Consider the following 54,645-nt stretch of genomic DNA (forward strand, 5'->3'; position numbering starts at 1 on the left):
CATCGAAGTACCGCATATGCGAAGAGCAATGGACGCCCGCACACTGGATGCAGGCGACTGTTGGCGAGCTTGGTGAACTGGCAAACCTGCTCAAGAAGGTTGATCGCGGTGATTTCCCCTTCGAGCAAGTTAAAGCCGAGGTCGCCAAAGAGCTGGCCGATGTTCAAACCTACCTGGACATTCTGGCGCTGAAGCTGGGCGTTGACCTTGGGCAGGCCACTATCGACAAGTTCAACGAGGTGTCAGCGCGCATTGGCTCCCACGTCCGCCTTGGCACGCAGCCGGAGTCGATGGCTGAACAGGCAAGTCATTCCGTTTTCAAGAAAGGCGACATTGTGCGCTACTCGGGCGGCTGCACAGCTCTGGCCCGGCTGGACTCGCCCCATGCTGGCGGCTGGCATGCAGATCATTGCCTGGGCGGCCAGATATTCGTGAGCACCTCGCATCCAAACCCCATGCGCCGGGCTAGCCCAGAAGACTGCCAAGCCTTTCAGCTGCATCGCGCCAAGACCCTGCAGCAGCAGGGCCGAACCGAGCAACCCTAACCCTTTCCCACCCTCCCCGGCATAGGGGTAGAGAGGTATCACAGTGATCAAAGTGGACGTGACAAAGCTCGAAGGGCCTGCGCTGGACTGGGCTATGGGCAAGGCGGAAGGCATCACATGCGTGATGATGAGCCCGCGAAAGGACGAACCGAAGAAACCATTCGCACTATTCGGCTCACTTGCCCTGGTCATTGGCGGCGAAGAGCAGGCGGGATACACGCCATCTGCGTGCTGGCACTGCCTCGGGCCGCTGATCGAGAAATATCACATACAGCTCAGCTACAACGGCAACGGTTTCTCGAAGAGCCCAACCGGAAAGTATTGGTGCGCCTATGTGTGCAAGCCATCCGGGCAAGAGGAACGCCCCAGCGGCGGCGGCCCAACTCCCCTGATCGCTGCTTGCCGAGCGATTGTTGCTCGCAAGTTTGGCGACTACGTCGATATCCCCAACGAATTACATGCCCCATATGTCGGCTAGAGAGGCAGCCATGAAGAAAGAACTCATCAAGATCAGCGAGTTCCGCCGCCGGCGCTGGGGCGAGAACGGCACGCCGATGTGCTCCCAGGCCATCCGCAACCAGATCCGCAACGGCGATCTACCCGGCGAGCAAATCGGCAAGCTGTGGTATATCGACTGGACCGCATTCAACAAATCGAACGGCAACGACCTGGTTGCCATGGTGCTGAAAGGAGCTGCGTGATGGTTCCAAGGCCGCGCAACAAGGCGAACAAGGGTTTGCCGCCAAACCTATACCACGATGCCAGGCGCGGCACTTACCGTTACCGCCGGCCTACAGATGGCAAGTGGTTCCAGTTCGGGACTGATCGCATCAAGGCCATCGACGCCGCCAAGCAGCTGAACATTGAGTTTCTGCAGGGCGGCGACCTGGTGGGCGCTGTCATGGGCAAGCAGTCCGACCTGTTCAGCGCATTCATCGATCACTACCAAAGCAACATCCTGCCGCCGCGTGAATTGGCAAAGGGGACGCTCGACCTTTATGCGGTGCACCTTCGCCGATTCCGCACAGCATTCGAAGGCAAAGGCGTTGACCAGATCAGCATCCGAATGGTTGCCGAACTGCTCGACAGCCTTACCGCCCGCGCCGCCAACCAGGCCAGATCCTACCTGATCGACATCTTCAACCACGCCGCAGCCAAAGGCCTGTGCGCCGACAACCCGGCAGCATGCACGATCGCGCGCATCGAGAAGAAGCAACGCAAGCGTCACACCGTGGCTGGCATCCGGGCAATCCGCGAGAAGTCGCCGGCCTGGCTGCAGAACGCCATCGACCTGGCGCTGATCACCGCTCAGCGCCGAACCGATATCTTGTCGATGAAATTCGAAGACGTTCGCGATGGCCACCTGTACGTGATCCAGCAGAAGACTGCCAAGGCCACGGACGCGGCATGGATACGCTTCAAGGTAACGCCGGAGCTGCAGGCGGTCATTGATCGGTGCCGCGACAATATCCTGTCGCCCTATCTAATCCACCGCCGGCCGGAACGCAAACGGCAAAAACAGGCGGAGCAGAAAGAGCACTGGACGAAGATCGAGGAAAGGTTTTTGACCAGAGCATTCAAGGACGCGAGGGACGCAGCCGAGTGCTATGCCAGCTGGAGGGATGAAGAACAGCCGGGCTTTCACGAAGTGCGCGCGTTATCGCTGCACCTGTACAAGAAAGCCGGAAAGGATGGGCAGAAGATCGCCGGGCACGCCAGCGAGGGGATGACGAAGAACTATCAGCGCGACCACGCAGAAATCATCTGGGCGGAAGCGGTACCCGACTTGGATATCAGCGAAATCGCCGGGTAGTTTTGCGCGCATTTTGCGCAAGTTTTGCGCAAGGCCCACAAAAGAAAACGGCCCAAGCACGTAAGTGCTTGAGCCGCTTAGGAATTATTGGTCGGGACGGAGTGATTCGAACACTCGACCCCTAGCACCCCATGCTAGTGCGCTACCGGACTGCGCTACGCCCCGACTAGGCGTGAATCCGTTTTCAGATAACCGAAAACGTCGCGAACTATACATTAAGCTTCTGAAATGTGGAAACTTTTTTGAATAATGCGACTATTTCCTAAGCACCAACAACACGTCTTCAAGCTCGGTAATCATTTGCTTGATCAGCTGCTTGTATTGAGTGCTGTCATCTTTGGCTTCATCGCCTGAAAGACGCTGACGCGCCCCACCGATGGTGAAACCTTGATCGTATAAGAGCGCACGAATCTGCCGAATCATCAGCACATCCTGACGCTGATAATAGCGGCGATTACCGCGCCGCTTAACCGGGTTGAGCTGTGGAAACTCCTGTTCCCAATAACGCAACACATGCGGTTTAACGGCACAGAGCTCACTAACCTCACCAATAGTGAAGTAGCGCTTGCCGGGTATGACGGGTAGTTCGTCGTTATGACTTGGTTCCAGCATACGCCTCGACCCTGGCTTTAAGTTTCTGGCCTGGACGGAAAGTCACGACACGGCGAGCCGTGATCGGAATTTCCTCTCCTGTTTTTGGATTGCGACCGGGGCGCTGACGCTTATCGCGCAGATCAAAGTTACCGAACCCCGAGAGCTTGACCTGTTCGTTGAGCTCCAGCGCTTGGCGGATCTCCTCAAAGAACAGCTCCACCAACTCCTTGGCTTCCCGTTTATTCAGGCCCAGCTCTTCATACAGACGTTCCGCCATCTCAGCTTTCGTCAGAGCCCCCATACGCTACTTCCTTAACGTGGCGTTGAACCTTTGTTCCAGGGAGGTGAGAATATTTTGCGTTGTGGTACTCACCTCATCGTCATTAAGAGTGCGCGATGGATGCTGCCAGGTCAAGCCAACGGCAAGGCTTTTTCTATGAGGATCAATACCTTTACCGTGATACACGTCAAATAGCTTGAGGTCGGTCAGCCACTCGCCTGCTGCTTCACGAATCGCGCCGAGCAAATCCTGCGCTGGCACGTCACGATCGACCAGCACCGCCAGGTCACGCCGCACTTCAGGGAACTTAGACAGCTCCTGGAACTTAGGCATAACGCCCTGAGTGATTTCACCCAGCACCAGCTCAAACATAAAGACAGCCTGATCCAGACCCAGCACCTTCGACAGCTCGGGATGAATGGCGCCGAGGAAACCGACTAAACGCCCCTCACGTTCAATGCGCGCTGTTTGCCCTGGATGCAACGCAGCGTGCTCGCCTGGCACAAATGCAAAACTATCGCCCGCACCGGCACTGGCCAGCAACGCTTCGACATCAGCCTTCACATCATAGAAATCGACATCATCGCGGCCGTGCGCCCAACCTTCAGGCAAGCGACCACCACAAATCACGCCCGCCAGCATCGGCTCTTGTTTCAAGCCTTCGAGCTGACCAACAAAGCGCAAGCCGCTTTCGAACAGACGCACACGCGACTGCTGGCGATTCAAATTGTGCTCAAGCGCTTTAATCAGACCTGGCCACAAGGAGGAGCGCATCGCCGCCATATCTGCGGAGATCGGGTTTGCCAGCATCAGCGGCTCAACGCCTGGATTGAACAACTCGAACAACTTGGGATCGATAAAACTGTAGGTAATCGCTTCCTGATAGCCACGGGCAACCAGCAAACGGCGCAGCGCAGGCAGTTCGACAGCCGCTTCAGCCTTGGCCTGCGGGGCCAAACGCGCTTGCGGGTAACGCACAGGCAAGCGGTTGTAACCATACAAGCGGGCAAGCTCTTCGATCAGATCGACTTCCAGGCTGATATCGAAGCGATGACTTGGCACACCAACCTGCCACTGCCCTTCGCCATCGGCACGAATGTCCAAGCCCAAAGCCGCCAGCAAACGGACAATTTCGGCATCATCCATCTTCATGCCGAGCATCTGCTCGATACGCTCAACGCGCAGCGTGACCGGCGCAACGCTCGGCAAATGCTCCTGATTGACGACTTCGATAATCGGCCCGGCTTCGCCACCAACGATTTCCAGCAAAAGCGCAGTCGCACGCTCCATCGCCTCGCGGGCCAGCTGCCAGTCCACGCCACGCTCGAAGCGGTGCGACGCATCCGTGTGCAAACCGTAAGAGCGCGCCTTGCCAGCGATGGCGATGGTGTCGAAGAACGCACTCTCAAGGAACAGATCTCGGGTCTTTTCGTTGACGCCGCTGTGCTCGCCGCCCATCACGCCGGCAATGGCCAAGGCACGGCTGTGATCGGCGATCACCAACGTATCGCTACGCAGGCTGATTTCCTGACCATCAAGCAGGACAAGCTTCTCACCCTCCTCCGCCATACGAACACGGATGCCGCCATTGATCTCAGCAAGATCAAACGCATGCAGTGGCTGACCCAGTTCAAGCATCACGTAGTTGGTGATGTCGACAGCTGCATCGATACTGCGCACATCAGCGCGACGCAGACGCTCAACCATCCACAACGGTGTCGGCTTGGACAAATCGACATTGCGCACAACCCGACCGAGGTAACGCGGGCAGGCTTGCGCAGCCAGAATTTCAACTAGGCGCACTTCATCATGGCTCGGCGCAACTGCCGCAACTACCGGGCGAGTGACAGGCGCGGCGTACAAAGCACCGACTTCACGCGCCAGACCAGCCAACGACAGGCAATCGCCGCGATTCGGGGTCAGATCGACTTCGATGCTGGCGTCATCCAGATCCAGATAGACACGAATGTCCTGCCCCACCGGCGCATCTGCCGGCAGCTCCATCAGACCGTCATTTTCTTCGCTGATCTGCAGCTCAGAGGCCGAGCAAAGCATGCCGTTGGACTCAACGCCGCGCAGCTTGGCTTTCTTGATTTTGAAGTCGCCGGGCAGTTCGGCACCGATCATGGCGAACGGAATCTTCAGGCCGGGGCGCACATTGGGCGCGCCGCACACCACCTGAAAGGTTTCCGCACCATTGCTGACCTGGCACACGCGCAGCTTGTCGGCATCGGGGTGCTGCTCGGTGCTCAGCACCTCACCCACCACTACGCCACTGAATACGCCGGCGGCCAACGATACGCTGTCAACTTCAAGGCCGGCCATGGACAGGCGGGCAACCAGATCGTCGCGGGAAACCTGCGGGTTTACCCAGCTACGCAGCCATTGTTCACTGAATTTCATACTGTCTGTTCTCCTGAACCAATTCGATTACGGAATGCGAGGGCGCTAGCGAAATTGCGCCAAGAACCGCAGGTCGTTATCGAAGAACAGCCGTAAATCGTTGACGCCGTAACGCAGCATGGCCAGACGCTCAACACCCATACCGAAAGCGAAACCAGAGTATTTTTCCGGATCAATGCCAGACATGCGCAACACATTCGGGTGCACCATGCCGCAGCCCATGACTTCCAGCCAGCCGGTCTGCTTGCACACGCGGCAGCCTTTGCCGCTGCACATCACGCACTGCATATCGACTTCGGCCGATGGCTCGGTGAAAGGGAAAAACGAAGGACGGAAACGTACGCCCAGAGGCTTTTCGAAGAACACCCGGAGAAACTCCTCGATGGTGCCCTTAAGGTCAGCAAAACTCACACCCTCATCGACCAGCAGGCCTTCTACCTGATGGAACATCGGCGAGTGAGTGATATCGGAGTCGCAGCGATAAACGCGGCCGGGGCAAACAATACGGATCGGCGGCTGCTGCGATTCCATGGTGCGCACCTGAACCGGAGAGGTGTGGGTGCGCAGCAACATGTTCGCGTTGAAGTAAAAGGTGTCATGCATAGCCCGGGCCGGGTGATGACCTGGGATATTGAGTGCTTCAAAGTTGTGATAGTCGTTTTCCACTTCTGGGCCTTCGGCAATGCCGTAGCCAATACGGGTGAAAAACTGCTCGACGCGCTCCAATGTCCGAGTGACAGGGTGCAGACCACCAGAAGTCTGACCGCGGCCTGGCAGGGTCACGTCGATTTTTTCGGCGGCGAGCTTGGCGCTCAGCGCGGCCTGTTCCAGAGTTGCCTTACGGCTGTTCAGGGCATCCTGAACTTGATCCTTGGCGGCATTGATCAACGCACCGGCTTGCGGACGTTCTTCTGCCGACAGATTGCCCAGGGTCTTCATCACCTGAGTCAATTCGCCTTTCTTGCCCAGATAGTGAACCCGCAGTTGCTCCAGGGCATTCACATCGTCGGTGTGGCTAACGGCCTCAAGCGCTTGCGAGACCAGCACATCCAGATTTTCCATTTACAGACTCCAGATACGAAATAGGGGAAGAGCTTGAAGGCTCTTCCCCTATTGGTGACGTTTAGCACCGGGCGAGCCCGGTGATTGTCGGGGACTTAAGCCAGTACGGCTTTCGCTTTCTCGACAATCGCAGCAAACGCCGCTTTTTCGTTCACTGCCAGATCAGCCAGTACCTTACGGTCGATCTCAATGGACGCTTTTTTCAGGCCGGCAATGAAACGGCTGTAAGACAGACCGTTAACACGTGCACCAGCATTGATACGAGCGATCCACAGAGCGCGGAACTGACGTTTTTTCTGACGACGGTCGCGGTAGGCGTACTGGCCTGCCTTGATGACCGCTTGCTTGGCAACGCGGAATACGCGTGAACGCGCACCGTAGTAGCCTTTAGCGAGTTTCAGAATTTTTTTGTGACGCTTGCGAGCGATAACGCCGCGCTTAACACGAGCCATGAGTAATTTCCTCTATCTTGACCGATTAACGAACGCGCAGCATGCGCGCCACTTTTGCTACGTCAGACGGATGCACCATGGTGCTACCGCGCAGTTGACGCTTACGCTTAGTGGACATCTTGGTCAGGATGTGGCTCTTGAAAGCGTGCTTGTGCTTGAAGCCGTTAGCGGTTTTGAGAAAACGCTTGGCTGCACCACTCTTAGTTTTCATCTTTGGCATGTTCGGATACTCCGCATTCAGTTGATAAACATAACCGCAAGGCCTGCCGTGCCCTGGTGGTTACTTCTTCTTTTTGGGGGCGATGACCATGATCAGCTGGCGTCCTTCCATCTTTGGATGCTGTTCAACGGTGCCGTATTCAAGCAAGTCACCTTCAACTCGCTTCAACAACTCCATGCCCAGCTCCTGATGCGCCATCTCACGGCCGCGGAATCGAAGCGATACCTTGGCCCTGTCCCCATCACTAAGGAAACGTACCAGGTTGCGTAGTTTTACCTGGTAATCCCCTTCCTCCGTCCCTGGACGAAACTTGATTTCTTTAACCTGAATCTGCTTCTGGTTTTTCTTTGCAGCAGCAATCTGCTTCTTCTTTTCGAAGATCGATTTGCCGTAGTCCATCAGCTTGCAAACAGGGGGCACTGCATCGGCAGAAATCTCTACCAGATCCAGCTTGGCCTCTTCGGCCTTAAGAAGCGCGTCTTCAATTGACACAATCCCAAGCTGCTCACCCTCAGCGCCAATTAACCGAACCTCGCGTGCCGAGATATTCTCGTTGATCGGGGCCTTCGGTGCAGCTCGTTTATCTTGTCTCATTTCACGCTTAATAATGATTACTCCAAATCTTGGCGACCACGCCGGGAAACCGCCTGCGCAAGAAATTCAGCGAATTGAGTGACGGGCATTGAGCCCAGATCAGCACCTTCACGGGTACGCACGGCGACAGTTTTCGTCTCAACCTCCCGATCTCCAATAACCAAGAGATAGGGAACCTTGAGCAAAGTATGCTCGCGGATTTTAAAGCCTATCTTCTCGTTCCTCAAGTCAGACTTGGCACGAAAACCGCTTTGATTGAGCGTTTTTTCCACTTCGAGAGCAAAATCAGCCTGTTTATCAGTGATATTCATCACCACGGCCTGAGTCGGAGCCAGCCAAGCTGGGAACGCACCTTCATAGTGCTCGATCAAAATACCGATGAAACGCTCGAACGAACCGAGAATCGCCCGGTGCAACATGACCGGTACTTTGCGGCTATTGTCTTCAGAAACGTAACTCGCTTCCAGACGCTGCGGCATATTCGGATCGTACTGCAGAGTACCGCACTGCCAAGCGCGACCAAGGCAGTCGAGCAACGTGAACTCGATCTTCGGACCGTAGAACGCGCCCTCCCCCGGCAGATACTCCCAAGGCAGACCCGCTTCATTCAGCGCATTGGCCAGCGCCTCTTCGGCACGATCCCAGAACGCATCATCCCCCACACGCTTGGCTGGGCGTGTGGAGAGCTTCATCTTGACGTCGCTAAAACCGAAGTCTGCGTAAACCTGCAAGGTCAGCTTGATGAAATCCGCAGCCTCTTTCTTGACCTGCTCTTCTGTGCAGAAGATATGCGCGTCATCCTGAGTGAAGCCACGCACACGCATAATGCCGTGCAGAGCGCCTGACGCCTCATTACGGTGGCAGGAGCCAAACTCAGCCAGACGCAGCGGCAGCTCACGGTAGCTCTTGAGCCCCTGATTGAATATCTGCACATGGCACGGGCAGTTCATCGGCTTGATCGCGTAATCGCGACTCTCCGACTGAGTGGTAAACATGTTATCGGCGTAATTACCCCAGTGCCCGGATTTCTCCCACAACACCCGGTCAACCACCTGCGGCGTGCGCACTTCCTGGTAACCGTTGTCGCGCTGCACACCACGCATGTACTGCTCAAGCACCTGATAGATGGTCCAGCCATTCGGGTGCCAGAACACCATACCCGGCGCTTCCTCCTGGGTATGGAACAAGTCGAGGCGCTTGCCGATCTTGCGATGATCGCGCTTCTCTGCCTCTTCGATACGCTGGATATAAGCCGCTAGCTGCTTCTTGTCAGCCCAAGCCGTGCCATACACGCGCTGTAACTGCTCGTTCTTAGCATCTCCGCGCCAGTAGGCACCGGACAATTTGGTCAGCTTGAACGCCTTTAGGAAACGCGTATTCGGCACGTGCGGACCGCGGCACATGTCGACGTATTCTTCGTGGTAGTACAGACCCATGGCCTGCTCATCCGGCATATCTTCAACCAGACGCAGCTTGTATTCCTCGCCACGCGCGGCAAACACATCAATAACCTCGGCGCGCGGGGTTACTTTCTTGATGACGTCGTAGTCCTTCTCGATCAGCTGCTGCATGCGCTGCTCGATCGCCGCCACATCATCTAGAGTAAACGGACGCTCAGAGGCGATGTCGTAGTAGAAACCTTCTTCAATGACCGGACCGATCACCATCTTGGCAGCGGGAAACAGCTGCTTGACCGCATGACCAATCAAATGCGCACAGGAATGGCGAATGATTTCGAGCCCTTCCTGATCTTTTGGCGTAATGATTTGCAGGGTTGCGTCGCTTTCAATCAGGTCACAGGCGTCAACCAGCTTGCCATTGACCTTGCCTGCTACCGTGGCCTTGGCCAGACCAGCACCAATAGATTGCGCCACCTCGAGTACGGATACCGGGTGATCGAACGAACGCTGACTGCCGTCGGGAAGAGTAATGATGGGCATGGCGCCTCCTCTCCTAGTGGTGACCTCTACCAAAGGCCACATGGGTTGGGATGAGCCAGTAAGCGATTCGGCGGTATACCCGCCATACAGTGGCAGGAGCTTTTCAGCCAACCAAAACAGAACCGGGGTCACTGGAGGTTTTTAACAGCGATTAACCGCACGGATGCTTGCAGAAAGCCGGGCCTGCTGGCAAGAACCCAATAAAAAAGGGCCGCCTAAGCGACCCTTTTCCTACCAAATCTGGTAGGCACGATTGGACTCGAACCAACGACCCCCACCATGTCAAGGTGGTGCTCTAACCAACTGAGCTACGTGCCTACGATGGGTGCGCATTCTACGGCGGCGCAAAAAACTGTCAACAGGTTTTTTCGCTAACTGCCTGAATAATTGAATTTTTTACTGTTCTACAGCGCGTTTAATATTTCGCACAGGCCACTAGCCGAGCTTTTTTAACTCAGGTAGCATCCGCCTATTCGTAAAAAATAAAGAACAGAGGTTGCAAAATGGCGCACACAGCTTATCCACAATCCTACTACGCGGCCTCCGCCAATCCTGTACCGGCGCGCCCGGAATTGAATGGTGAAGTCGAGACCGACGTGTGCATCGTCGGCGCGGGCTACACCGGCCTGTCCACGGCCATCGCCCTGCTCGAAAACGGCTTTAAAGTCAGCATTGTCGAAGCGGCCAAAGTCGGTTTCGGCGCATCGGGCCGCAATGGCGGGCAGATCGTTAACAGCTACAGCCGCGATATCGATGTGATCGAGCGCAGCGTCGGCCCCAAACAGGCGCAACTGCTGGGCGACATGGCCTTTGAAGGCGGCCGCATCATTCGCGAGCGCATCGCCAAGTACAACATCCAGTGCGACCTCAAAGACGGTGGCGTCTTCGCTGCCAACACGCCCAAGCACCTGAAGCACCTCGAATCGCAGAAAAAACTCTGGGAGCGCTACGGCCACACTCAACTCGAGCTGATGGACGCCAAACGCATTCGTGAAGTGGTCGGCAGCGACGCTTATGTGGGCGGCATGCTCGACATGAGCGGCGGCCATATCCACCCGCTCAACCTGGCACTGGGCGAAGCGGCAGCGGTCGAGTCGCTGGGCGGGGTGATTTACGAACAGTCACCCGCCATCCGCATCGATCGCGGCGCCAACCCTGTTGTGCACACCCCCAATGGCCGGATCAAAGCCAAGTTCGTGGTCGTCGCCGGCAACGCCTACCTGGGCAACCTGATACCGGAGCTGTCGGCCAAGTCGATGCCGTGCGGCACCCAGGTAATCACTACCGAGCCTCTATCCGCCGAGCTGGCGAAAAGCCTGCTGCCGCAGGACTACTGCGTCGAGGACTGCAACTACCTGCTCGACTACTACCGCCTGACCAACGACAGGCGCCTGATCTTCGGTGGCGGCGTGGTCTATGGCGCACGCGACCCGGCGAACATCGAAGCGATCATTCGCCCGAAGATGCTCAAGGCCTTCCCGCAGTTGAAAGATGTGAAGATCGACTACGCCTGGACCGGCAACTTCCTCCTGACCCTGTCGCGCCTGCCGCAAGTCGGCCGCCTCGGCGACAACATTTACTATTCACAAGGTTGCAGCGGCCACGGCGTGACTTACACCCACCTAGCCGGCAAGGTCCTGGCCGAAGCCCTGCGCGGTCAGGCAGAACGCTTTGACGCCTTCGCCGACCTGCCGCACTACCCCTTCCCTGGCGGGCGCCTGTTCCAAGTGCCATTCAGCGCTCTGGGCGCCTGGTACTACACCCTGCGTGACAAACTGGGCATCTAAAGCACAGCACGCATACAGAAACGGCACCTCAAGAGGTGCCGTTTTGCATTCTAACTCCCAACGGTTTTACAGCTGTGCGTCCGGCCACACCTGACGCGCCGTACGCAACGCCCGCTGCGCAGCCGCCGTACGACCCTGCTCTTGCAGTTCCTGCGCAGCGCTCATCCACGCCTGCTTGAGCGGCTGCGCCGGCAATTGATTGGTAGGCATGACCAACACCGCCCAACGCCCCGCCTCACCCCAGGCATCGTCGAAGCTGGCAAAACTGGTGTACCAACGCCGGGTATTGCCCGAGCGCAGTACCAGCGTGCGCTCGCGCTGGTCATAACCGACCAGCAGCGCAAACTGCGCGCCCGGCCCGCCGAATAGACGATCCTGCATCACCAGCACCGGATGCCCTGCGGACACCTGTTGCATCAGCGCATCCAGATTACCGGGCAAGGGGTAGACCAGCAGATCATAAGAGCGCGCCACTGCTTCAAGCCCGGCTTGCGCGCTTTGCCCTTTGGCCAATTGCTGAATGCGTTCATCCACCAATCCAGGGCTACTAATCACCCCATGATGATTGAGCAGCGCAGCCAACGCCGAAGGCCCGCCCTGGGCATCACTGAGTTGAAAGAACGGCACATCGGCCAACTCGACCCGCTCGGGCAAGCGCTTGGTCTCAGGCTGCAGCTGAGGCCCACCAGCGCAGCCAGCGAGAAGAAAAAACAGAGCAACCGACAGAAGCTTTACTACGCGCACAGATTGAAACATCACTCACCCACTGGCTTGTTTGTGGCGCAGAGCATAACGATGAAGTGCCAGTGACCCAACCCATCCGCACAAAATGCCGGATTTACCTGCAAGCACCGACCAAACCATGAGTACAAACGAAAAACCTCTCCGGGCTGATAAACTGCGGGCATTGCACCCAACGCTGCCCGCCCCAGCATGCCAACGAATCACGACAGCCGCCCGTGCGCCTGTCGTCAAACAGATAGATCCAATGCCCGATAACTCTGCACCACCTACCAATATGTCCCCAGCCACATTTTCCCGGCGATTCTCCGTCGCCCCAATGATGGATTGGACTGATAGGCACTGCCGCTTCTTTCTGCGCCAGCTCTCACAGCATGCCCTTCTGTATACCGAGATGGTAACCACCGGGGCGATATTGCACGGCGATACCGCGCGGTTTTTGCGTCACAGTGCGGCCGAGTATCCATTGGCCCTGCAATTAGGTGGCAGCGCGCCGGCGGACTTGGCAGCCTGTGCCAAGCTGGCGCAGGAAGCGGGCTATAACGAGGTCAACCTCAACGTCGGCTGCCCCAGTGATCGAGTGCAGAACAATATGATCGGCGCCTGCCTGATGGGCCATCCACAACTGGTCGCCGACTGCGTGAAAGCCATGCAGGACGCGGTGGATATCCCGGTAACGGTAAAGCACCGCATCGGCATCAACGGCCGCGACAGCTATGCCGAGTTGTGCGATTTCGTCGGCACCGTGCGCGATGCAGGCTGCCGCAGCTTTACCGTGCATGCGCGCATCGCCATTCTCGAAGGGCTGTCGCCCAAGGAAAACCGCGAGGTACCGCCACTGCGTTATGAAGTGGCGGCGCAGCTCAAGCAGGACTTTCCCGACCTCGAGATCATCCTCAACGGCGGCATCAAAAACCTGGAAGATTGCCAGCAACATCTGCAGACCTTCGATGGCGTGATGCTGGGCCGCGAGGCGTATCACAACCCTTACTTACTGGCGCAGGTGGATCAACTACTGTTCGGCTCCAGCCGCCCGCTAATGAGCCGCTTCGAGGCCATGCAGAGCATGCGCAGCTATATCGCCGCGCACTTGGCCGAAGGCGGCAGCATGCACCACATCACCCGCCACATGCTCGGTCTGGGCCAGGGTTTCAACGGCGCTCGGCGCTTTCGACAACTGCTCTCGGTGGACATTCACAAGACCAGCGAGCCCCTGGCGCTATTCGATCAAGCGGCGCAATTGCTGCAAGGCCGCTGACTCGGGTAAGGTCGGGGCATCTGTAACGACAAGGCTGTGCCATGACCTCCAAGCTCGATCAACTCAAGCAGTTCACCACAGTGGTCGCCGATACCGGCGACCTCGGCGCCATCGCCCGCCTGAAGCCGGTTGATGCCACCACCAACCCTTCCCTGCTGCTCAAAGCCGCTGCCATGCCTGGTTACAGCGCACTGCTGACAAGCGCAGTGACTGCCAGCAAAGGCGATCTAGGCCTAGCTTGCGACCATTTTGGCATCGCTGTGGGCGGTGAAATCCTCAAAATCATCCCCGGGCGCATCTCCACCGAGGTGGATGCGCGCCTGTCCTTCGACACCCAGGCCACCCTGCGCCGCGCTGAACGCCTGATTGGCCTGTATGAAGAGGCCGGGATTGGACGCGAACGCGTGCTGATCAAGATCGCCTCGACCTGGGAAGGTATTCGCGCTGCCGAGCAGCTGGAAAAGGCCGGTGTCCAGTGCAACCTGACCCTGCTGTTCACCTTCGCCCAGGCCCAGGCCTGCGCCGATGCCGGCGTATTTTTGATTTCACCCTTCGTCGGGCGCATCTACGACTGGTACAAAAAGGCTGAAGGCCGTGATTTTGTCGGCGCAGAAGACCCCGGCGTGCAGTCGGTTACGCGCATCTACAACTACTACAAGGCCAACGCCTACCAGACCGTGGTAATGGGCGCGAGCTTCCGCAATATTGGCCAGATCGAACAACTGGCCGGCTGCGACCGCCTGACCATCAGCCCCGAGCTGCTGCAGCAGCTGGCCGATGATCAGCAGTCACTGGCGCGCCTGCTCAGTCCTGGCAAGACTGCCGAAACCAAACAGAGCCTGAGCGAGAGCCAATTCCGCTGGGCGATGAATGAAGATGCCATGGGCACCGAAAAGCTCGCCGAAGGCATTCGCCTGTTTGCCCGCGACCAGGAAAAGCTGGAAAAACTGCTGACCGCCCAAGCCTGAAAGGCCTGAATGCAAACGGGGCGCTCATTGAGCGCCCCGTTTGTTTAGCGAGTCATATCAGTGGTGTTCGAGGGCATTGACCAGATCGTGGAAGGCTTCGCGATTGGACTCATTCAAGCCCATCAAAATGCGATGCGCCTCAAGCACCTTGGCGCGCACCAGCTCTTCCGACTGATCCTGCGACGGCAGATCGTCCAGACAGTCCGGGCATGGCACCGGCGTGTCGACGATATTGAACACCTGATCGAATCCCATCGACTGCAGCAAGCGCGTGATATCAGCGTGGGTGGTCACCACAGTTGGCAACAGGCCGATCTTCTGCCGCGAAAGAATCGACAGTTTGGCCAGCAGACCAAGGGTCGTACTATCGATACTGCGAGTCTCGGTGAGATCGATCACGATGGCTGAGAAGTTCAGCGCAGTGAAAATTTTCTCGATGGTCGAGTCCAGGGCCGAACACAGCGTCAGGCGCACTTCACCCACAAACTTCAAGATGAACGTACCATCTTGCTCGGCAAATTGGATTCTACCGGGGCTTATCCCAGGGTTCATGCAAGGTTCCTGCTTAACACCAGCAAGGCAATATCATCCGGCATATCCCCCAGATTGGCCAGCCCAAAAGCCGTACGTAAGCCATCCAGAGTACCGCCCGCAGAACTGATCAGCTGCGGCAAATGGGTTTCCTTGTCTTTCAAGGTATCACCCGGCAGCAGATCAAGGATGCCATCGGAGAGCAGCGTCAAGCTGAAGTCTTCCGGCAATTCAAGTTCCAGATCATTGTATTCGGCCTCAACAAACAGCCCGACCGGCAGGCCGCGACCTTCCAGATAACGCGCCTGCCCTTCGCTGTAGAGGACAGGCAGCGGCAAGTGGCCTCCAACGCTGTAGGTCAGGCGGTTATTGGCCTGATCGATCACGCCACCCAGCATGGTCACATGCTTGCCCAACTTGCAGTTAATCAAGCCACGGTTGATATGGCCGAGTACTTCAGAGGGTTTGAAATTCGGCAGATTGCCGCCGCGCCGCGACTCATACAGCAGGCGCGTGGTCATAAATTTCAGCAGCACCGTGACAAATGCCGACGAGGCGCCATGCCCGGAAACATCGGCCAGATAAAAAGCGATACGGCTGTCATCGACGCGGAAATAGTCGACAAAATCGCCAGATAAGTACAAGGAAGGAATAATCTTGTGGGCAAAATTCAACCCATCAGCTTGCCACGGCGTCACCGGCAGCATGTTCATCTGCACTTGGCGACCAGCGTTCTGGTCTTCTTGCAGCAGATGTAAGCTGGCTTGTAGTTCGCGGTTGGCCGTTTCCAACTCATCGCGGTAGCGCTGGTTCTCCAGGCGCAGATTGGCGCGATCCAGGGCGCGACGCACCGAATGCTCAAGCACAGCGAGATCCGCCAGGGGCTTGATCAGGTAGTCGGCAGCGCCCAGGCGCAAGGCCTCGACGGCATCGCTCATCACGCCGGCACCGGACACCACGATCACCGGGGTCTCCACTTGCAGGGCGTTGATACGGCGGATCAGCTCGAGGCCATCTACTTGCGGCATGCGCAAATCGCAGATCACAAGATCCGGCGACTCCGCATGAAAGACTTCCAGCCCCTGCAAGCCGTTGGCGGCCTGCAGCACGTGAAAACCACTGTCTTCCAAGTAGGCGGCGAGACTCGCACGCACTACGTCGTCGTCATCGATTATCAGCAGCGTGGCACTGGTTGTGTGCATGAGGTATCCAGGCAAACTGCGCCGGGTATGGGTTGGTTTATGCGTCAAGGCAACCGCCTGGCCGCGCGAACTCGGCTTGCTTCAAGGCGCAGACGGTACTCCCATCCGCTACGTGATTCAAGCGGGTGCCGGTCGTCGCCGCACGACTTTACACCTCAAATCGGCGAAGGTTATAAGAGCTGCAGGACAGCCCCCATAACAAGAGGAAAAAGCCCATGAGCCAAAATGATCGTGCCTACAGTGAGAAACGCGATTACATCCGCATGCGGCTAGAGGCCCCCGTCACCCTGCATCATGACGGCAAGGAAATTCCCGCACTGTGCCTCGACCTGTCCAGCACCGGTATGCAGCTGGAAGCCGAGAGCGCGGTGAAGATGGGCGACAAGGTACGGGTGCATATCGCTTCTGATCACAACGAATTACGCGGCCTGGATGCCCAAGCCGAAGTAATGCGTGTCAGTACGATGGAAGACGGCCGCCAGGCATTAGGCTTGGCGATTATCTCCATGAACTGAAATGCTCGGACAACAAAAAAGGCGGCCCGCATGGCCGCCTTTTTTGTGCACACGAGAACTCAGAAATCGTCCTCTACGTCACCATCGCGCACTTTGAATTCGCGGTTCTGCAGGTAGGCGTTACGGATAAAGATGTATTTATCACCACTGACCATACGCTCGGCCTTGAGCAAGCTGGCCCGCAGGTCAACCGCCTGAACACCACGTACCACATTGCGCGTCGGCACATGGTCAATATACGCAGGCGCGGTCAGCATGCTGTCCGGCACCTTGCCAAAAGCATCACGCACGGTGCTTGGGCCTAACAGTGGCAGCACCACATAAGGTCCGCTATTAAGCCCCCAGGCGCCCATGGTCTGCCCGAAATCTTCATCGCTGCGCTGCAGCCCCATAGCAGTGCCTACATCAAAGAAGCCCAGCAGGCCGAAGGTGGTGTTGAAGATCAAACGGCCGCCATCAACCCCAGCGTCATGTAATTTGCCTTGCAGCAGGTTATTGGCCAAGTTGCCGACATCACCAATGTTACGGAAGACGTTGTGCACGCCATCTTCAAGAAACTGCGGCGTAACCGCCTGATAACCCTTGGCCAACGGCTTGAGGGTGTAGGCATCAACGTTATCGTTGACCCGGAACATAAAGCGGTTGTAGCCCTGCCAAGGGTCCTCTTCATTGGCCTGCGCCAGAGCAGGCAGTAACAGCGCGCCAGTACAGGCTATCAACAGGCTCAATCGTTCAATCCAGCTCGCACCGGTTACACGCATCACAGTCGCTCCTTGAAAATGCTCAGGCTGCCGCAGGCGGCAAATCAGGCCGCGCAGTATAAGGCGCCAGCCCACTAAATAGGCAGCATAGCGGACGAACAAATAGCCGAAAATTGACTTACGGTTGCCATACAGCTCAGCGAGTGATTGCACGCTTAGAGAAACAAAGACTTCATCTGCCTGTAATCTGGGACCGATAGCCTGGGCTAGACTATTTTTCAAGGACGGCCCATGCAAACGCCCGCCACCTCGCCCGCTTTCACCGCCATTCTATTTAGCCTATCCGGCTGCCTGGTTGATTTCGGCGCACGCACCATCCCTGTCACTCTGCAACGTCTCTACCCCAAAGCAACCAATCACCAGAGCTTGCAGCAGGCCCTGGGTCGTGAACCCTTGGCTGAAGAGTGGCAGGCGTATCAGCAGGCTCTTTGCGAGACGACATGCGAGCATACCGAAGCCACGCCAGCTGCGTTGTCCCTGCTTGAGCAGCTGCAACAGCAAGCGGTGCCTTGCGCCTGGCTTGATGAGCTACCCCGCGACGCCAGCATCAGCCTGGCCAGCGCGCTACCGGACTGGCTACCCGGCACACCCAACCACAGCCATCGCCCTTTGCCGGCGCCCGACGTCATCTGGCGTAGCCTGATAGAGCTACAAGTAGATCAGCTTGCAGGCTGCGTACTAGTGAGTGGCGAACCGCGCTTACTGCAGGCAGCGTTGAATGCCGGTATCTGGACCATCGGCCTGGCCATCAGTGGTCCGCTCTGCGGTTTGGCACCGGCTGATTGGCAAAGCCTGCCGATTGCTGAACGTGATCGGCTGCGCAGCCAGGCCACATTGAGCCTGTACCGTCTTGGCGTGCACTCCGTGATCGACCAAATCAGCGACCTGCCCACCTGCCTGGCAGACCTCAGCCTGCGCCGACATAAAGGCGAGAAGCCCTGAGCCGCCACCCAATTGCTCGCTGAAACAGTGCTCGACGCTTGATCCAAAGCAAGCAAAGGCGGCGTGCTTGGATTAACCTGAAGATATGCAGGACCTTTCGCGCGTGCGCAAGGTCAGTCAGTCTGTCGATTACCAAAGGGAGAACTCCATGCCTGCAAGCCGCCTGCAGCAACAACTGCAAGATCTGCGCGACCAATTGGCCGAGCAAACGCCATTGACTGAAGACGAGCGCGCTGAGCTGTTTGTGCTAACCCAGGATATTGAGCTGCAACTGGCCCGCCAGGCCGCAGCCGCGCCTGACGCAACCCTGATCGACGGGGTCAACCTCGCGGTAGAGCGCTTCGAAGCCAGCCACCCGACCATTGCCGGCACCCTGCGCAATATCGTGCAAAGCCTGGCCAATATGGGTATTTAAACGCACGCAGCACTAACGAAAACCCCAGCACTTAGCTGGGGTTTTGTATTACTGGCGCACCAAGCGCTGATTGTCAGGACTGATAGGCCCAGTGCTGCGATAGGGATTGATATCCAACCCGCCACGCCGCACATAACGCGCATATACCGTCAGGTGCTCAGGCTTAAGCAGGCGCTGCAGGTCAAGAAAGATTCGCTCCACGCATTGCTCATGAAAATCCGCGTGTTGGCGGAAGCTCACCAGGTAAGCCAGCAGGCTGGCATGATCCAGAGCCAAGCCCCGGTACTGCACCACCAGCGTGCCCCAATCCGGCTGACCGGTAACCGGGCAGTTGGATTTGAGCAGATGGCTATGCAGGCTCTCTTCGACCACTCGCGCGGCATCACAGCGCAGCAGCTCAGGCTGCGGCTGCGCATAGTTGCTGATGGCCACATCCAACTCATCGATACAGACGCCAGGCGCGGCCTGCACACCGTCGGTCGTCACTTCAGCCAGGCTGCGCACGCGCACGCCAACAGGCTTGCCGGCGGCGGCCGAGAGGTCCTGTACCAGTAGTGCCACCAGTTCCTCAGCGCTGCTGAACACCGACTGGTTTATCGAGTTGAGGTACAGCTTAAAGGATTTCGACTCGATGATATTCGGCGAGTCGGCGGGAATGGCGAACTCGCCCATGGCCACCACCGGCTTGCCTGATGGCAATAGCCAGGACAACTCGAAGCAGTTCCAGAAATCCACACCCTGATACGGCAGCGTCTCGGCGCTCAGGCCCAGCTCAGCCCATTTCGCGGCACGCGGAATCGGGAACAACAAAGACGGGGTGTAGGTAGCGATGTATTCGCTGGATTTGCCCAGTGGCGAATCTTCGGCGGCGGGATGCATGGAAAAAACCTGGCTAGTCGAGACACGGCGATTGTATACAACTTTTAAAACAGATTCAGTGTGGCAAGACCGATGTCGGCCTTGCCGCAGCAGCATCAGGCCAGCTCAGATACCACCGATGCCAGCGCCTGAGCGGGATTGGCAGCCTGGCTGATCGGCCGGCCGATCACCAGATAATCAGACCCCACATCCAGAGCCTGACGCGGAGTCAGAATACGGCGCTGGTCGTCCTGAGCGCTGCCGGCAGGACGAATCCCCGGCGTCACCAGTTGCAACGCCGGGTAAGCGGCCTTCAGCGCCTGCGCTTCCTGAGCCGAACACACCAGACCATCCAGACCAGCCTGCGCCGCCAACCCAGCCAGGCGTAGCACCTGCGCCTGCGGTTCGAGATCCAGGCCAACGCCCGCCAGGTCTTCGCGCTCCATGCTGGTCAACACGGTTACACCGATCAGCAGCGGCTTGACCCCAGCGAGCTTGTCCAGGGTTTCGCGGCAGGCCGACATCATGCGCAGGCCGCCCGAGCAGTGCACATTGACCATCCACACGCCCATCTCGGCCGCGGCCTTGACCGCCATGGCAGTGGTATTGGGAATGTCGTGAAATTTCAGGTCGAGAAACACCTCGAAGCCCTTGCCGGCCAGCACGTTGACGATCTCCGGCCCGCAACGGGTGAACAGCTCCTTGCCCACTTTTACCCGGCACAACTTGGGATCGAGCTGATCAGCCAATGCCAGTGCGGCATCACGGGTTGGGAAATCCAGGGCAACGATAATCGGGGTCTGGCAGGCGGACATGGGCAGGCTCTCGGGCAAGACAAATTCGGCGCGCATTGTAGCGGATGCGCCGCACGCTTGCCGCCCCGGCGATCCGCCCGCCTCACCTACATTCAAGGGAACCCGCAGCAAATAACCGCTTGCAGTTACTCAGCAGTCTCAGCCACAAGCACATCCGGCGCCGCAAACGCCTGGCGAAAGCTGAACGCCTGCGCGCTGGCGCCCTGCTCACGCAGCAACGCCAAGCGCTCGGCAGCCTCTTGCATCGATGGTCGATGCCCCGTCGGCACCCACCACAGCACCATATGCGCCGCACTGACCTTGCTGAACCACTCCTGGCGGCGTTTGAGCATCTCGATATGGGCGGACTTGTACACGTAATCGCTGAGCGCCTGCACATCGCGCCATACCGACAGATTCACCAGCACATCGTCACCAAACGGGCGAAACGCCGTGGCATCGCCCGCCTCGTCCTGCAAGCGCCAGATATAGCCGGGCGAGGCTTCCGCCAGCGCATTGATGCGCTCCAGGTTGGCGACAAAGTCGGCCATGCTTGGCGACTCCAGCGGCTCCTTCATCGTGGCGATATTCAACTGCGCGAGTTGATAGCTAGACATCAATGTCTCTCCCTATTTATGTAAATCCCTGAATAACCACTGCGCTGACTGAGCCCTACAAGCGCATCACAGCCTCGATGCACACGGCCAGCGACTCAGCGCGCCATGGGATCATCCCAGAATGAGCGCTCGCTTTCCTGGATAACATCAGCGCGGCTTAAGCCCAGGTCCTTCAACGCCGCATCATCGAGCATGGCCAGGCGTCGGCGTTGTTCGGCCAGCTGCCACCAGCGGGAAAACTGGCGGCCAACCGCACGCAGTATTTCAAACGGCCGACGGCCCTGTAAGCGTCCGGCACTGACTAATGCATAACCTTTTTGACCTTTCATCTCGTCGCCCTCCTTATGGGGTTGGCGACAGTCTCGCGCTGGGATTATGATCAATCCAACGAATGTTTCTTATGCAATGCATCTCGGAGATTGATGTATGGCCAGCTACCCGAGCATAGACAGCGAATTGCTGCGCACCTTTGTTGCGATTGCCGATCACGGCGGTTTTACCCGCGCCGCGGAAATGGTCAACCGCACCCAGTCGGCCGTCAGCATGCAGATGAAGCGCCTGGAAGAAGACGTGGTGCAGCGCCCATTGTTTCTGCGTGATGGCCGCCAGTTCAGCCTCACCGCCGAGGGTCAGTTACTGCTCGGCTATGCCCGGCGCATTCTCAAATTGCACAGTGAAGTGATGACCAGCATGCGTGCTCCGCACATGGTCGGCACCGTGCGTATCGGCACGCCGGACGACTATGTGATGCGCTTTATGCCGGGTATCCTCTCGCGCTTCGCCCAGGCCTACCCGCTGGTGCAGGTAGAATTGCACTGTGAGCCGTCGTTCCAGTTGTTGCTGCGCCAAGACCTCGATCTGACCATCGTCACCCGTGAGCCAGGCACCGAAATTGGCCAGTTGCTGCGCCAAGAGCGAATTGTCTGGGCCGAAGCCCAGGGTTTCAGTCCGCATGAGCAGGAGCCGCTGCCTCTGGCGATGTTCAATGCCCAATGTTTCTGCCGTTCCTGGGCCTGCAACGCGCTGGACGCCATGGAGCGCGAATACCGTATCGCCTACACCAGCCCGAGCCTCTCAGCGATCATGGCGGTAGTCAGCGCCGGCCTGGCGATTACCGCACAGCTGCAAAGTCTGATTACCCCGGACATGCGCATCATCGGCACCGCCGAAGGCTTGCCGTCTATGCCTTCCGCCAGCATCGTATTACTGCGTAACAGCCAGACCCAGTCGCAAGTCACCGAAACCCTGGCCGAACAAATTGTCGAAGGCTTCAGACTTTAAGCGCGAGCAATAGCGCGCAGAGCAGCAGAAAGCCGGCAAATAATCCGCGCAACACCCGCTCTGGTAGCGCGTGGGCGAACTTCACGCCCCAGCTGATGCTGAGCAAACCACCTAACGCCAAAGGCGCACCCAGCAGCCAATTGACGTGATCATGCGCCGCATAGGTCGCCAGCGTCACAGCTGTACTAGGCGCCGCCAGGGCCAGGGACAAACCCTGCGCTACCACCTGACTGGTGCCGAATACCGTGGTCAGCACCGGCGTCGCCAGCACCGCGCCACCCACACCAAACAACCCGCCGAGCAAACCGGCGCCACTGCCTAGCAGCGTCAGCCAGGGCCAGGGGTATCGCAGGTCAACCGAGAGCAGGGCCGGCTTGCTGTACAGTCGAGAGAGGTTGTATGCAGCCAGCAACACTAGGAAGGCCACGAAACCCAGGCGCATGCGCTCAGCATCCACAGTGACTGCCCAGCCTGCGCCCAGCACGGCAAACATCAGGCTTGGCACCGCCAGGGCCAACGCATGCCGCCAGTCGATACGGTTGCGCTGGTGATAACGCCACAGCGCCAACAGCACATTGGGCACCACCATCACCAACGCCGTGCCCTGGGCCAGCTGTTGATCCAGGCCAAACAGCACGCCAAGCGCCGGAATGGCGATCAAGCCACCACCAATTCCAAACAGGCCGCCTAGGGTGCCGAGGGCAAGCCCAAGCAGGAGGTTAAAGGCAAAGTCGAGCAAGGTCATCAGTGGGCTCCAAAGTAATGCCGCACAGCCTAGCGCCTCGACACTAGCCGTGAAACGCACAGCAACGCAAAATGGCTATGCATCTAACGCACAACAGAGCTTGACCATGAATCCCGATAGCCTGACCGATCAGCTCAGCTTGTTTCTCGATGTGCTGGAAACCGGCAGTTTTTCCGCCGCGGCCCGCCGTCACCCACTGACACCCTCAGCAGTGGCTCGGCGCATCGATGCGCTGGAGCGTTCGCTGGGCAGCAGTCTGTTCAGCCGCAGCACCCATGCGGTGCGCGCCACCTCCGCAGGTCTGGCGTTTGCCGAACGAGCCAGACGCATTCTCGCCGAGCTGCACCTGGCTCGCGCTGAAGCCGTATCGCTGAGCAGCGCACCAGAAGGGCTGATTCGTGTTGATGCCCCAGCACCGTTCGGCCGAAGGCATCTGGCCCCAGCGATTGCCGAGTTCTTGGTCGCCTATCCAGGCCTGGATGTGCAGTTGCGTCTGATCGACAGCTTTGTCGATCTGCATGGCACACACCTGGGTGAAGTCGACTTGGTGCTGCGCATCGGCCCACTGGCCGACACCCGTTTAGTCGCCACAGCGCTATCACCCATGGTTCGAGTCGTCTGTGCTAGCCCCGACTACCTGGCTCGTCGCGGCGTGCCGCGCAGCCCAAGTGAATTGCTAGAACATGACGGCCTCGACTGGGACAGCCTCGCGCCGCCCTATGCCTGGCGCTTCGAGCAGGACGGCAAACTGCAGTTGTGCCGCCCCAAGCGCCTGCGCATGACCGCAAACAACGCCGAAGCGCTGCTGTTCAGTGCCCGCGCCGGCTTGGGCATTGCCCATTTGCCGACCTGGCTGATCAGCGACTACCTATTGCGTGGTGAGCTGCTACCACTGTTCTGCGAAAACGGCCTACCCGCCCCCGAACCCAGTGGTATCTATGCCCTGCGCCTGGAACGGGAAACCGACTCACGCAGCCGTCTGTTGCTGGAGTTTCTCAAGGCCCGCTTTGGCCCGGTAGCACCTTGGGATCTGGCGCTGCACAGCGGCTTACAGCGTAACTAGGGCCAAACGGCCAAAACAGCAGGCAAAAAAAGATCGGGAATCATTTTTAACGTCGCGCAGCGACGGCCCGAAGGGTGGCCGCCATGGATGGCTGGCCATAAAAAAGCCCGACTCAAGTCGGGCTTTTTCTTCTCGCCATTAAAGCCGATCTTAGACCGGAGCTTTAGCGCGGGATTTGTACTCGCCGGTACGGGTGTCGATCTCAATCCAGTCGTCAATGTTGCAGAAGTCTGCAACCTTAACTTCGGTACCGTTACTCAGCTTAGCTGGCTTCATCACCTTGCCGGAAGTGTCGCCACGAGCGGAACCTTCGGTGTAAGTGATTTGGCGAACGATGGTGGTCGGCAGGTCAACCGAAACCACTTTACCTTCGAAGAATACGGCTTCGCAGACGTCGGTCATGCCATCAACGATGTACGGCATTACGCTTTCCAGGTCGTCTTTGTTCAGCTCGTACTGGTTGAACTCTTCGTCCATAAAGACGTAGTTCGGCTCGCTGTAGTACGAATAGGTCACCGCAACGCGATCAAGGATCACCGGCTCCATTTTGTCGTCAGCTTTGTATACGGTTTCAGTCGAGGAGCCGCTCAGCAGGTTCTTCAACTTCATTTTAACGATGGCGCTGTTACGACCGGATTTGGTGAATTCGGCCTTCTGGATCAGCCAAGGTTGGCCGTCGATCAGGGCCACACTGTTGGGCTTCATTTCTTGTGCGGTTTTCATACGAATATCCGGATTTGGATGGAATTACAAAATTCTTGGCCGCGTATCATAGCCAATTTAGGTAAAACAGCACCAGCGCCGCGGCAAGATCGCTCTGAGAGGCCCGTTGCAGACACCAGTCTTCGGCGTGTCTGCACTGCTCAGGCCAGCTATGCAGCAGTTGTTGCCAACTCTCTTTGACCGACTCGGCGGTATTCCACGCACGCCATAAATCAATCAGTGCAACCTGTGCTGCTGCTGATAAACCTTCCTTATATAGCGTCAAGAAGGCCTCGAGTTTTTCCAAGTGGGCGTTATCCGCTTGCTGGTAGATATGCCAGAATAATGGCCGCCCAGCCCACTGCGCACGAACAAAGGAATCCTCACCGCGCACCGCATTGAAGTCGCAACTCCATAGCAGCCGGTCGTACTGGTCCTGCTGGATAAACGGCAGCACATGGATTTGTAGCCGGCCCCTCTGTCGCACATCTCCCGCGCGCAAGGTTGTGCAGTCGAGCCAAGCCTGTAAGTCCGCCAAAATGCGCCCTTCCGGCACCAGTAACTGGCTGGCTTGCATATCGGCAGCCAATACATCCAGCCAGCTGGCCAGCGCGCCGTTTTCGTAGGCAAACAAAGAGATCAACCGCGCCCCAGGCAACGGCGTTACGCCGATGGTGCGCAGAAACACCTCGCGGGCACTACTGTCCGCCTGAAACGCCCGGCGCTGCGCCAACAGGTCACGCTCACGCAACAGACCGCCGCTGCCTGCAGTAAATCCGGGAAAGAAGAAGAACTTCGAAAGACCATTGGATTGCAATGACGGTAAGCCATGGCAACCCTCTACCCAGTCTTCGGCACTCAGGTACTCAAGGTTGAGCCAGAGCGGTTTCTGCACACGCTGCGCCATCGCCGCTATATAGGAAGCTGGCAACTCACAGGCAAACGCCTCGATCACCACATCAGCAGGCTCGACCGCCTGCCACTCCGCATTCCACCAACAGACTTCAACCCCCTGCTGGATTTGCCGCTGCGCCTGCACCTCAGCCTGCGGACACAAACGCACAAACGCTCCCAGATCATCCACCCACAGCCGCACCGCCAGACCATGCTCGGCAACCAACTGCCGCGCCAACCGCCAGGCCACTCCGATGTCGCCGTAGTTATCGATAACGCTGCAGAAAATGTCCCAAGTCGCCTTCATGCCCAACCCCAATTGCCAAGCGCGCAGTCTAACAAGCACCCAACGGCGAGTGAGTTACCAACGACACCTCGGATGCCTTCCGAGACGCCACGGCAAAAGTAAAAAACGCCACTGACGGGGTGCTTCCAAGGTTGGGCCATGACTGTCATCTGTACCACTGCGCTGTACCAATCCGGCGCAGACTTACGAGGCCTTAAACGAAAAAACCCCCAGAAAGGCTGCTCTCTGGGGGTTTTCTAATATGGCGGTGAAGGAGAGATTCGAACTCTCGATACGATTTCTCGTATACACACTTTCCAGGCGTGCTCCTTAAGCCACTCGGACACTTCACCGGGGCTCGACGGTCATTGCTGTCTGCCGAGGCGCGCTAATCTAGCCGAACAGCTTGCCAAAGGCAAAAGCTTTTTTCAAAAAATTCATGCGCTTATGCCATATGCTGGTCTTCGGCCGGGAGATCTGCCGTGCTCGGCTCGAAGCGCTGCTGGCCGAACAAGATAAAGCCAAGGGAGATAAACAGGCCAAAGCCGAACAGCCCCAGCACACCCGCTGGGCTTTGAGTCTGTTGATTGCTTGCCAGCCAGAGCATGCCGGTCAACAGCAGCAGAGCCAATGCTGCGCGCCAGCACCTGAGAAGTCGGATTAAGCCAGGCATGTCGATCACTCCGTAATAGAGTGGCGACCTTAAGTGCGAGCAAGCCGTGCAGCCCAATTGGCGATCTTGATCGCCGCCATAGCCCAAACTGCCGCAATCGCTGACCAGCCAGTCAGCCATCGTGCTTTACCTGACCGGTGCGGATGAGTAACGTCTGCTGCACTTCAGCACAAGGAACCCGACCATGAGCGACCTGATCAGCTACCAACTCGACGATGGCATTGCCACCCTGACCCTGTGTAATGGCAAGGTGAATGCCATCTCCCCGGATGTGATCACTGCCTTCAATGCCGCTCTGGATCGCGCCGTGCAGGACAAGGCCATCGTGATCATCACCGGCCAGCCGGGCATTCTTTCGGGCGGTTACGACCTCAAAGTGATGACCTCCAGCCCGCAGAATGCCATCGACCTGGTTGCCTCCGGCTCCACCCTGGCGCGCCGTATGCTCGCACACCCCTTCCCGATCATCGTCGCCTGCCCAGGCCACGCGGTGGCCAAGGGTGCCTTTATTCTGCTTTCGTCTGACTACCGCATCGGCGTCGAAGGCCCGTTCAGCATCGGCCTCAACGAAGTACAGATCGGCATGACCATGCACCACGCCGGCATCGAGCTGGCCCGTGACCGTCTGCGTAAATCGGCTTTCCATCGCTCGGTGATCAACGGTGAGATGTTCGACCCGCAAAGCGCGGTCGATGCCGGCTTCCTCGATAAGGTAGTGCCGGCTGAGCAGCTGCATGCCACCGCGCTGGCAGTTGCCCAACAGATGAAGAAGATCAACATGACCGCGCACAAAAACACCAAGCTGAAAGTGCGCAAGGCGCTGCTCGAGGCCCTCGATCAGGCGGTCGATCTGGACAAGAAGCACATGGGGTAAAGCCCCGGCAACACACGAAGCCCGGTCCATGTGCCGGGCTTTTGCATTTAACGGCAAGCTCCACAGAGGCGATCAACGAGCTGGCCACACTCAGTCACAACATCGAGTCTGATCACCCGCATTGCCGACCAACGTGCTGGCCCTTAGTGTCGCCATCGAAGCCGCGCGCGCTGGTGAGTCCGGGCGAGGTTTTGCAGTGGTCGCCGATGAGGTACGCTCGCTAGCCTCGCACACCCAGCAGTCGACTCAGAAAGTCCGCCAGATGATCGACCAGCTGCAATCCGGGGTGAAACAGGCCGAGTCGCGCATGCAACAGAGCCGTGACACCGCCAGCAAGACCGCCGAGCAACAGAGCGCCACAACCGAAGAGATCAACCGCAACACCAGCAATATCCGCAACATCAGCCATGAAGTGGCCGCCGGCGCCGAAGAACAGGTACTTCAATGCCCCGTGATGGTCGAACAAGTCGGTCAGCAGGACCATCTGCTCGGGCGCTTCAAGGTCTGAGCACCCAGACACCGGGCTGCACCTGTGCGTGCAACCAGCGCCAACCGATAAGGAGATTGGACATGCGCATACTCGTAACCTGGCTACTGTGCCTGGCAATGCAGGGCATCGCCCAGGCACAAACACCCATCAGTGTTACGGTGCTGTGTGACGCCAGTTATCCACCCTATAGCTATGCCGAAAACGGCGAGGCCAAAGGCCTGTACAGCGAGATCCTGCGTGCAGCGTTCGCGCACATGCCGGACTATCACGTCAATATCCGCCCCGTGCCCTGGCCACGCGGACTGGCGGCGCTGGAAAAAGGCACAAGCTTTGCCCTGTTCCCGCCCTATCACCGCCCCGTGGAACGTCCGTGGATGGATTACTCACGGCCAATTTTGGAAGAAAGCGTGGTGGCCTTCGTGCGCGCCGAACTGGCTCAGCAGCGCGCCATCGAAGATTTCCCGGCGGCCTACGCCGGCCTGCGCATCGGCCTCAACCGCGGCTTCAATATTATCGCCGCGCCCAGTTACAAGAGCATGCTCGCGGCTGGCGAGGTGCAGCAGAGCTACGCCACGAACAACCGCACCAACCTGCTGCAACTTAGGCGCAAGCGCATCGATGTGTATATCAATGATCGCCTGTCGATCCTCTGGGAGCTGCAGCAGATGCGCAGCGAAGGCCTGTTTGCCAGCAGTGGGCTGGACTGGCTGGTTGAAGGGCCGAAGCTGTCCAGCGAGCACGGTCATCTGGGCTATACCCGCATCAATGAACAGGCCTACCCCTACAAGCAGGACTTTATGCAGCAGCTGGATCAGGCCCTGCTGGCCCTTAAACAGGATGGCAGCATCACCCGCCTGGCCCAACGCTATAGCTCGATTGAGCTGCTACCCGCCACCAGCAAAGGGCTGTAGTGAGGACGCAACAAGCGGTAACGACCTCTGATCAGCATCAATTGCCGAAAGCAGTGCACGCCCGTACACTGCGCGCCTTTTTCCTATGACGGGCGTACCAAATGCTTTTTCTTCTGCGCATGCTGGCGATGGGCGTGCACTTTATCCTCGCCGGCATCCTGGGCCTGTTGCTCGGCCTGTGCCGTCCGTTCAATCCAGATAACAGCCGCCTATGCGCACGCCTCTACAGCATCCCGGCGCAGTGGCTGCTGCGCTGGAAGCTGAAGACCGATGTGCACAGTCTGGAGCACCAGCACTCCTGCGTGATCGTCGCCAACCACCAGTCCAACTACGACCTCTACGTGCTCGGCCGTGTAGTGCCCAAGCGCACCGTGAGCATCGGCAAGAAGAGCCTGAAGTGGGTGCCGTTCTTCGGCCAGCTGTACTGGCTGGCCGGCAATGTGCTGCTCGACCGTGGCAACGCAGTTCGCGCCAAGCAGGCCATGCTCACCACCACCGACACGCTCAAGCACAAAGACACCTCGATCTGGGTATTCGCCGAAGGCACGCGCAACCTGGGCAAAGGTCTGCTGCCGTTCAAGAAAGGCGCATTCCAGATGGCGATTGCCGCCGGCGTGCCGATTATCCCGGTGTGCGTCAGCACCTACGTCAACCACCTCCAGCTCAACCGCTGGAACAGCGGCGAGATCATGATCCGCTCGCTGCCGGCCATCCCCACCGCCGGCCTGAGCCAGGATGACTTGCCGCAGCTGCTCGAAACCTGCCGCACGCAGATGCAGCAGTGCATCGACGCCATGGATCAGCAGCTCAGCCACAGCGTCTGACGCTACCGGTAACGCCCCAAAAGCCCAGCCACGCGCTGGGCTTTTTATTGCTGGGCGCAGCCTGCGCTGCAGCCGTTTACTCACACCGGCGGCGAGCAAGTCGCTAAGCTGCGTACTGAGGTCACCGATAATAAGGAAACACTATGGGTCGCGTTGTTGCCGCCGCTGTTTACAGCAAGGGCAAGAAAGTCACCAATATCAGCCTCGACGAAGGCAAGCCATGGTCGAAGAAACCGGGGCATTTCGTCTGGATCGGCCTGCATGATCCCTGTTCAGAGGAGCTGATCAGCCTGCAGCAGCAGTTCGACCTGCATGAATTAGCGCTGGAAGACGCCCTGCAGCGGCACACCCGGCCCAAACTGGAAACCTTCGGCGATGCGCTGTTTATGGTGCTCTACTCACCCATTGTGCTCAACGACGAGCTGACCTTTGTCGAAACCCAGTTATTCGCCGGCAGCGGTTACATCATCAGCGCCCGTTACGGCGAATCCGCGCCCTACTCCCAGGTGCGCCAACGCTGCGAGGCGCGCCCGCTGCTGCTTGAGCACGGCGAAGATTTCGTGCTCTACGCCCTGCTCAGCTTCGTGATCGAGAACTACCGTCCGTTAATGGACAACTACCACGTCGAGCTAGAGGAGGTGGAACAGCACGTGCTGAAAAACCCACTGAGCCAGGATGATGTCGAGCGCATCCAAGGCCTGCGCCGTGACCTACTGCGGTTGCGCCGCTATATTGGGCCGCTGGCAGAAATCTGCAAAGAACTGCAGCGCCTCGACTTCCCGTTTATCGACAAGAACATGCGCCCTTACTTTCGTGATGTGGCGATTCACGTCAACCGCCTGCTGGAAGACCTGACCGGTCTACGCGAGATGGCCGACCACGCCATCGAGATCGGCCTGCTGCTGGAGTCCTCCCGACAAAGCGTCACGCAGCGCAAATTCGCCGCCTGGGCAGCGATCCTGGCCTTCCCCACGGCGGTGGCGGGGATCTACGGGATGAATTTTCAGAACATGCCTGAGCTTGCCTGGCAGTACGGCTATTTCGGCGTACTCGGTTTGATCACCACCGGCTGCGTCGCGCTTTACGTCAGCTTTAAGCGTTCCGGCTGGCTATAAAAATCGCTTAAAGCAATTGTTAACCTCGCGTATCAGCGGCCCGCTGGCTGCCATAAAAAAGCCCGCTCAGTTGAGCGGGCTTTTACGTGCAGCCGCCGGTTACTCGGCCAGGCCGGCACGGCCCTGAGCGACAAAGCGCATCATCCACTCGGCCACGGTGTGGCCCTGGTGGTCGTGCTGCAGGCTGTCGATACCCTTGGAGTAGGCAGGCTCGCCGATATGCAGCTGACGCAGGTCGAGCAGCGCGCGCGAGTAGTCATGCACAAACTCGGGGTGGCCCTGGAAGCACAGCACCTGATCGCCGATGCAGTAGGAGGCAATCGGGCAGAATTCGCTGCTGGCCAGCAAGGTGGCGTTTAGCGGCAATTGGGTGACCTGATCCTGGTGGCTGATCAGCAGCGTCAGGTCTTCAAGATCGGGGCTCATCCAGGTCGGCTTGCCTGCCATGCGGTACTGATGAATACCCACACCCCAACCCTGCACCGCGCGCTCGGCCTTGCCGCCCAGCAGCAGCGCCAGCAGCTGATGACCGAAACACACGCCGAGCAGTTTGTCGCCACGGTTGTAGCGCTCCAGCAGGTAGGTTTTCAGCGTCTGGATCCAGGCATCGGCACCAAAGGAGTCCGCCTTGCTGCCCGTCACCAGATAGGCATCGTAGCGCTCGCTGTCCGGCGGGTAATGCCCCTCCATCACGTTGTACACCTTGAACTCGGCAGCAATCGGCTGACGGGCGAACAACTGCTCGAACATACGGCCATAACTGTCGTATTGGTCGACCAATTCAGGGCGAAGAACATCGGTTTCCAGGATGCAGATCTGCAGCGGCATATGGGCGGTTACCTAGGGCGCAGGAGGGTTGTTTTACCAGCGCGCAAGCGTGCCTGCTGACAGGCTGCAAGGCAATAGCTGCGGGCTAAACCCGACCAATTACCCGAGGCCCATCAGCGCCCTCGATAGTCACCATAAGCACCATTCACTTCTGTCGATAGCGGCACGCGCAGATGATCTGGCCATCGGGCACTGCGCCCAACCAACCAGAGGACATCAGCATGACCAGTTTCTCCGCCATCGCCAGCCTGCTTGCCGCATCCGCCTTTAACAGCAATCACAGTGCGAGCAGCCAGCGCCAAGCCGAAAAAGTCCAAACCGCACAACTCAAAGCTGACCAGAACGCCGGTAAATAACGTCACACCGAAATCAGGAGAACGCCATGAGCATCGCCCAATCGCTGAGCAACCAGAACGTCTATGGCGTGACCTACGCCACTGTCGACGGCAGTGGCATCCACTTCGAGTCCGAGCTGGCCATCCAGCTCAGCGATGGCACGCTGACCACCCTGCGCATGCCCACTCACCTGAGCGAGCGTCAGGCCATTCAGCAACTGGTCTGCGGCCGTCAGGCCTGCTGACAGTTATTGCGCTGGCATCGGGCAGCTGAGGTCGCCTTCTTCACAGACGGCCAGCTGCTCCAGCTCCTTGACCCGCGCCGCGGTCTTTTGCGTTAGGCAGCCGTTAAGCACCATCGGATAGGCCGAACCACCCTCCACCGACGCCGACTCGAACGCGCAGGCCAGGTCGCGGAACTTGATCCAGGCCAGCTGCACCTCCTTGAGTTGCTGCTTCTGTCCATCATCCAGACGCTTACGGTAATCGCCGTACGGTTGATTCAGCCGCTTGTCCTGAGTGGCATACTCCGCTGCCGCGCACTGGTTGAGGGTGAACTGATCCATGGCATCGGCGCAGTCATCCGCCCACACCGGCGTGGCCAATAAGCCCAGACTGATTGCCAGCGCACTGCTTATCCTAATGTTCATAACACCTCCCTTGCGCCACACTGGCGTGGCCGTTGCAGCAGTCTAGTGCTGTAGCCATAAATAGGCTGGTCTTCCATAAACTACAGGCCATAAAAAAACCGGCTCACAGGGAGCCGGTTCAGTACATCAGTCTTAACACGACGGCATTAGAAGCTCTGGTTTTTCGCCGCCTTTTCCAGCAGCAGCGCCGGCGGTAGGAAGCGCTCACCATACTGCTCAGCCAGGTACTGGGCGCGGGCGACAAAGTCCTTCACCCCGTACTGGTTGATAAACTGCAGCGCGCCGCCGCTCCAGGCGGCAAAACCGATACCCATGATCGAGCCGATATTGGCGTCCGCAACCGACTTCAATACGCCCTCTTCCACGCAGCGCACGGTTTCGATGGCCTGGATAAACAGGATGCGATCACGTACGTCGATCTGCGAGATCTGCGCATCGCACTTCTCAAAACGCGCTTTCAGCTCCGGCCACAGGTGCTTCTTGCCGCCTGCAGGGTAATCGTAGAAGCCGCTACCCGCCGCCTTGCCGGGCCGCTTGTACTCGTTGAGCATCATGTCGATCACCGCAAACGCCGGGTGCTCGGGAATCTGCTTGCCTTCGGCTGCGAGGTCCTTGATGGTCTGCTGACGGATATGGTTCATCAGGCTCATCGACACTTCATCGCTGATCGCCAGCGGGCCGACCGGCATGCCGGCCTTGCGCGCTTCGTTCTCGATCATCGCCGCGCTCACGCCTTCGCCCAGCATGGCCAAGCCTTCGTTGGTGAAGGTGCCAAACACCCGCGAGGTAAAGAAGCCGCGGCTGTCGTTGACCACGATCGGGGTCTTCTTGATCTGCATCACGTAGTCGAAACCGCGTGCCAGGGTTTCGTCGCTGGTGTGCTCGCCCTTGATGATTTCCACCAGCGGCATCTTGTCCACCGGGCTGAAGAAATGCAGGCCGATAAACTTGTCCTGCTTCTGCACCGCGTTGGCCAGGCCGGTGATCGGCAGGGTCGAGGTGTTGGAGGCGATCACCGCATCAGACAGCGCCGCACGCTCGGCAGCCGCAGTGACATTGGCCTTGAGGTCACGATCCTCAAATACCGCTTCGATAATCAGGTCGCAGCCTTCGAAGTCGGCGTCACTGATGGTGGGTTTGATCCGCGCCAGAATGCCATCGCGCTTGTCGGCGCTCATCTGGCCACGGCCGACCTTCTTCTCCAGCAGCTTGGCCGAGTAATCCTTGCCCTTCTCGGCCGCCTCGATAGAGATGTCCTTGAGCACCACCTCGATACCGGCCACCGCCGACACATAGGCAATACCCGCGCCCATCATGCCGGCACCAAGCACGCCGATCTTCTTGGTTACGTAGGGCTCGAAACCTTGCGGGCGGGAGCCGCCGGCGTTGATTTCATTGAGCTGGAACCAGAAGGTGCCAATCATGTTCTTCGCCACCTGGCCGGTAGTCAGCTCGGTGAAGTAGCGCGCTTCGATAATCTGCGCGGTGTCGAAGTCGACCTGCGCACCCTCGACGGCGGCGCACATAATCTTCTCCGGCGCGGGGAAACAGCCCTTGGTTTTATCACGCAATACGCTCGGCGCGATGGCGAGCATCTGCGCCACATTCGGGCTGGACGGCGTACCGCCGGGGATCTTGTAACCGGCGACATCCCATGGCTGTTTCGCCGCCGGGTTGGCGGCGATCCAGGCGCGGGCCTTGGCCAGCAGGTCATCCTTGTCGGAAGCCAGCTCGTGGATCAAGCCCGCCTTGAGCGCGGCATCGGGACGGACCTTTTTGCCTTCGGCCAGATACGGCAGGGCTTTTTCCAGACCGAGCAGGCGCACCATACGCACCACCCCACCACCGCCCGGCAGCAGACCGAGGGTTACTTCCGGCAGGCCGAGCTGGATGCTGGAGCTGTCCAGGGCGATACGGTGATGGCAGGCCAGGGCAATTTCCCAGCCGCCGCCCAAAGCAGCACCATTGATCGCAGCCACCACTGGTTTACCCAGGCATTCCAGGCGGCGCAGTTGGCCCTTGATATTGAGGATCATCTGGTAGAAGGCCGGCGCGTCGGCCTTGGTCACCTTGATCAGCTCGTTGAGGTCGCCGCCGGCGAAGAAGGTCTTCTTCGCGGAGGTGACAATCACCCCGGCGATGGCATCTTTTTCGGCTTCCAGGCGCTCGACGATCGTGCCCATGGCCTCGCGGTACACCGCGTTCATGGTGTTGGCGCTCTGGCCGGGCATGTCCATGGTCAGAACGACGATATTGTCCTGGCCTTTTTCGTAACGGATGGCGTCAGTCATTTCTATTCACTTCCCAAATGTCGGGGGAGCGCTTCAGGGGCGTCACGAGCGAAGGTCAGGCAAGGCGGAAATCATTCGGAAAGCGGAGTTTGCTGGTGCAAATGAGCATTTCCGGAGGATTTCCAACGCAGCATGGCCGAGCGCAGTAGCCCGTGATAGCTCCTTAAATACGTTCAATGATGGTGGCAATACCCATACCGCCGCCCACACAGAGGGTGGCCAGGCCGTAGCGCAGCTGGCGCTTCTCCAGCTCGTCGAGCAGGGTGCCGAGGATGGCGCAACCGGTCGCGCCCAGTGGGTGACCCATGGCGATGGAGCCGCCGTTGACGTTGACCTTGTCCTCGCTGACGCCCATGTCCTTCATAAACTTCATCACCACCGAAGCAAACGCCTCGTTGACCTCGAACAGGTCGATGTCATTGACGTTCAACCCAGCCTTGGCCAAAGCCTTGCGGGTGGCCGGCGCTGGGCCGGTGAGCATGATGGTCGGGTCGGTACTGGTCACGGCAGTGGCGACGATGCGCGCGCGCGGCTTCAATCCCAGCTCTTTGCCTTTGGCAGCGCTGCCGATCAGCATCAGGGCCGAACCGTCGACGATGCCGGAGCTGTTGCCTGGGGTGTGTACGTGGTTGATCTGCTCGACATGGCTGTAAACACGCAGCGCGGTGCTGTCGAAGCCCATCTGGCCCATCATCTCGAAGCTCGGCTTGAGCTTGCCCAGGCCTTCGAGGGTGGATTCGCCACGGATAAATTCGTCGTGGTCGAGCAGCACGATGCCATTCTGGTCCGCCACCGGGATCAGCGATTTTTTGAACGAACCATCCTTACTGGCGCGAGCGGCTTTCTGCTGCGAGCGCAGAGCGAAGCTGTCGACGTCCGTGCGGCTAAAGCCTTCCAGAGTGGCGATCAGGTCCGCGCCGATGCCCTGGGGGGTGAAATGGGTGTGCATATTGGTCGCCGGGTCCATCACCCAGGCGCCGCCGTCGGAGCCCATGGGAATGCGCGACATCGACTCGACGCCGCCAACTACCACTAGGTCCTCGAAACCGGAACGCACCTTCATCGCGCCCATGTTCACCGCTTCCAGGCCCGAGGCGCAGAAACGGTTGAGCTGCACGCCCGACACGCTGACATCCCAATCGGCAACCATGGCCGCGGTCTTGGCAATGTCCGCGCCCTGATCACCCACCGGCGTTACGCAGCCGAGCACGATGTCATCGACCTGGCTGGTGTCCAGGTTATTGCGCGCTTGCAGCGCCTTGAGCAGGCCGGCGATCAGGTCTACAGGCTTGACGCTGTATAGCGCGCCGTCCTTCTTGCCTTTGCCGCGGGGCGTGCGCACTGCATCGAAAATAAATGCTTCGGTCATGGCGTCCTCAGACCTCCAATGGAGGGTGGCTGATGGCGCAGGTGGGGCCCACGCCTGTTTTTGTTGAGTGGTAGGCCGTTGAAAAACGTCGGCGAGGCAGGAAAGACAAGGCAAAAACAGGCGAGGAAGCGGAGTTTACGAGCTGTAAATGAGTATTCCGAGCCTGTTTTTAACGCCGTATTGCCAACGTAGGTAGTTTTTCAACGGCCTGCGGGGCCCACCATACGCCGGGCGGGGGCAGTCTCAATGACCGAAGTGCTCAGGCCTATTGACCACTCAGCTCAGACAAACGGTCAATCACTGGACGAAGGCCAACAAGCACGTCTAGCTCAAGGCCCGCTTGCCTGTTGCAGGCCCCGCGTCATAACCGCTGGCAACTAGCCCGCGCACCTTAGTAATCAAGGCGTCTATAGCAAGACGCTGCGCGCCCCTACAGTTGAATCAAGCCACCGGCAAATAGAGCGCAGGTCGGCTGTTGTAGGCGTCGTCGCCGGGTTTTGCCGGGGCGGCTTGAATGATCAACACGAGGCGTGGCGTCGCATCCGCATACAGAGCAAGACAGCGACGACCACCCGCAAAAAACAACAAGGCAAACCGCCATGTTCAATCCAGTGAAAATGCGTCAGGCAGGCATGATCGTGTTTGCCACCACAGTCATTCTGATTCTTCCCAACCTGACCCGTTTGGTCAGCTAAACCGCTGATTTCCTGCCCTGCCTGCCACCGTGGAGTGAGCCGGCAGCGGCAGCGCAACCTCTACAAATGCGTGCAAAGCAGCGCCTGTGCTAGGGTGATTTCAATCACCCCAAGGAGCACGCCATGCGCACCCTATTTGCCACCCTCAGCCTGCTGGTCAGCCTGCCTCTGCTGGCTGGAGAAGCCGAGCTCAGCGCCGCCGTTGTCGCCCTGCAATCACCGGAAAGCGTGCTGATCGATGTCCGCACCGCCGAAGAATTCGCCGCAGGCGCATTGCCCGGAGCCGAGCAGATCGAGCATGAACAGATCGCCAGCCGCATCAGCGCCCTCGCCCCGGACAAGGACACCCCGATCGTGCTGTATTGCCGCAGCGGCCGTCGCTCCGGCATCGCCGAAGAAAGCCTGCGCGCCATGGGTTACAGCAACCTGATCAACGCCGGCGGCTATGACGAACTAAAGCTCGCCCTGGAGTCGCAGGATTGAACAAACGCGCTCTCGCTATCGCCCTGCTCGCCCTCTTACCCTTCACTTATCTGCACGCCGCCGAACTGACCCTAGAACTGGGCAACGGCAGCCAGCGCTTGAGCAGCGCCCAACTGCTCGCCCACTCGCAGGCGCAAAGCGTCGAGATCAGCGACGACGTCAGCTACAAACGCAGCATGCGCTACCGCGCCGTACCGCTGGCCGCGCTGCTGGAAGCTGTACAACCGGGCGATCACCTGCAACTGGTGGCCAGCGACGGCTTTGCCGCCGAACTCTCCGCCGCCCCCGCGCTTAGCCAAACTGGCAGCAAAGCCTGGCTGGCCATCGAAGACCCAGCAGAGCCCTGGCCCGCCCTGGGTACCGGCAAACCCAGCGCCGGGCCGTTCTACCTGGTATGGCAAAACCCGGCAGCCAGCCAGATCGGCCCCGAGCAATGGCCATTCCAGCTGGCCACCATCCGCAAACTGGCCCCGGTGGCGCAGCGCTTCCCGCAACTGCTGCCAGCGGCCGACGCCAGCCCGGCGGTGCAGGCCGGTTTTGCCCAGTACCAGAAGAACTGCATGGCCTGCCATCGCCTGAATGGCGCCGGCGACTCGCAATTCGGCCCGGACCTGAATATTCCGCATAACCCGACGGAGTATTTCAGCGGCGACTTTCTAACCCGCTATATCCGCGACCCGCAGAGCTTACGGCGCTGGCCGCAGGGCAAGATGCCAGGGTTTAGCGAAGCGCTAGTAAGCCGCATAGAGCTCGCCAACTTATTGGACTATCTCTCGCATATGGCGGGCCGCAAAACAGCCGGTGAGTTGCCGGTGAATTGAGCCAATAAGCGAAGTGAGTCGATTACGGAAATGACCTACCCCAACTGGGGTGCCTGCTCAAACCGACGGAACTTATTGACGCCACAACCGACCGAATAACTGGAACGTCTTTTTGCCGACGGCGTATGGGGGCATAGGCACGCCCCTCCAGCGGAGGTTGTGATAACGATGGAAAATTGGGAATTCTGGCTCAATCAAACCCTTTGGATGAATATTGCCATTGTGACGATTGCCACTTTGGTGATCTACACAGTGATGCGCGCCCTGGTGGCCCGGCTAAGCGCGCATATGGCGACCTGGGCAGAGAAACGCCACAAGCTGAGTTATCGGCTAATAGCCGAAATATTCCGTCAGACCAGCCGCTTACTGCTCTTCGCATTTTCTCTACTGCTTGCTCTGAAGCTGGTGGAACTCTCCGACAAATGGGAGTCCGGCCTTAGTCATGGCTGGTTCGTGGCCCTGTCGCTACAGATCGCGCTGTGGTTTGACAGCGGCATACGCCTGTGGGCAAACAGTTTGCTAACACAGCCCGATGGCGGCACACGCAATCCGGTAACGACCACTATTATCGCGGTCATGGTTCGTATGCTGGTATGGACGGTCATGTTGCTGTCGATCCTGGCCAACCTTGGCGTGGACATTACTGCCTTGGTCGCGAGCCTCGGCGTCGGCGGTATCGCAGTGGCACTGGCGGTGCAAACGCTGCTTAGCGATGTGTTTGCGTCGCTATCAATCGGCGTCGACAAGCCGTTTGTGATTGGCGATTTCGTGGTATTCGGCGACGTAGCCGGCTCAATTGAGCATATCGGTTTGAAAACTACGCGCATCCGCAGCCTCAGCGGCGAGCAGATTGTCTGCTCGAACGCCGAATTGCTACGCCAGACGCTGCACAACTACAAGCGCATGAACACCCGCCGAATCGTCTTCAAATTTGGCATCACCTACAACACACCGACCGAGAAAGTTCGCGAAGTCAGCCAATTAGTGGCCGATGTGATTAGGGCCGTACCAGATACAAAGTTTGATCGCGCACATTTTCTGGCATTCGACGATTACCAGCTGACATTTGAGGTGGTCTATTTAGTGCTGAGTTCGGACTACAACAAGTACATGGATATCCAGCAGGAAATAAACCTGGGCCTGTTACAGGGCCTGCGCGATCTCGAAGTGCAGTTCGCCTTCCCGACCTACAGCCTGGAATTCATCGGCGGCACCCTGCCGGATATACGCATCGCAGAACCACCTCGCGTACAGCCACAGAGCAACGGCAACGCCCAGAGCCCGCAGATGCAGTAGGCGGCTCCAGTTCGTAGGATGGGTCGGGCCGCGCAGGTGGAGTAACGCGATACCCATCAAATCGCTGTGCTGTTGCGTTTGGTTTACCCCAAAAAGCGTGTATAGACGCCAAACGCCCCTTCAGGAGGGTGAACAGAATCGTTGTGTAGAGGGGTAAGCCGCATGGATGCGGCGAAAGGGCTGGGCGCCACCGCGATAAAGGGCCAGGGACGGCCCTTGTACGCCGACCCTCGGAGCAATGATTCTGTTCACGAACTCTGCCGCAGGCAGGGCCGGATGTCGGGGCTAGACCTTTTGGCTCCTTTGGGGGCAATTGCCAAAAGGGACTCGCCCGTAAGGGGCGAAACCAAAACTAAAAGCCGACTGCAGCAAGTGAACTGCACAGCAATCCAAAGAAGCGTCAAAAGGAACAACGGCGACCACCGCTTGGTGGGTTACATGGCGCTCAAGCTCCGAGTTGCACAATCAATCTCAGATCAGCGCCACTAACCCACCCTACGCGGCCAGCACCACGCCTTACTGCTGTTGCACCTGCAACAACGGCGCTACATCCACCTGCGCGTGCATCTGCTCGATACCGCCACCGCGGCGCATGCCGCGTACCGGGCAGGCATCCAGATAATCCAGGCCTACGGCCAACTTCAAATGCCGCTCCGGCTTGGCCAGGCAGTTGGTTACGTCAAAGCTGTACCAGGCGCCATCCAGCCAGGCTTCGGCCCAGGCGTGGCTGGCCAGGTGGTCTTCGCTGTCGGTAAACAGATAACCCGAAACATAACGCGCCGGAACGCCCAGGCTGCGCGCGCAGGCCAGAAAGGCGTGGGCGTGGTCCTGGCAGACGCCCCTGCCGCCGGAGAAGGCCTCGCTGGCGCTGGTTTCTACGGCGGTGGCGCCGGGCTGGTAGCTGATGTGCGCATTCAGCGCGTACATCAGGTCGATCAGGCCGCTGCGGTCAGCGCGGCTGTGGCTTTGCAACTGGGCGAACTCGCGCAGGGCGACGTCGGCTTCGGTCAGGCGGGTAAAGCGCAGAAACGGCCAGGCCGACTGGCTTTCGTGCTCGGCTTCGCGCGACTCGTCAATTTCCACCTGGCCATGGGCGCCGATGACGATGGACTCGTGCGGCTCATCCAGGGTCAGCACGTGCAGGATATTGCCATAGGGGTCGATCTGCGCACGCACCGGACGCGGCAAACTTAATGCCCAGCTGAGCACGTGCTGGCGCTCACTGTCGTGCGGGGTCATGCGCAAATACTGGATGCTATTGCGTACCTGATCTTGGTAGCGATAGGTAGTGTCGTGGCTGATTGACAGTCTCATGCGACCTCCAGGTAGGAGCTTTGGATGGCTTGACCTAGCTGGCGAACCAGCAGGATGAAATCGGTGAGCCAGGCGTGCAGGCCCTCGTCGAGCACTTCTTCGATGCTGGTGTAACGCAGCCGTGCTTCCAGTTCGGCAGCCAGGCGCTGGGCTGGGCGGCCGTTGTCACCGGGCAGGCTGGCGAGCATCAGGTTGAGCTCGTCCATGCAGGCACGCAGCGAGCGCGGTATGTCGGCGCGCAGCAGCAACAGTTCGGAGACTTTGCGCGTACCAGGCGAGCCACGATATATCTCGGCAAATGCCTCGAATGACGACAGAGCGCGTAGCAGCGCGGTCCACTGGTAGTAGCTACGCGCTGGGCGGCCGTCGATTTCGTCGATGTCCTCACCGAGCATTTCATAGCGCGCATCGATCAGGCGCAGGGTATTGTCGGCGCGTTCGATAAAGGTGCCCAACCGGATAAAACGGTACGGGTCGCCACGCATGATGGTGCCGAAGGTGGCGCCACGAAACAGGTGCGAGCGCTCCTTGACCCACTCACAGAAGCGGCTGATACCGTAACGCCCCAGACCCTCTTCGGCGATACCGCGAATCTCCAGCCAGGTGGCATTGATGTTTTCCCACATGTCGGCGGTGATCCGCCCGCGCACTGCGTGAGCGTTGCTGCGTGCAGCCTGCAGGCAGCAATAAATGCTCCCCGGGTTGCTCGCATCCAAGGCGAAGAAATCCAGCATGCGCTCGGCATGCATCGGGCCGTGGCGCGCCAGGTATTCATCCAGGGTGCCGGTAATCAGCAGCGGCAGGGCCAGTTCTTCCAGGCCATCGCCGCGGCCGTCTTGTGGCATCAACGACAGCGAGTAGCTGACATCCAGCATGCGTGCCAGGTTCTCCGCACGTTCCAAGTAGCGCGACATCCAGTACAGATCAGAGGCCGTTCGGCTCAGCATGGTGAATCCTCCACGATCCAGGTGTCTTTAGTACCGCCACCTTGGGACGAATTGACCACCAGCGAGCCTTCGCGCAATGCCACGCGGGTCAGGCCGCCAGGGACGATGCGAGTTTCCTTGCCCGACAGAACGAACGGGCGCAGGTCGATATGCCGCGGTGCAATACCGCGCTCAACAAAGGTCGGACAGGTCGACAGGCACAGTGTCGGCTGAGCGATATAGGCTTCTGGCCGGGCGATCAGCCGCGTGCGGAATTCTGCTATCTCGGCCTTGCTGGCCGCGGGACCAACCAACATGCCGTAGCCGCCAGAACCCTGTGTTTCCTTAACCACCAGCTGCTCCAGATTGGCCAGCACGTGGGAAAGCTCGGCCGGTTTTCGGCACTGAAAGGTCGGCACGTTCTTCAGGATCGGCTCTTCGCTCAGGTAAAAGCGGATCATGTCGTCGACATAGGGATAGACCGATTTATCGTCCGCCACGCCAGTGCCTACAGCATTGGCCAGCACCACGTTGCCGCTGCGGTAGCAGGCCAGCAGGCCGGGTACGCCGAGCATGGAGCCCGGATTGAACGCCAGCGGGTCAAGGAAGGCATCGTCGAGGCGACGGTAGATCACATCCACCTGTTTGGCCCCAGATGTGGTGCGCATAAAGAGCTTGTCGTCGCGCACAAACAGGTCTGCGCCCTCGACCAACTCCACGCCCATCTCACGGGAGAGGAAGGCATGCTCGAAGTACGTGCTATTGAAGCGCCCCGGCGTCAGCACCACGACATTGGGGTTATCCAACGGGCTGGAGGATTTGAGCGTATCGAGGAGCAAGTTGGGGTAGTGGTCAACCGGCGCCACGCGCTGAGCGGCGAACAGCTCGGGGAACAGGCGCATCATCATCTTGCGGTCTTCGAGCATGTAGCTGACGCCGCTGGGCGTGCGTAGATTGTCTTCCAGCACGTAGTAGCTACCGTCGCCATCACGCACCAGATCGACGCCGGCGATGTGCGCGTAAAGGTCGCGGTGCAGGTTGAGGCCCTGCATGGCGATCTGGTAGCCCTCATTGGCCAGCACTTGCTCAGCCGGAACAATGCCGGCTTTGATGATGCGCTGGTCGTGGTAAAGGTCGCCAAGGAACATATTCAGCGCCTGCACGCGCTGGATGCAGCCGCGTTCGACGACGCGCCATTCGCTGGCCGGAATGCTGCGTGGAATGATGTCGAATGGAATCAGGCGCTCGGTGCCCTGATCATCGCCGTACAGGGTGAAGGTGATACCCGCGCGGTGGAACAGCAGGTCGGCTTCACGGCGGCGCTGGGCCAGCAGTTCATCCGGGGTATCCGCTAACCAGCGGGCAAAAGCTTGATAGTGCGGGCGGACAGCGCCACTCGCGTCGTACATCTCGTCATAAAAGATGCGGGCCATGCCGTACTCCTTGTCACCCGGACATGGAGAGAGCATTGCAAAGCCCGCGCCACTACTAAAAAATGTTAAATTTCAACAGGTTAAATAAAACACGTAATCATTGCGCACCAAGATGAGACGCGTCACTGACTTGCCTATCACTGGCCGCGCCATTTTATGGCGGCGGCTTACAAACCGGCCAAATGCAGCCAGTGGCGATAGAAGCCTCCGGCCACGCGATTCAGTTGGGCGACTTTGGCTGGCAGTTGGTCGAGTATCTGCGCCCTGCTCTGCTGGCTGGGTTGGCTTTCATCCAGCAGGTGGTGCCAGTCGCCGAGCCACTGGCGCACCAGGGCTTCGTCCATTTCCGGATGGCCTTGCAAGGCCAGCAGCTTATCGCCCCAGGCAAACGCCTGGTTGCTGCACCAGGGGCTGCTAAGCAAAGGCTGCGCACCGGCGGGAATGGCAAAGCTGTCGCCGTGCCACTGAAACATCGGGAACTGTCCGGGCAAGTGCTGCAGCCAGGGGCTGGGGGCAGCGTGGTCGAGACGGGTCAGCGGCTGCCAGCCGCTTTCGGTATAGGGCATGCGGCTGATTTCCGCCCCTAGGGCCTTGGCCAGCAGCTGACCACCCAGGCAATGGCCGATCAGCGGAATATCTCGGTGGATAAAATGCTGCAGCGCGGCCACTTCGGTCTGCAGCCATGGCAGCGGATCATTGACGCTCATCGGCCCGCCCATGATGGCCACGGCCTTGGGCCGGTCGAGGTCGAGGCCCTGCAACTCGCCAAGGTCCGCGCGCAGCACGGTAAAAGGATGGCCCGCTTGTTCCAGCACCTTGCCCAGGTGGGCCGGCGGGCAGTAATCAATGTGGGTAAAAATCAGGATATCGGTCATGCGCCAAGTCTGAAGCAAAGCGCAGGCTGGGGTCGAGGGACGATTGGCTGGGGATAGTGTGCGGGGGTTGAAATGACACTGGCCAGCTTATGGCTGGCCAGTGTGCAGACTTCAGGGCTGCCTTACCTCCTGGGTAACGCCCCACCCATCTAATTTGCCGCCAAGCGGCGCCACGACGGACTCCAGATCATGCTCGAAGTCATCGATGCCGTGGTATGTCGCGAACATTACTTTACTGACTTGCAGGTGCCAGACACCGTCATCACGCTCGGTCACCAGGGCGTGTAAAGACTCACCTCGAAATTTGCGGGTCGCCATACGGGCCCGCTCCTCATCAGGGAAAAGGGCGTAGAACTCGATGGGATGGAAGCTGGCAAAGTCGAAGCCACCCTCCTTCATCCGCCGTAAAACCCCGTTACTGACATCATCGTGCAAGGCTGTGCTCATGAAGTGACCTCCTCAGGCGATGGATAAATTTACAGGACGCTAAAGAACCAACTAGGTGTCGATACTGCAGTGCAACGACCTGGTAAACGCTTTCCCATTGCTACCGCCAGAGCCTCAGCGGTGTTGCGGCACCGATTGCAGTGCCGCCCGAGAATCAAGCGATCACGCTGCTTGATATGTCATAAGCCAGACCTGAAACCAGGACTGGTCAACGCAGGCTTGTTCAGAGCGAACAAGTCAGAAGCGTTAGTTGCAGACTAGTCCCATAAAACAGTCTTTGCCCAGGGAAAGTTGTTAGATCCTGTATCGGGCCGGCTGCGCGTCGGCGATACGGCGTTAGAAATGGCCTCGGGCTGCTCATTTACAACCGTAAACTCCGCGCCCTCGGCCATTTCTGCCTTGTCTCGCTCTAGCTCGCGCGCCCGGAAACAGGCTCTAGCCTAGATATAGCCAGGGAGTTACTCGCGGCTTAACCAAGCCATGATGTGCCGACTCAGCCAAACAGGCGTCAGTTGGCCGGACCAGAACAGCAGCTTGAATTGCAGGCTGATCGGCCGATGTACCGCCCTGCTGCGGGTTTGCACCCAGGCGGCCTGAGCCACGGCTTCGGCCTCAAGGTTAACCCCCAAACGCCGCAGCACCGGGGCCTGGAAGCGCTGGTTGTTAAGCATCGGCGTGCTGACAAACGGCGGCATCAGGTCGCCGACGCGGATGCCGTACTTGGCCCACTCCAAGTCCAGCGCCTCGGTCAGCCCGCGCACGGCGAACTTGGAGGCCGAGTAGCTGGCCAGATGCGGCACGCCGTAGACGCCTGAAGCCGAGCCCATATTGATCACCTGGGCATCGGGTGTGGCTTTCAGATAGGGAAAGGCCGCGTGGGTCATATTCAGCAGACCCTGCACGTTGATCTGCAGGATGCGCGCATGCTCGCTCAACTCGATTTCCTCGAAGTGCCCGCACTGCAAAATCCCCGCGCTGTTGAACAGCAGGCGCAACTGGCCGCCATGCAGGGCGCAGAAGTCCGCCAGAGCGACCTTCACTGCCGCTGGGTCACTTACATCCAACTCGGCATGCCAGACGTTACCCAGCTCGCCCGCCAGCTTGGCCAGCGCCTGGTGGTTGATATCCAGCAAACCGACCTGCCAACCATGCTGATGAAACAGCCTGGCAGTGGCCGCGCCGATCCCCGAGGCAGCGCCGGTAATCAGGATATTGTTCACTCAGCAGCCCCGCTCACGCAGAAAGCTCACCACTTCAGCCAGGGCAAAATCGGCGGCCTTGAGCATGCCGGCGTGAGCCTGGAACACATGCCATAGGTCCGGATAACGCTGCAGGCACACATCCACGCCGGCGGCCTTGGCCTTGTCGGCAAAACGCAGGCTGTCATTGAGCAGAATTTCATCTTCGCCCACCTGAATCAGCAGCGGGGCCAGGTCCTGCAGATCGGCATACTGCGGCGACATACCAGGATCGTCAGGCGCCAGCCCGGCCGGGCAATACAGCGCCAACGCCTGCGCCGCCCATTTTGGATGAAGCAGTGGGTCGCCCGCTGGCGGCTCGTGTATCTGCGTAAAGGAAAAATCAGTGACCGGGGAGAAACACACCAGCGCCGCCGGTTGTGGCGCCCCCAGATCGCGTAGACGCAGGCTGGTGATCAGGCTCAGGTTACCGCCAGCCGAGTCGCCACCGATCACGATCTGCTCAGGCTTGTAACCCAGCGTGATCAGTTCCTGAAACGCTGCCAACGCATCTTCGCGAGCAGCTGGGTACTGATGCTCCGGGGCCAGGCGATAATCCAGGGCGCAGACCTCCATCTGCCCGCGTTTGGCCAGGTGCGCGCAGATCGTTCTGTGCGTGCTCGGCCCGCCGATCAGGTAAGCGCCGCCATGCAGGTAGAGCAACACCGTGCCGCGTGGACTCTGCGGGCGATGCCATTCGCAGGGCCGGCCGCCCAAGGAACCGGCGCTACGGGTGATGCCGCGCGGCGCCGGGCTGGCTGCAGTCAGCAGGCGCAGCACCGCGCGCTGCCCGGCAATCGGCATCGGTGGCCGTACCAGGCCACGGAACAGCAGGCGCAGGCTGGTACGCAAGACGCTGCGCAACAACGCCTGATCCGCGGCTGGGGCGGTGAATTCAACGGGTGCATTCATAGTCATCGGGCTCCGGTGCGCGGGTCTGCAGGCGATAGGTAAAGGTATAGCCCGGCCAGTTATTGGTGCTTTTGCCGGCGGAGGTTTTGTACCAGCTTGAGCAGCCCTGCTCCCATATCGTTCGATGTGAGCTGGCCTGCACCTGCTGGTTGTAGCGCTGTTGCACCGCAGCTTTTACGTCGAGGTAGCGTATGCCCTGCTGGCGCAGCAAATCGATGCAGCCGAGCACATAACGGAACTGGCTTTCGAGCATATAGATGATCGAGTTGTGTCCCAGGTTGGTATTGGGCCCGTAAAGGATAAACAGATTGGGAAAGCCGCTAACGCTGATGCCCTTGTAGGCCTCGGCGCCGTCGCGCCAGGCCTGGTTCAGCTCCTGCCCACCGAGCCCGCGAATCTGCATCGGCGCGAGAAAATCGGTGGCAGCAAAGCCGGTGCCGTAGATCAGCACATCGCACGGGTGCTCGCGGCCATCGGCGGTGATGATTGCCCGCTCGCTGACGCGGCTGATCGCCTCGCTTACCACCGTCACATTGGGCTGCGCCAGGGCCGGAAAGTAATCATTGCTGATCAGGATGCGCTTGCAACCCATCGGGTAATCCGGCTGCAGCTGCGTGCGCAGCTGCGAATCACTGATGTGCTGATTAAGGTGCCGTTCAAAGCTGAAGCGAAACAGCTTCATCAACCACGGCATGCTGATAAATGCCAGGCCACGCACTTCGTGCTGCAGGTACTTGAGACCACGGTCGATGCGCTGCAGCCAGGGCAGCCGACGCATTATCGCCAGCTCCCAAGGCCGATAGGCGCGGTCCGGCTTGGCCAACACATAGGCCGGCGAGCGCTGGAACAGCTGCAGCTGCGCGACCTTGGGCTGGATCTGCGGAACAAACTGAATCGCCGAGGCGCCGGTGCCGATCACCGCCACACGCTTGCCAGTCAGATCCAGATCATGACGCCAACGCGCCGAGTGAAACGTCTCGCCGGCAAACGTCTCGATCCCCGGCAACGCCGGATAGGCCGGCTGGTTGAGCTGACCGCAGGCACTGATCAGCACCTCGGTGCAGAATGCTTCGCCATTGCTCAGGGTCACCCGCCACAGCGCAGCCGCCGCATCGAATGCGGCCGAGGCCACCTCGGCATTGCAGCGAATGCGCGAGCGCAGCTGGTACTTGGCCACGCAATGCAGCATGTAGCCGTGGATTTCCGCCTGGGGCGCAAACTTGCGGCTCCAGTCGCTTTTCGGCTCGAAGGAAAACGAATACAGGTGCGACGGCACATCGCAGGCCGCCCCCGGATAGCTGTTGTCGCGCCAGGTGCCACCGATTTCTGCGGCTTTTTCCAGCAGCAGAAAATCCTCGATACCGGCCTTCTGTAACTGAATGGCCATGCCCAGACCGCCAAAGCCGCTGCCGATAATCAGCACGCGCAAAGGTACTGTCGAACGGGAATTGTTATGCATTGTTATCTCCCCAATTGCATCTGCCTGACTGCACAGAATGCTACTTGCCTGGGTAGATAAGGGTTATGGGATAGCCGGACAACGGATTGTGACTTTCGGACAGCCCGCATGAACACGGAGGCTAAGGCTCTAGCAGTACAGGTAAATGTCCGAGCAATCGGAACACCCACAGAGCTCGAGTCAGTAATGGCAAAGTACGCCGCTCAACACTCAGTGGGCGCGGATGTGCCCGCTGCGACTACCAGAACTTCCACCAGCGTTTGGGCCGCGTCACGCGGTTGCCGGTATAGGTCTTTTGCGAAAACTTGGGGAAATCGCCAAAAGCTTCGGGCAATCGGTAGTTGTCCAAGCTGTAACCATTGTCCAGCGCTTCCTGGTAGTAACGGTCGAAGAGGCTCTGCAGGTCTTTGCGCGGATGCGCCATGACTTGGCCATCAAACCAGTGCTTTCGCCCTTCCCCAGCCAGACGCGGAATCGAGAGATAGTGGGAGAACTGGGTGCCCATATCCGAATAGTGAAGAATCTTGACCTGCTCGATCGGGCTGTTCTCGCCATCGATATTGTTGTATTCGGTGTCGAACGGCTGAATAACACCGGTATTAACCTTGTAGTACTTTTTGAGCTGCTGGTGGGTCTCAGGTCGACCCTTGATTTCCTCGATCAGAGGCAGGTGCTTTTCAGCCGCGGCGCAGTCCCACATCGACACGCAGAACCGCCAAGACTCCTGCCCACCCTTGGCCATAACCACCTTGCCTGGCTCGAAGGGCAGTTGCCAGAGTTCGGCCAGATCGCACAAGACGATCACGTCCGTGTCCATATAAATAGCCCGGCCCTGGTAGCCGCAATAGGCAGGAATGCCCCAGCGAAACCCCGAGAACGGCGTGGGCCAGGCTTCGGTGCGCCAGCCTTGCTGCAGCTCCGGGTTGGCATGCCAGAAGCTCTGCGGATCGCGAGAAAGCTGCATCCAGTGGATTTCGACCGGCATGGAGCAATGCTTACGGATGCTGTAGTCCAGCACCATCATCTGCTCCAGATCACAATCGTTGGGGTCACATCCAACGAATACTTTGATCACTCCCTGCATATCTCTAAGCTCCTATGCCAATGCCTGGCGCCGCTAGGCACGAATATGTGCCTGCCCTAAAAGTCGAACGAAAATTCCGCGTACGCTAATGCTTCGCCGCGGGCAGATCAAGCGCCAGACTGCAACACTGGCGGCTGCGTAAGAGGCCTCCGCGTTGCAGTTTAGAACTGTGGCATAGTCGCTCCATCTGCTGTGACTTTCGGACAACCGCATGTCAGCCGCCCCTTACACCCTGCCCCGGCGCACTATCACCAGCGTGCAACTGCTGACCCAGCTGGGCATCGACCATGGCTTGAGTGTCGAACGCTGCCTGCACAACACCGGCCTAAGCCCCCTGCAATTGGCCGAGCTGCACAGTGAAATCGAGGGCGCGCAGGAACTGCAGTTGATCCGCAACCTGATCGACGCCCTGCCCGCGCAATACGACCTAGGCCTGCAGGCCGGCCTGCGCTATCAGCTGACCACCTACGGCATCTGGGGTTATGCCCTGCTCAGCAGCCAGACCTTCCGCCAGGCCGCCGACCTTGGCTTGCGTTATCTGGACCTGACCTTTGCCTTCAACCGCATCACCTTGTGCGAAGACGTCAGTCAGGCGCATCTGCAGTTGGATGGCAGCCACTTGCCGGACCAGGTGCGCGATTTTCTCCTGCTGCGCGATGCCGTGGCGGTGATGGTGATTCAGCGCGAACTCACTGGCGCCAAGATCCCCCTGAGCCGGGTGCAACTGAGCATGCCGGCGCCAGCTGATCCGGCGCGTTTTATCGAGCAATTTGGCCTGCTGCCGGAGTTCGCCTGCGCACAGAATCGCATCAGCTTCCCTCGCCACCTGCTCGACCTGCCCCTGCCCCGCGCCAATCCACACAACGCGCAACTCTGTGAGCTGCAATGCCAGGCTCTGCTGGCCAAACGGCAAGTGCGCAGCGGTCTGGCCGGACAGATTCGTGATCGCTTGCTCAGCACACCCGGCCGGCTGCCGGATATGGAGCTGATTGCCAACGAGCTGAATATCAGCAGCCGCACCTTGCGCCGCCGCCTGGAAGATCAGGGCAGCAGCTTTCGCCAGTTGCAGGAGGAAGTGCGCCAGGCCTTGGCCGAAGAACTGCTGGCCATCGCCAGCCTGAGCCAGGAGGAGATTGCCGAACGCCTGGGCTACAGCGAGGTGTCGAACTTTCTGCATGCGTTCAAACGCTGGAAAGGCCAGACGCCCGGCCAGTACCGCCAGGCACTGACCTGAAAGCGCGACTGACAAGTCGTCGGCCAGGGTGGCACTTTGCCATCTCATCCGCCAAATTGGCACTTTCCACCCTCGAGTCGGCGGCCATTTACGCCGATACTGCTGAACAACCTACTGACTGGAGTTTTCATGCGACAGGGTTTCCTTGGGCAGTTCCTGCCACATGACTTGACCGACCAGGCTAGCGTTCTGTTGGCCCGCACCCTGGCTTTCAGCGGTTTGTGCAGCGTGGTTATCGGCCTGTACAGCTGCATCAAGTGGGGCCGCATGGGCAACGAGGCGCTGATGTACGGCTCGTTGCTGTTGGTACTGGGCATGCCGCTGATGCTGCTGGTCATGCGCAGCGCCGTGCTGCCGCTGGCTGTGGCGGCGAATATGGCGCTGGCCTGCATGGCCAGCTACTCGATGCTGCTGATCTACCAGCTAGGCGGCCTGCACTCGGCACATATCTACTGGCCGGCGGTAATCATCGTCTTCGCTTACCTGCTGGCGGGCGCACGCAGCGCCATGGTCTGGAGCCTCGTGCAGGTATTGTTCGTGTTCTGGCTGATCCGCCTGGAACGCAGCGGTGCGAGCCTGCCGGTATTCGAACTGAGTCCACGGGATGCGGCGGTGAACACCTACTCCGGGTTTATCCTGCCGGTGCTGACCGTGTGGCTGGCGCAGTGGTACAGCGCACAGCTGCGCAACCAGGCGCTGGCCGATGCCGAGCTGGCGCTCAACGAATCCCGCGAGTTCGGCCAGCGCGCCGCGCGCAATCAGGAGCAGCTCGGCGGTATCGTCGATGAAGTACGCAGCACCGCCAGCGACCTTTTGCAAATGGCCGGTCAGCTGCAACAGACCCTCGGCGGCATTCGCCAGCGCTGCCAGAGCATCGACACCGATGTGCAACAGCAGGCCGACGCCATGCATCAACTGGATCTGGCCCTGCATGAAGTGCTGGACAGCCTCGCCTCCAGCACCGACCACATGCAGCAGCTCAGCCAGGACACCCAGCACAGCAGCAGCCAGGTGAATGCCTGCGCCCAGCGTATGGAAGACGCCCAGGCCAGCATGCAGGCGATTCAGCAGAGCAACCAGCGCATCGCCGAATCCATGCAGATGATCAGTGCCATCGCTCAACAGACCAACCTGCTGGCGCTTAACGCAGCCATCGAAGCGGCGCGGGCCGGCGAACATGGCCGCGGCTTTGCCGTGGTTGCCGATGAGGTGCGCAACCTCTCGCGGCGCAGCAACGAAACCGCCGATACGGTGCAGAACGTACTGGGCCAGTCGCAGCAAATCATCGACACCGGCGCGGCCCAGGTCAGCGATGTCGGCACTGCACTAAGCAGCAACGCTGGGCTGACCGACAACCTCTCTAGCTCGATTCTGCGGCACAGTCAGGCACTCACCCGCGCCCACCAGCAACTGCTGCACGTGCGCGACAACAGCGCCGCGCAACGTGACGCCAGCCAACGCCAACGCGCCGCCAGCGCCGAACTGCTGGATGCCCAGGAGACCTTGGTGCATCTGGGCCAGCAGCTGGAACAGTTGTCGCATCAGTTGCATCAACGGGTCGCCAGCGCTTAGCACCTACGACGACCTGTTGCGCGTCGGCCCTGCTGCGTTAAAAACAGGCTCGGAATGCTCATGTACAGCTCGTACACTCCGCTTCCTCGCCTGTTTTTGCCTTGCAGGACTCTAGCTCACGAGGTCGTAAACAGGTTGTAAAACGAGCACATCCCATCCTACCTACCCTGTTTGAAAGTCAGTTCTGCGCTGACAGTCGGCCGGGCTGCGGTTATTGTTCGGCCATGAGCCAATCAGCCCACACCCTATTACTGAGCTACCAGCCGCCCTGGCAGTGGCAACAGTTCCATGCGCACTTTGCCCTGCGCGCCCTGACTGGGGTGGAAAGCGTGCAAGCGCACAGTTACGCGCGCAGCGTGCACCTCGCGGGCCAACATGGCTGGTTCCGCGTGCAACCCCTGGCTGATCAGTACGCGCTGCAACTGCAGTACAGCGAATCGCTGCAGCCCTGTTTGGCGGCACTTACCGCGCGGGTGCGCAAGATGTTTGACCTGGACTGCCAGCCGCAGCAGATCAGTGCGCATTTTGCCAACGATGCGCAGCTCGGGTCGCTGGTTGCGCGTAACCCCGGATTACGCCTGCCGACCGCCTTCGAGCCTTTTGAGCAGGCGGTGCGAGCCATCGTTGGCCAGCAGGTTACCGTCAAGGCGGCGGTAACTATCACCGGTCGCCTGGTTACCCGCCTGGGCAAACCATTGCAGTTTGCCGATGCGGCCGATATCCAACGGCTGTTCCCCGGCCCAGCAGCCATCGCCGAGGCCAACCTGGATGGCATCGGCATGCCCGGCAAACGCGTACAGACCCTGCAACGCTTCGCCGCCCAGGTAGCCAGCGGCGAGCTGCGCCTGGATCTACAAGACGGCTACACGGCCTTTGTCGAGCAACTCTGCGCCCTGCCCGGCATCGGCCCGTGGACAGCGGAATATATTGCCCTGCGCGCTTTTGGCGAGGTCGATGCCTTTCCCGCCAGCGACCTGGGGCTGCTCAAGGCGCCGGTATGGGGTGCGGCTGGCATCGACGCCAGACAGCTCAAGGCCCGAGCCGAAGCCTGGCGACCCTGGCGCGCCTACGCTGCCGCACACCTGTGGCACAACTACTCAGAGGGATGACGCCGGATGTTCTACCGCTACCACGACAGCCCAATCGGCCGCCTGCTGTTGGCCGCTGACGAAATCGGCCTGCAAAAACTGCTGATGGATATCGATGACAAGCCCTGGCATATCGGCGAACACTGGCGCAGCGCCGCCGATGAGCTGGATGAGGTGTGCCGGCAACTGGATGAGTATTTTGCTGGGCGTCGACAGCGCTTCAAAGTACGCCTGGCGCCGCAAGGTACGGCGTTTCAGCAAGCCGTTTGGCAGGCGCTGCAGGCCATCCCGTTTGGTCGCACCAGTTGCTACAGCGCCCTCGCCGCCGAGATCGCGCGGCCCAAGGCAGTGCGCGCTGTCGGCACGGCCAACGGCGCCAACCCGATTGCCATCATCATTCCCTGCCATCGGGTGATCGGCCGCGACGGCAGCCTTACCGGTTATGCCGGCGGGCTGCCGCGCAAAGCGCTGTTGCTCAAACTGGAAGGGGCGCAACTGCCAGAACAGCGGATGCTGAGTATTTAAAGCACGCGACGATTCAGGGCTGAACTCGCGCCAATACACGCGCAGGAGCCTCTAGCGGTAATGCCAGAATCAGCCCCTCACCTGACGCGGGGTAGATGCCGGTCAACGCAGTGATATTGACCTGATGGGAAACCAGCACCAAAGACGCACCACGGGGTTGCGCATTGATCTGCTCGATCAGCGCGGCGGTCTGCTCACGGGCGGTATTGGGTGTTTGAAAGAATGAATCCAGGGCTGGCAGCGCTTCGACTGCGCCCAAGCCCATTTCGCGAGCGGTGTCCTGCGCGCGGCACCAGCGACTACTGAGCAGGCGCGGCTCAATCCATTGGCTACGCAACAACAGGCCCCAACGCTGAGCCTGTTCACGACCAAACTGACTGAGATTGCGCTGAGTACGGCAATCACTCAGCTGGAAGTTCGCCGGATCACCGGTGCCGGGCGCTGTGGCATGGCGCAACAGCATCACGGCGCGGCCTTCACGCAGCGCGGTCCAGGCGTGCTTATCGCTGGCCTGGGCTGTGCCGCTCAGCAGGCAAAGCGCTAATAACCACGCGCCTGCCCGCAGCATGACTAAAACTTGACCGTGCCACGGGGGCCCATCAGCGCCCAAATGATCAGGC

60 protein-coding genes, 3 tRNA genes and 1 pseudogene (2 of these 64 cut by a window edge) are annotated in these 54,645 nt (G+C 59.3%); 26 read left to right on the plus strand and 38 right to left on the minus strand.

Annotated features, from left to right (window positions below; genetic code table 11):
- The 4 genes in view from AACY25_RS00375 to AACY25_RS00390 are tightly spaced (at most 43 nt apart) and all read left to right on the plus strand, a layout consistent with a single transcriptional unit that may run on beyond the window.
- Positions 1-545: the 3' portion of a MazG-like family protein gene (locus tag AACY25_RS00375; RefSeq protein WP_339521824.1), read on the plus strand. It extends 85 nt beyond the left edge of the window; only the last 545 of its 630 coding nucleotides appear in the window; the start codon falls outside the window, past its left edge; the stop codon is at positions 543-545.
- A gap of 43 nt (positions 546-588) precedes the next feature.
- On the plus strand, positions 589-1,023 hold the full coding sequence (locus AACY25_RS00380; protein WP_339521827.1) for a phage protein NinX family protein: 435 nt from the start codon (positions 589-591) through the stop codon (positions 1,021-1,023).
- Positions 1,024-1,033: 10 nt separating this feature from the next.
- Entirely contained in the window at positions 1,034-1,246 is a 213-nt protein-coding gene (locus tag AACY25_RS00385) for a hypothetical protein (RefSeq protein ID WP_339521830.1), read from the plus strand.
- Positions 1,246-2,358 carry a phage integrase Arm DNA-binding domain-containing protein gene (locus AACY25_RS00390; protein WP_339521833.1) on the plus strand — a complete coding sequence of 371 codons (1,113 nt, stop codon included), beginning with the start codon at positions 1,246-1,248 and terminating at the stop codon, positions 2,356-2,358. The genes AACY25_RS00385 and AACY25_RS00390 overlap by 1 nt, the downstream gene beginning before the upstream one ends.
- An 88-nt stretch (positions 2,359-2,446) precedes the next feature.
- On the opposite strand, the gene AACY25_RS00395 is transcribed toward AACY25_RS00390, so the two are convergent.
- From AACY25_RS00395 to AACY25_RS00440, 10 genes are all read right to left on the minus strand, one after another.
- Positions 2,447-2,523 (minus strand) — tRNA-Pro (locus AACY25_RS00395).
- A gap of 90 nt (positions 2,524-2,613) precedes the next feature.
- Positions 2,614-2,970: a MerR family transcriptional regulator gene (locus AACY25_RS00400; protein WP_090256190.1), complete on the minus strand. Its 357-nt coding sequence runs from the start codon at positions 2,968-2,970 to the stop codon at positions 2,614-2,616.
- Positions 2,951-3,253: an integration host factor subunit alpha gene (gene ihfA / locus AACY25_RS00405; protein WP_003243414.1), complete on the minus strand. Its 303-nt coding sequence runs from the start codon at positions 3,251-3,253 to the stop codon at positions 2,951-2,953. Before ihfA ends, AACY25_RS00400 begins: the two co-directional genes overlap by 20 nt.
- A 3-nt stretch (positions 3,254-3,256) precedes the next feature.
- Positions 3,257-5,635: a phenylalanine--tRNA ligase subunit beta gene (pheT, locus tag AACY25_RS00410; protein WP_339521836.1), complete on the minus strand. Its 2,379-nt coding sequence runs from the start codon at positions 5,633-5,635 to the stop codon at positions 3,257-3,259.
- 45 nt (positions 5,636-5,680) lie between these two features.
- Positions 5,681-6,697, minus strand: a complete 1,017-nt coding sequence (gene pheS, locus AACY25_RS00415) for a phenylalanine--tRNA ligase subunit alpha (protein ID WP_090256188.1) — start codon at positions 6,695-6,697, stop codon at positions 5,681-5,683.
- Between the two features lie 95 nt (positions 6,698-6,792).
- On the minus strand, positions 6,793-7,149 hold the full coding sequence (gene rplT, locus AACY25_RS00420) for a 50S ribosomal protein L20 (protein WP_040069108.1): 357 nt from the start codon (positions 7,147-7,149) through the stop codon (positions 6,793-6,795).
- Positions 7,150-7,174: 25 nt separating this feature from the next.
- The gene (gene rpmI, locus AACY25_RS00425) at positions 7,175-7,369 is read right to left on the minus strand and encodes a 50S ribosomal protein L35 (RefSeq protein WP_079202156.1); all 195 of its coding nucleotides are present in this window, start codon (positions 7,367-7,369) and stop codon (positions 7,175-7,177) included.
- A gap of 60 nt (positions 7,370-7,429) precedes the next feature.
- Complete coding sequence (infC, locus tag AACY25_RS00430) at positions 7,430-7,981, minus strand: translation initiation factor IF-3 (protein WP_296218155.1); 552 nt, start codon at positions 7,979-7,981, stop codon at positions 7,430-7,432.
- Positions 7,981-9,903: a threonine--tRNA ligase gene (gene thrS, locus AACY25_RS00435; RefSeq protein ID WP_339521840.1), complete on the minus strand. Its 1,923-nt coding sequence runs from the start codon at positions 9,901-9,903 to the stop codon at positions 7,981-7,983. The genes infC and thrS overlap by 1 nt, the downstream gene beginning before the upstream one ends.
- A 241-nt stretch (positions 9,904-10,144) precedes the next feature.
- Positions 10,145-10,221 (minus strand) — tRNA-Val (locus AACY25_RS00440).
- A 185-nt stretch (positions 10,222-10,406) separates the two neighbouring features.
- Between AACY25_RS00440 and AACY25_RS00445 the strand changes: the two genes are divergently transcribed.
- Positions 10,407-11,690 carry an NAD(P)/FAD-dependent oxidoreductase gene (locus AACY25_RS00445; RefSeq protein ID WP_339521843.1) on the plus strand — a complete coding sequence of 428 codons (1,284 nt, stop codon included), beginning with the start codon at positions 10,407-10,409 and terminating at the stop codon, positions 11,688-11,690.
- A gap of 66 nt (positions 11,691-11,756) precedes the next feature.
- Here AACY25_RS00445 and AACY25_RS00450 read toward each other — a convergent pair whose 3' ends face one another.
- The gene (locus AACY25_RS00450; protein ID WP_339521845.1) at positions 11,757-12,446 is read right to left on the minus strand and encodes a PA2778 family cysteine peptidase; all 690 of its coding nucleotides are present in this window, start codon (positions 12,444-12,446) and stop codon (positions 11,757-11,759) included.
- Positions 12,447-12,678: 232 nt separating this feature from the next.
- On the opposite strand from AACY25_RS00450, the gene dusA reads away from it, so the two are divergent.
- Both dusA and tal read left to right on the plus strand, forming a co-directional pair.
- A complete protein-coding gene (gene dusA / locus AACY25_RS00455; RefSeq protein ID WP_339521847.1) occupies positions 12,679-13,689 on the plus strand; it encodes a tRNA dihydrouridine(20/20a) synthase DusA in 1,011 nt (336 codons plus the stop codon).
- Between the two features lie 41 nt (positions 13,690-13,730).
- Positions 13,731-14,657 carry a transaldolase gene (gene tal, locus AACY25_RS00460; protein WP_339521849.1) on the plus strand — a complete coding sequence of 309 codons (927 nt, stop codon included), beginning with the start codon at positions 13,731-13,733 and terminating at the stop codon, positions 14,655-14,657.
- A 57-nt stretch (positions 14,658-14,714) separates the two neighbouring features.
- Here tal and rssC read toward each other — a convergent pair whose 3' ends face one another.
- Together rssC and rssB are read right to left on the minus strand one after the other, a co-directional pair.
- The gene (gene rssC / locus AACY25_RS00465) at positions 14,715-15,197 is read right to left on the minus strand and encodes an anti-sigma factor antagonist RssC (RefSeq protein ID WP_275963607.1); all 483 of its coding nucleotides are present in this window, start codon (positions 15,195-15,197) and stop codon (positions 14,715-14,717) included.
- Positions 15,198-15,205: 8 nt separating this feature from the next.
- Positions 15,206-16,390, minus strand: coding sequence for a two-component system response regulator RssB (gene rssB, locus AACY25_RS00470; RefSeq protein ID WP_339521851.1), 1,185 nt, complete (start codon positions 16,388-16,390; stop codon positions 15,206-15,208).
- 215 nt (positions 16,391-16,605) lie between these two features.
- Here rssB and AACY25_RS00475 point away from each other — a divergent pair, with 215 nt between their 5' ends.
- Positions 16,606-16,905, plus strand: a complete 300-nt coding sequence (locus tag AACY25_RS00475) for a PilZ domain-containing protein (RefSeq protein WP_339521854.1) — start codon at positions 16,606-16,608, stop codon at positions 16,903-16,905.
- Positions 16,906-16,964: 59 nt separating this feature from the next.
- Here the strand turns inward: AACY25_RS00475 and AACY25_RS00480 are convergent, their stop codons facing one another.
- Complete coding sequence (locus tag AACY25_RS00480) at positions 16,965-17,666, minus strand: MlaA family lipoprotein (RefSeq protein WP_339521856.1); 702 nt, start codon at positions 17,664-17,666, stop codon at positions 16,965-16,967.
- A 231-nt stretch (positions 17,667-17,897) separates the two neighbouring features.
- Here AACY25_RS00480 and AACY25_RS00485 point away from each other — a divergent pair, with 231 nt between their 5' ends.
- Both AACY25_RS00485 and AACY25_RS00490 read left to right on the plus strand, forming a co-directional pair.
- Positions 17,898-18,608 (plus strand): HAD family phosphatase, encoded by a 711-nt coding sequence (locus AACY25_RS00485; RefSeq protein WP_339521859.1) that lies wholly within the window; start codon positions 17,898-17,900, stop codon positions 18,606-18,608.
- A gap of 148 nt (positions 18,609-18,756) precedes the next feature.
- Positions 18,757-19,023: a DUF4404 family protein gene (locus AACY25_RS00490; RefSeq protein WP_339413567.1), complete on the plus strand. Its 267-nt coding sequence runs from the start codon at positions 18,757-18,759 to the stop codon at positions 19,021-19,023.
- A gap of 48 nt (positions 19,024-19,071) precedes the next feature.
- On the opposite strand, the gene queF is transcribed toward AACY25_RS00490, so the two are convergent.
- From queF to AACY25_RS00510, 4 genes are all read right to left on the minus strand, one after another.
- On the minus strand, positions 19,072-19,902 hold the full coding sequence (gene queF, locus AACY25_RS00495) for an NADPH-dependent 7-cyano-7-deazaguanine reductase QueF (RefSeq protein ID WP_339521861.1): 831 nt from the start codon (positions 19,900-19,902) through the stop codon (positions 19,072-19,074).
- Between the two features lie 95 nt (positions 19,903-19,997).
- Positions 19,998-20,696, minus strand: coding sequence for an orotidine-5'-phosphate decarboxylase (gene pyrF, locus AACY25_RS00500; RefSeq protein ID WP_339521863.1), 699 nt, complete (start codon positions 20,694-20,696; stop codon positions 19,998-20,000).
- A gap of 125 nt (positions 20,697-20,821) precedes the next feature.
- A complete protein-coding gene (locus tag AACY25_RS00505; protein ID WP_339521865.1) occupies positions 20,822-21,292 on the minus strand; it encodes a DUF3291 domain-containing protein in 471 nt (156 codons plus the stop codon).
- Positions 21,293-21,387: 95 nt separating this feature from the next.
- A complete protein-coding gene (locus AACY25_RS00510) occupies positions 21,388-21,621 on the minus strand; it encodes a DUF1127 domain-containing protein (RefSeq protein WP_339521866.1) in 234 nt (77 codons plus the stop codon).
- A gap of 97 nt (positions 21,622-21,718) precedes the next feature.
- Between AACY25_RS00510 and AACY25_RS00515 the strand changes: the two genes are divergently transcribed.
- Positions 21,719-22,573 (plus strand): LysR substrate-binding domain-containing protein, encoded by an 855-nt coding sequence (locus AACY25_RS00515; protein ID WP_339521868.1) that lies wholly within the window; start codon positions 21,719-21,721, stop codon positions 22,571-22,573.
- On the opposite strand, the gene AACY25_RS00520 is transcribed toward AACY25_RS00515, so the two are convergent.
- On the minus strand, positions 22,563-23,318 hold the full coding sequence (locus AACY25_RS00520; RefSeq protein WP_339521870.1) for a sulfite exporter TauE/SafE family protein: 756 nt from the start codon (positions 23,316-23,318) through the stop codon (positions 22,563-22,565). The genes AACY25_RS00515 and AACY25_RS00520 overlap by 11 nt on opposite strands.
- 106 nt (positions 23,319-23,424) lie before the next feature.
- Here AACY25_RS00520 and AACY25_RS00525 point away from each other — a divergent pair, with 106 nt between their 5' ends.
- The gene (locus AACY25_RS00525) at positions 23,425-24,381 is read left to right on the plus strand and encodes a LysR family transcriptional regulator (protein ID WP_339521872.1); all 957 of its coding nucleotides are present in this window, start codon (positions 23,425-23,427) and stop codon (positions 24,379-24,381) included.
- 150 nt (positions 24,382-24,531) lie between these two features.
- On the opposite strand, the gene efp is transcribed toward AACY25_RS00525, so the two are convergent.
- The 4 genes from efp to AACY25_RS00545 form a co-directional block, all read right to left on the minus strand.
- Positions 24,532-25,104 (minus strand): elongation factor P, encoded by a 573-nt coding sequence (gene efp, locus AACY25_RS00530; RefSeq protein ID WP_325506236.1) that lies wholly within the window; start codon positions 25,102-25,104, stop codon positions 24,532-24,534.
- A gap of 46 nt (positions 25,105-25,150) precedes the next feature.
- On the minus strand, positions 25,151-26,284 hold the full coding sequence (gene earP / locus AACY25_RS00535) for an elongation factor P maturation arginine rhamnosyltransferase EarP (RefSeq protein WP_339521874.1): 1,134 nt from the start codon (positions 26,282-26,284) through the stop codon (positions 25,151-25,153).
- Positions 26,285-26,526: 242 nt separating this feature from the next.
- Positions 26,527-26,616 (minus strand) — tRNA-Ser (locus AACY25_RS00540).
- Positions 26,617-26,708: 92 nt separating this feature from the next.
- On the minus strand, positions 26,709-26,894 hold the full coding sequence (locus AACY25_RS00545; protein WP_339521875.1) for a hypothetical protein: 186 nt from the start codon (positions 26,892-26,894) through the stop codon (positions 26,709-26,711).
- Positions 26,895-27,120: 226 nt separating this feature from the next.
- On the opposite strand from AACY25_RS00545, the gene AACY25_RS00550 reads away from it, so the two are divergent.
- From AACY25_RS00550 to AACY25_RS00570, 5 genes and pseudogenes are all read left to right on the plus strand, one after another.
- Positions 27,121-27,810 (plus strand): crotonase/enoyl-CoA hydratase family protein, encoded by a 690-nt coding sequence (locus tag AACY25_RS00550; RefSeq protein ID WP_339521876.1) that lies wholly within the window; start codon positions 27,121-27,123, stop codon positions 27,808-27,810.
- A 127-nt stretch (positions 27,811-27,937) separates the two neighbouring features.
- Positions 27,938-28,318, plus strand: a pseudogene (locus AACY25_RS00555) (methyl-accepting chemotaxis protein); the annotation flags it as partial.
- 62 nt (positions 28,319-28,380) lie between these two features.
- The gene (locus AACY25_RS00560) at positions 28,381-29,211 is read left to right on the plus strand and encodes a substrate-binding periplasmic protein (RefSeq protein WP_339521878.1); all 831 of its coding nucleotides are present in this window, start codon (positions 28,381-28,383) and stop codon (positions 29,209-29,211) included.
- 101 nt (positions 29,212-29,312) lie between these two features.
- Positions 29,313-30,035, plus strand: a complete 723-nt coding sequence (locus tag AACY25_RS00565) for a 1-acylglycerol-3-phosphate O-acyltransferase (RefSeq protein ID WP_339521879.1) — start codon at positions 29,313-29,315, stop codon at positions 30,033-30,035.
- A 143-nt stretch (positions 30,036-30,178) separates the two neighbouring features.
- Positions 30,179-31,150 (plus strand): magnesium and cobalt transport protein CorA, encoded by a 972-nt coding sequence (locus AACY25_RS00570; protein ID WP_339521880.1) that lies wholly within the window; start codon positions 30,179-30,181, stop codon positions 31,148-31,150.
- Between the two features lie 99 nt (positions 31,151-31,249).
- On the opposite strand, the gene AACY25_RS00575 is transcribed toward AACY25_RS00570, so the two are convergent.
- Positions 31,250-31,978: an amidotransferase gene (locus AACY25_RS00575; protein WP_339521881.1), complete on the minus strand. Its 729-nt coding sequence runs from the start codon at positions 31,976-31,978 to the stop codon at positions 31,250-31,252.
- 221 nt (positions 31,979-32,199) lie between these two features.
- On the opposite strand from AACY25_RS00575, the gene AACY25_RS00580 reads away from it, so the two are divergent.
- A complete protein-coding gene (locus tag AACY25_RS00580) occupies positions 32,200-32,334 on the plus strand; it encodes a hypothetical protein (protein WP_339521882.1) in 135 nt (44 codons plus the stop codon).
- 26 nt (positions 32,335-32,360) lie between these two features.
- On the plus strand, positions 32,361-32,558 hold the full coding sequence (gene ptrC / locus AACY25_RS00585; protein WP_090385536.1) for a type III secretion system co-regulatory protein PtrC: 198 nt from the start codon (positions 32,361-32,363) through the stop codon (positions 32,556-32,558).
- A gap of 3 nt (positions 32,559-32,561) precedes the next feature.
- On the opposite strand, the gene AACY25_RS00590 is transcribed toward ptrC, so the two are convergent.
- From AACY25_RS00590 to AACY25_RS00600, 3 genes are all read right to left on the minus strand, one after another.
- Positions 32,562-32,963, minus strand: coding sequence for a lysozyme inhibitor LprI family protein (locus AACY25_RS00590; RefSeq protein WP_339521884.1), 402 nt, complete (start codon positions 32,961-32,963; stop codon positions 32,562-32,564).
- A 146-nt stretch (positions 32,964-33,109) separates the two neighbouring features.
- Positions 33,110-35,254, minus strand: coding sequence for a 3-hydroxyacyl-CoA dehydrogenase NAD-binding domain-containing protein (locus tag AACY25_RS00595; RefSeq protein ID WP_339521885.1), 2,145 nt, complete (start codon positions 35,252-35,254; stop codon positions 33,110-33,112).
- A gap of 163 nt (positions 35,255-35,417) precedes the next feature.
- Positions 35,418-36,623, minus strand: coding sequence for an acetyl-CoA C-acetyltransferase (locus AACY25_RS00600; RefSeq protein ID WP_339521887.1), 1,206 nt, complete (start codon positions 36,621-36,623; stop codon positions 35,418-35,420).
- Between the two features lie 818 nt (positions 36,624-37,441).
- Between AACY25_RS00600 and AACY25_RS00605 the strand changes: the two genes are divergently transcribed.
- The 3 genes from AACY25_RS00605 to AACY25_RS00615 all read left to right on the plus strand — a co-directional run bounded on the left by AACY25_RS00605 (position 37,442) and on the right by AACY25_RS00615 (position 39,918).
- Positions 37,442-37,801 carry a rhodanese-like domain-containing protein gene (locus tag AACY25_RS00605; protein ID WP_339521888.1) on the plus strand — a complete coding sequence of 120 codons (360 nt, stop codon included), beginning with the start codon at positions 37,442-37,444 and terminating at the stop codon, positions 37,799-37,801.
- Complete coding sequence (locus AACY25_RS00610) at positions 37,798-38,622, plus strand: c-type cytochrome (RefSeq protein WP_339521889.1); 825 nt, start codon at positions 37,798-37,800, stop codon at positions 38,620-38,622. Before AACY25_RS00605 ends, AACY25_RS00610 begins: the two co-directional genes overlap by 4 nt.
- A 168-nt stretch (positions 38,623-38,790) precedes the next feature.
- Positions 38,791-39,918 (plus strand): mechanosensitive ion channel family protein, encoded by a 1,128-nt coding sequence (locus tag AACY25_RS00615; protein ID WP_339521890.1) that lies wholly within the window; start codon positions 38,791-38,793, stop codon positions 39,916-39,918.
- 516 nt (positions 39,919-40,434) lie between these two features.
- Here the strand turns inward: AACY25_RS00615 and AACY25_RS00620 are convergent.
- The 9 genes from AACY25_RS00620 to AACY25_RS00660 form a co-directional block, all read right to left on the minus strand.
- Positions 40,435-41,232, minus strand: coding sequence for a transglutaminase family protein (locus AACY25_RS00620; RefSeq protein WP_339521891.1), 798 nt, complete (start codon positions 41,230-41,232; stop codon positions 40,435-40,437).
- A complete protein-coding gene (locus AACY25_RS00625) occupies positions 41,229-42,179 on the minus strand; it encodes an alpha-E domain-containing protein (RefSeq protein ID WP_339413770.1) in 951 nt (316 codons plus the stop codon). The genes AACY25_RS00620 and AACY25_RS00625 overlap by 4 nt, the downstream gene beginning before the upstream one ends.
- Positions 42,173-43,591 (minus strand): circularly permuted type 2 ATP-grasp protein, encoded by a 1,419-nt coding sequence (locus AACY25_RS00630; protein ID WP_339521893.1) that lies wholly within the window; start codon positions 43,589-43,591, stop codon positions 42,173-42,175. The genes AACY25_RS00625 and AACY25_RS00630 overlap by 7 nt, the downstream gene beginning before the upstream one ends.
- Before the next feature lie 167 nt (positions 43,592-43,758).
- Positions 43,759-44,466, minus strand: coding sequence for a type 1 glutamine amidotransferase (locus AACY25_RS00635; protein WP_339521894.1), 708 nt, complete (start codon positions 44,464-44,466; stop codon positions 43,759-43,761).
- A 111-nt stretch (positions 44,467-44,577) separates the two neighbouring features.
- The gene (locus AACY25_RS00640) at positions 44,578-44,913 is read right to left on the minus strand and encodes a ribonuclease E inhibitor RraB (RefSeq protein WP_108490342.1); all 336 of its coding nucleotides are present in this window, start codon (positions 44,911-44,913) and stop codon (positions 44,578-44,580) included.
- A 458-nt stretch (positions 44,914-45,371) separates the two neighbouring features.
- Complete coding sequence (locus AACY25_RS00645; RefSeq protein ID WP_339521895.1) at positions 45,372-46,133, minus strand: SDR family oxidoreductase; 762 nt, start codon at positions 46,131-46,133, stop codon at positions 45,372-45,374.
- Positions 46,134-47,063, minus strand: coding sequence for an alpha/beta hydrolase (locus AACY25_RS00650; protein WP_339521896.1), 930 nt, complete (start codon positions 47,061-47,063; stop codon positions 46,134-46,136).
- Positions 47,047-48,522 carry a flavin-containing monooxygenase gene (locus AACY25_RS00655; RefSeq protein WP_339521897.1) on the minus strand — a complete coding sequence of 492 codons (1,476 nt, stop codon included), beginning with the start codon at positions 48,520-48,522 and terminating at the stop codon, positions 47,047-47,049. Before AACY25_RS00655 ends, AACY25_RS00650 begins: the two co-directional genes overlap by 17 nt.
- Positions 48,523-48,760: 238 nt before the next feature.
- Positions 48,761-49,606 carry a glycosyltransferase gene (locus AACY25_RS00660; RefSeq protein ID WP_339521898.1) on the minus strand — a complete coding sequence of 282 codons (846 nt, stop codon included), beginning with the start codon at positions 49,604-49,606 and terminating at the stop codon, positions 48,761-48,763.
- 211 nt (positions 49,607-49,817) lie between these two features.
- Between AACY25_RS00660 and AACY25_RS00665 the strand changes: the two genes are divergently transcribed.
- The 4 genes from AACY25_RS00665 to AACY25_RS00680 all read left to right on the plus strand — a co-directional run bounded on the left by AACY25_RS00665 (position 49,818) and on the right by AACY25_RS00680 (position 54,025).
- Positions 49,818-50,840 (plus strand): AraC family transcriptional regulator, encoded by a 1,023-nt coding sequence (locus AACY25_RS00665; protein WP_339521899.1) that lies wholly within the window; start codon positions 49,818-49,820, stop codon positions 50,838-50,840.
- Between the two features lie 1,032 nt (positions 50,841-51,872).
- A complete protein-coding gene (locus AACY25_RS20875; protein ID WP_445262124.1) occupies positions 51,873-52,412 on the plus strand; it encodes a methyl-accepting chemotaxis protein in 540 nt (179 codons plus the stop codon).
- Between the two features lie 224 nt (positions 52,413-52,636).
- On the plus strand, positions 52,637-53,521 hold the full coding sequence (locus AACY25_RS00675; protein WP_339521903.1) for a DNA-3-methyladenine glycosylase family protein: 885 nt from the start codon (positions 52,637-52,639) through the stop codon (positions 53,519-53,521).
- A 6-nt stretch (positions 53,522-53,527) separates the two neighbouring features.
- The gene (locus AACY25_RS00680) at positions 53,528-54,025 is read left to right on the plus strand and encodes a methylated-DNA--[protein]-cysteine S-methyltransferase (RefSeq protein WP_339521905.1); all 498 of its coding nucleotides are present in this window, start codon (positions 53,528-53,530) and stop codon (positions 54,023-54,025) included.
- A 13-nt stretch (positions 54,026-54,038) separates the two neighbouring features.
- Here AACY25_RS00680 and AACY25_RS00685 read toward each other — a convergent pair whose 3' ends face one another.
- On the minus strand, positions 54,039-54,593 hold the full coding sequence (locus AACY25_RS00685) for a histidine phosphatase family protein (protein WP_339521907.1): 555 nt from the start codon (positions 54,591-54,593) through the stop codon (positions 54,039-54,041).
- A 2-nt stretch (positions 54,594-54,595) separates the two neighbouring features.
- A protein-coding gene (locus tag AACY25_RS00690; protein WP_275961538.1) for a PLDc N-terminal domain-containing protein crosses the window boundary here: on the minus strand, positions 54,596-54,645 show its end. The gene runs 142 nt beyond the window's last position; only the last 50 of its 192 coding nucleotides appear in the window; the start codon falls outside the window, past its right edge; the stop codon is at positions 54,596-54,598.

Source organism: Pseudomonas sp. EA_35y_Pfl2_R111, from assembly GCF_963970955.1.
Taxonomy (GTDB): Bacteria; Pseudomonadota; Gammaproteobacteria; order Pseudomonadales; family Pseudomonadaceae; genus Aquipseudomonas.

What these genes read in the sequence shown, in the direction of transcription:
- AACY25_RS00385 (WP_339521830.1), top strand. Translation starts at nt 1,034, where the DNA reads ATGAAGAAAGAACTCATCAAGATCAGCGAGTTCCGCCGCCGGCGCTGG.
- AACY25_RS00640 (WP_108490342.1), bottom strand. Translation starts at nt 44,913, where the DNA reads ATGAGCACAGCCTTGCACGATGATGTCAGTAACGGGGTTTTACGGCGG.
- tal (WP_339521849.1), top strand. Translation starts at nt 13,731, where the DNA reads ATGACCTCCAAGCTCGATCAACTCAAGCAGTTCACCACAGTGGTCGCC.
- AACY25_RS00565 (WP_339521879.1), top strand. Translation starts at nt 29,313, where the DNA reads ATGCTTTTTCTTCTGCGCATGCTGGCGATGGGCGTGCACTTTATCCTC.
- AACY25_RS00570 (WP_339521880.1), top strand. Translation starts at nt 30,179, where the DNA reads ATGGGTCGCGTTGTTGCCGCCGCTGTTTACAGCAAGGGCAAGAAAGTC.
- AACY25_RS00675 (WP_339521903.1), top strand. Translation starts at nt 52,637, where the DNA reads ATGAGCCAATCAGCCCACACCCTATTACTGAGCTACCAGCCGCCCTGG.
- pheS (WP_090256188.1), bottom strand. Translation starts at nt 6,697, where the DNA reads ATGGAAAATCTGGATGTGCTGGTCTCGCAAGCGCTTGAGGCCGTTAGC.
- AACY25_RS00635 (WP_339521894.1), bottom strand. Translation starts at nt 44,466, where the DNA reads ATGACCGATATCCTGATTTTTACCCACATTGATTACTGCCCGCCGGCC.
- AACY25_RS00650 (WP_339521896.1), bottom strand. Translation starts at nt 47,063, where the DNA reads ATGAATGCACCCGTTGAATTCACCGCCCCAGCCGCGGATCAGGCGTTG.
- AACY25_RS00550 (WP_339521876.1), top strand. Translation starts at nt 27,121, where the DNA reads ATGAGCGACCTGATCAGCTACCAACTCGACGATGGCATTGCCACCCTG.
- AACY25_RS00630 (WP_339521893.1), bottom strand. Translation starts at nt 43,591, where the DNA reads ATGGCCCGCATCTTTTATGACGAGATGTACGACGCGAGTGGCGCTGTC.
- AACY25_RS00580 (WP_339521882.1), top strand. Translation starts at nt 32,200, where the DNA reads ATGACCAGTTTCTCCGCCATCGCCAGCCTGCTTGCCGCATCCGCCTTT.
- queF (WP_339521861.1), bottom strand. Translation starts at nt 19,902, where the DNA reads ATGCATCCCGCCGCCGAAGATTCGCCACTGGGCAAATCCAGCGAATAC.
- AACY25_RS00590 (WP_339521884.1), bottom strand. Translation starts at nt 32,963, where the DNA reads ATGAACATTAGGATAAGCAGTGCGCTGGCAATCAGTCTGGGCTTATTG.
- AACY25_RS00605 (WP_339521888.1), top strand. Translation starts at nt 37,442, where the DNA reads ATGCGCACCCTATTTGCCACCCTCAGCCTGCTGGTCAGCCTGCCTCTG.
- AACY25_RS00655 (WP_339521897.1), bottom strand. Translation starts at nt 48,522, where the DNA reads ATGCATAACAATTCCCGTTCGACAGTACCTTTGCGCGTGCTGATTATC.
- AACY25_RS00525 (WP_339521872.1), top strand. Translation starts at nt 23,425, where the DNA reads ATGAATCCCGATAGCCTGACCGATCAGCTCAGCTTGTTTCTCGATGTG.
- AACY25_RS00575 (WP_339521881.1), bottom strand. Translation starts at nt 31,978, where the DNA reads ATGCCGCTGCAGATCTGCATCCTGGAAACCGATGTTCTTCGCCCTGAA.
- AACY25_RS00560 (WP_339521878.1), top strand. Translation starts at nt 28,381, where the DNA reads ATGCGCATACTCGTAACCTGGCTACTGTGCCTGGCAATGCAGGGCATC.
- AACY25_RS00475 (WP_339521854.1), top strand. Translation starts at nt 16,606, where the DNA reads ATGAGCCAAAATGATCGTGCCTACAGTGAGAAACGCGATTACATCCGC.
- AACY25_RS00615 (WP_339521890.1), top strand. Translation starts at nt 38,791, where the DNA reads ATGGAAAATTGGGAATTCTGGCTCAATCAAACCCTTTGGATGAATATT.
- AACY25_RS00660 (WP_339521898.1), bottom strand. Translation starts at nt 49,606, where the DNA reads ATGCAGGGAGTGATCAAAGTATTCGTTGGATGTGACCCCAACGATTGT.
- rssB (WP_339521851.1), bottom strand. Translation starts at nt 16,390, where the DNA reads ATGCACACAACCAGTGCCACGCTGCTGATAATCGATGACGACGACGTA.
- AACY25_RS00685 (WP_339521907.1), bottom strand. Translation starts at nt 54,593, where the DNA reads ATGCTGCGGGCAGGCGCGTGGTTATTAGCGCTTTGCCTGCTGAGCGGC.
- ptrC (WP_090385536.1), top strand. Translation starts at nt 32,361, where the DNA reads ATGAGCATCGCCCAATCGCTGAGCAACCAGAACGTCTATGGCGTGACC.
- AACY25_RS00680 (WP_339521905.1), top strand. Translation starts at nt 53,528, where the DNA reads ATGTTCTACCGCTACCACGACAGCCCAATCGGCCGCCTGCTGTTGGCC.
- rplT (WP_040069108.1), bottom strand. Translation starts at nt 7,149, where the DNA reads ATGGCTCGTGTTAAGCGCGGCGTTATCGCTCGCAAGCGTCACAAAAAA.
- pheT (WP_339521836.1), bottom strand. Translation starts at nt 5,635, where the DNA reads ATGAAATTCAGTGAACAATGGCTGCGTAGCTGGGTAAACCCGCAGGTT.
- AACY25_RS00595 (WP_339521885.1), bottom strand. Translation starts at nt 35,254, where the DNA reads ATGACTGACGCCATCCGTTACGAAAAAGGCCAGGACAATATCGTCGTT.
- AACY25_RS00665 (WP_339521899.1), top strand. Translation starts at nt 49,818, where the DNA reads ATGTCAGCCGCCCCTTACACCCTGCCCCGGCGCACTATCACCAGCGTG.
- AACY25_RS00480 (WP_339521856.1), bottom strand. Translation starts at nt 17,666, where the DNA reads ATGCGTGTAACCGGTGCGAGCTGGATTGAACGATTGAGCCTGTTGATA.
- AACY25_RS00600 (WP_339521887.1), bottom strand. Translation starts at nt 36,623, where the DNA reads ATGACCGAAGCATTTATTTTCGATGCAGTGCGCACGCCCCGCGGCAAA.
- pyrF (WP_339521863.1), bottom strand. Translation starts at nt 20,696, where the DNA reads ATGTCCGCCTGCCAGACCCCGATTATCGTTGCCCTGGATTTCCCAACC.
- AACY25_RS00520 (WP_339521870.1), bottom strand. Translation starts at nt 23,318, where the DNA reads ATGACCTTGCTCGACTTTGCCTTTAACCTCCTGCTTGGGCTTGCCCTC.
- dusA (WP_339521847.1), top strand. Translation starts at nt 12,679, where the DNA reads ATGCCCGATAACTCTGCACCACCTACCAATATGTCCCCAGCCACATTT.
- ihfA (WP_003243414.1), bottom strand. Translation starts at nt 3,253, where the DNA reads ATGGGGGCTCTGACGAAAGCTGAGATGGCGGAACGTCTGTATGAAGAG.
- AACY25_RS00445 (WP_339521843.1), top strand. Translation starts at nt 10,407, where the DNA reads ATGGCGCACACAGCTTATCCACAATCCTACTACGCGGCCTCCGCCAAT.
- AACY25_RS00450 (WP_339521845.1), bottom strand. Translation starts at nt 12,446, where the DNA reads ATGTTTCAATCTGTGCGCGTAGTAAAGCTTCTGTCGGTTGCTCTGTTT.
- thrS (WP_339521840.1), bottom strand. Translation starts at nt 9,903, where the DNA reads ATGCCCATCATTACTCTTCCCGACGGCAGTCAGCGTTCGTTCGATCAC.
- AACY25_RS00620 (WP_339521891.1), bottom strand. Translation starts at nt 41,232, where the DNA reads ATGAGACTGTCAATCAGCCACGACACTACCTATCGCTACCAAGATCAG.
- AACY25_RS00390 (WP_339521833.1), top strand. Translation starts at nt 1,246, where the DNA reads ATGGTTCCAAGGCCGCGCAACAAGGCGAACAAGGGTTTGCCGCCAAAC.
- AACY25_RS00515 (WP_339521868.1), top strand. Translation starts at nt 21,719, where the DNA reads ATGGCCAGCTACCCGAGCATAGACAGCGAATTGCTGCGCACCTTTGTT.
- AACY25_RS00485 (WP_339521859.1), top strand. Translation starts at nt 17,898, where the DNA reads ATGCAAACGCCCGCCACCTCGCCCGCTTTCACCGCCATTCTATTTAGC.
- AACY25_RS00490 (WP_339413567.1), top strand. Translation starts at nt 18,757, where the DNA reads ATGCCTGCAAGCCGCCTGCAGCAACAACTGCAAGATCTGCGCGACCAA.
- earP (WP_339521874.1), bottom strand. Translation starts at nt 26,284, where the DNA reads ATGAAGGCGACTTGGGACATTTTCTGCAGCGTTATCGATAACTACGGC.
- AACY25_RS20875 (WP_445262124.1), top strand. Translation starts at nt 51,873, where the DNA reads ATGGAAGACGCCCAGGCCAGCATGCAGGCGATTCAGCAGAGCAACCAG.
- AACY25_RS00510 (WP_339521866.1), bottom strand. Translation starts at nt 21,621, where the DNA reads ATGAAAGGTCAAAAAGGTTATGCATTAGTCAGTGCCGGACGCTTACAG.
- efp (WP_325506236.1), bottom strand. Translation starts at nt 25,104, where the DNA reads ATGAAAACCGCACAAGAAATGAAGCCCAACAGTGTGGCCCTGATCGAC.
- AACY25_RS00625 (WP_339413770.1), bottom strand. Translation starts at nt 42,179, where the DNA reads ATGCTGAGCCGAACGGCCTCTGATCTGTACTGGATGTCGCGCTACTTG.
- AACY25_RS00400 (WP_090256190.1), bottom strand. Translation starts at nt 2,970, where the DNA reads ATGCTGGAACCAAGTCATAACGACGAACTACCCGTCATACCCGGCAAG.
- AACY25_RS00505 (WP_339521865.1), bottom strand. Translation starts at nt 21,292, where the DNA reads ATGTCTAGCTATCAACTCGCGCAGTTGAATATCGCCACGATGAAGGAG.
- rpmI (WP_079202156.1), bottom strand. Translation starts at nt 7,369, where the DNA reads ATGCCAAAGATGAAAACTAAGAGTGGTGCAGCCAAGCGTTTTCTCAAA.